The organism is Pseudomonas sp. MLB6B, from assembly GCF_054508135.1.
Genome location: NZ_CP199313.1, coordinates 230,687 through 288,357 on the forward strand (window position 1 = coordinate 230,687; position 57,671 = coordinate 288,357).

At 64.8% G+C, this 57,671-nt stretch carries 48 protein-coding genes, 1 pseudogene and 1 riboswitch (2 of these 50 running past the window's edge); of the genes and pseudogenes, 18 read left to right on the plus strand and 31 right to left on the minus strand.

The annotated features are described in order from the left end of the window. The 3 genes from cpdA to ACSMEV_RS00905 all read right to left on the minus strand — a co-directional run. Positions 1-461, minus strand: the 5' portion of a protein-coding gene (gene cpdA, locus ACSMEV_RS00895; protein ID WP_459206871.1) for a 3',5'-cyclic-AMP phosphodiesterase. The gene continues 349 nt to the left of window position 1, outside the view; 461 of the gene's 810 nt are visible here — the first part of the coding sequence; its start codon is at positions 459-461; the stop codon falls past the left edge of the window. 84 nt (positions 462-545) lie between these two features. Next, complete coding sequence (locus ACSMEV_RS00900; protein WP_459206872.1) at positions 546-1,034, minus strand: DUF1249 domain-containing protein; 489 nt, start codon at positions 1,032-1,034, stop codon at positions 546-548. Further along, positions 989-1,606 carry an NUDIX domain-containing protein gene (locus ACSMEV_RS00905; protein ID WP_413046169.1) on the minus strand — a complete coding sequence of 206 codons (618 nt, stop codon included), beginning with the start codon at positions 1,604-1,606 and terminating at the stop codon, positions 989-991. The genes ACSMEV_RS00900 and ACSMEV_RS00905 overlap by 46 nt, the downstream gene beginning before the upstream one ends. 184 nt (positions 1,607-1,790) lie before the next feature. Here ACSMEV_RS00905 and ACSMEV_RS00910 point away from each other — a divergent pair, with 184 nt between their 5' ends. Continuing rightward, positions 1,791-2,537, plus strand: coding sequence for an RsiV family protein (locus ACSMEV_RS00910; RefSeq protein ID WP_296266088.1), 747 nt, complete (start codon positions 1,791-1,793; stop codon positions 2,535-2,537). On the opposite strand, the gene cytX is transcribed toward ACSMEV_RS00910, so the two are convergent. Next, positions 2,506-3,786: a putative hydroxymethylpyrimidine transporter CytX gene (cytX, locus tag ACSMEV_RS00915; RefSeq protein ID WP_459206873.1), complete on the minus strand. Its 1,281-nt coding sequence runs from the start codon at positions 3,784-3,786 to the stop codon at positions 2,506-2,508. The two genes, ACSMEV_RS00910 and cytX, sit on opposite strands and share 32 nt — an antisense overlap. 361 nt (positions 3,787-4,147) lie before the next feature. Beyond that, on the minus strand, positions 4,148-6,034 hold the full coding sequence (gene thiC / locus ACSMEV_RS00920; protein WP_459206874.1) for a phosphomethylpyrimidine synthase ThiC: 1,887 nt from the start codon (positions 6,032-6,034) through the stop codon (positions 4,148-4,150). A 150-nt stretch (positions 6,035-6,184) separates the two neighbouring features. Beyond that, a riboswitch (TPP riboswitch) is annotated at positions 6,185-6,291 on the minus strand. 147 nt (positions 6,292-6,438) lie between these two features. Here thiC and ACSMEV_RS00925 point away from each other — a divergent pair. Continuing rightward, positions 6,439-7,875, plus strand: a complete 1,437-nt coding sequence (locus tag ACSMEV_RS00925; protein ID WP_459206875.1) for a TolC family outer membrane protein — start codon at positions 6,439-6,441, stop codon at positions 7,873-7,875. Positions 7,876-8,013: 138 nt separating this feature from the next. Here ACSMEV_RS00925 and waaA read toward each other — a convergent pair whose 3' ends face one another. Both waaA and ACSMEV_RS00935 read right to left on the minus strand, forming a co-directional pair. Continuing rightward, a complete protein-coding gene (gene waaA / locus ACSMEV_RS00930) occupies positions 8,014-9,285 on the minus strand; it encodes a lipid IV(A) 3-deoxy-D-manno-octulosonic acid transferase (RefSeq protein WP_459206876.1) in 1,272 nt (423 codons plus the stop codon). 101 nt (positions 9,286-9,386) lie between these two features. Continuing rightward, entirely contained in the window at positions 9,387-10,277 is an 891-nt protein-coding gene (locus ACSMEV_RS00935; protein ID WP_459206877.1) for a LysR family transcriptional regulator, read from the minus strand. A gap of 85 nt (positions 10,278-10,362) precedes the next feature. On the opposite strand from ACSMEV_RS00935, the gene ACSMEV_RS00940 reads away from it, so the two are divergent. From ACSMEV_RS00940 to ACSMEV_RS00955, 4 genes are all read left to right on the plus strand, one after another. Continuing rightward, positions 10,363-10,695: a DMT family transporter gene (locus ACSMEV_RS00940; protein ID WP_459206878.1), complete on the plus strand. Its 333-nt coding sequence runs from the start codon at positions 10,363-10,365 to the stop codon at positions 10,693-10,695. A 73-nt stretch (positions 10,696-10,768) separates the two neighbouring features. Further along, positions 10,769-11,944, plus strand: coding sequence for an NAD(P)/FAD-dependent oxidoreductase (locus tag ACSMEV_RS00945; protein WP_459206879.1), 1,176 nt, complete (start codon positions 10,769-10,771; stop codon positions 11,942-11,944). Then, positions 11,941-12,753, plus strand: a complete 813-nt coding sequence (locus ACSMEV_RS00950; RefSeq protein ID WP_459206880.1) for an aldo/keto reductase — start codon at positions 11,941-11,943, stop codon at positions 12,751-12,753. Before ACSMEV_RS00945 ends, ACSMEV_RS00950 begins: the two co-directional genes overlap by 4 nt. Before the next feature lie 33 nt (positions 12,754-12,786). Next, the gene (locus ACSMEV_RS00955) at positions 12,787-13,749 is read left to right on the plus strand and encodes a metal ABC transporter ATPase (RefSeq protein WP_459206881.1); all 963 of its coding nucleotides are present in this window, start codon (positions 12,787-12,789) and stop codon (positions 13,747-13,749) included. Between the two features lie 7 nt (positions 13,750-13,756). Here ACSMEV_RS00955 and ACSMEV_RS00960 read toward each other — a convergent pair whose 3' ends face one another. The 7 genes from ACSMEV_RS00960 to msbA form a co-directional block, all read right to left on the minus strand. Further along, entirely contained in the window at positions 13,757-14,560 is an 804-nt protein-coding gene (locus tag ACSMEV_RS00960; RefSeq protein ID WP_459206882.1) for a hypothetical protein, read from the minus strand. A 54-nt stretch (positions 14,561-14,614) separates the two neighbouring features. Next, positions 14,615-15,307, minus strand: coding sequence for a hypothetical protein (locus ACSMEV_RS00965; RefSeq protein ID WP_459206883.1), 693 nt, complete (start codon positions 15,305-15,307; stop codon positions 14,615-14,617). Positions 15,308-15,311: 4 nt separating this feature from the next. Then, the gene (locus tag ACSMEV_RS00970; protein ID WP_296266108.1) at positions 15,312-16,286 is read right to left on the minus strand and encodes a glycosyltransferase; all 975 of its coding nucleotides are present in this window, start codon (positions 16,284-16,286) and stop codon (positions 15,312-15,314) included. A gap of 52 nt (positions 16,287-16,338) precedes the next feature. Continuing rightward, positions 16,339-17,760 carry a bifunctional D-glycero-beta-D-manno-heptose-7-phosphate kinase/D-glycero-beta-D-manno-heptose 1-phosphate adenylyltransferase HldE gene (gene hldE, locus ACSMEV_RS00975; protein ID WP_459206884.1) on the minus strand — a complete coding sequence of 474 codons (1,422 nt, stop codon included), beginning with the start codon at positions 17,758-17,760 and terminating at the stop codon, positions 16,339-16,341. A gap of 126 nt (positions 17,761-17,886) precedes the next feature. Beyond that, positions 17,887-19,287: a PIG-L deacetylase family protein gene (locus ACSMEV_RS00980; RefSeq protein ID WP_459206885.1), complete on the minus strand. Its 1,401-nt coding sequence runs from the start codon at positions 19,285-19,287 to the stop codon at positions 17,887-17,889. Between the two features lie 3 nt (positions 19,288-19,290). Beyond that, positions 19,291-20,190 carry a GNAT family N-acetyltransferase gene (locus ACSMEV_RS00985; protein WP_459206886.1) on the minus strand — a complete coding sequence of 300 codons (900 nt, stop codon included), beginning with the start codon at positions 20,188-20,190 and terminating at the stop codon, positions 19,291-19,293. Next, positions 20,184-22,004 (minus strand): lipid A export permease/ATP-binding protein MsbA, encoded by a 1,821-nt coding sequence (gene msbA / locus ACSMEV_RS00990; protein ID WP_459206887.1) that lies wholly within the window; start codon positions 22,002-22,004, stop codon positions 20,184-20,186. Before msbA ends, ACSMEV_RS00985 begins: the two co-directional genes overlap by 7 nt. 131 nt (positions 22,005-22,135) lie before the next feature. Here msbA and ACSMEV_RS00995 point away from each other — a divergent pair, with 131 nt between their 5' ends. After that, a complete protein-coding gene (locus tag ACSMEV_RS00995) occupies positions 22,136-22,810 on the plus strand; it encodes a BUD32 family EKC/KEOPS complex subunit (RefSeq protein WP_459206888.1) in 675 nt (224 codons plus the stop codon). Here the strand turns inward: ACSMEV_RS00995 and ACSMEV_RS01000 are convergent. The 4 genes from ACSMEV_RS01000 to ACSMEV_RS01015 form a co-directional block, all read right to left on the minus strand. Then, positions 22,807-24,249 (minus strand): ArnT family glycosyltransferase, encoded by a 1,443-nt coding sequence (locus ACSMEV_RS01000; protein WP_459206889.1) that lies wholly within the window; start codon positions 24,247-24,249, stop codon positions 22,807-22,809. The two genes, ACSMEV_RS00995 and ACSMEV_RS01000, sit on opposite strands and share 4 nt — an antisense overlap. A 145-nt stretch (positions 24,250-24,394) precedes the next feature. After that, the gene (locus ACSMEV_RS01005; RefSeq protein WP_459208272.1) at positions 24,395-25,303 is read right to left on the minus strand and encodes a glycosyltransferase family 2 protein; all 909 of its coding nucleotides are present in this window, start codon (positions 25,301-25,303) and stop codon (positions 24,395-24,397) included. Beyond that, positions 25,290-27,044 (minus strand): carbamoyltransferase family protein, encoded by a 1,755-nt coding sequence (locus ACSMEV_RS01010; RefSeq protein ID WP_459206890.1) that lies wholly within the window; start codon positions 27,042-27,044, stop codon positions 25,290-25,292. Before ACSMEV_RS01010 ends, ACSMEV_RS01005 begins: the two co-directional genes overlap by 14 nt. Before the next feature lie 160 nt (positions 27,045-27,204). Next, positions 27,205-28,041, minus strand: coding sequence for a 23S rRNA (adenine(2030)-N(6))-methyltransferase RlmJ (locus ACSMEV_RS01015; RefSeq protein ID WP_459206891.1), 837 nt, complete (start codon positions 28,039-28,041; stop codon positions 27,205-27,207). Between the two features lie 169 nt (positions 28,042-28,210). On the opposite strand from ACSMEV_RS01015, the gene ACSMEV_RS01020 reads away from it, so the two are divergent. Further along, positions 28,211-28,471 carry a hypothetical protein gene (locus tag ACSMEV_RS01020; protein WP_459206892.1) on the plus strand — a complete coding sequence of 87 codons (261 nt, stop codon included), beginning with the start codon at positions 28,211-28,213 and terminating at the stop codon, positions 28,469-28,471. Positions 28,472-28,554: 83 nt separating this feature from the next. Here the strand turns inward: ACSMEV_RS01020 and putP are convergent, their stop codons facing one another. Further along, entirely contained in the window at positions 28,555-30,033 is a 1,479-nt protein-coding gene (gene putP, locus ACSMEV_RS01025) for a sodium/proline symporter PutP (RefSeq protein ID WP_459206893.1), read from the minus strand. Positions 30,034-30,389: 356 nt separating this feature from the next. Between putP and putA the strand changes: the two genes are divergently transcribed. Beyond that, positions 30,390-34,340 (plus strand): trifunctional transcriptional regulator/proline dehydrogenase/L-glutamate gamma-semialdehyde dehydrogenase, encoded by a 3,951-nt coding sequence (putA, locus tag ACSMEV_RS01030; RefSeq protein WP_459206894.1) that lies wholly within the window; start codon positions 30,390-30,392, stop codon positions 34,338-34,340. A gap of 139 nt (positions 34,341-34,479) precedes the next feature. Here putA and ACSMEV_RS01035 read toward each other — a convergent pair whose 3' ends face one another. The 3 genes from ACSMEV_RS01035 to ACSMEV_RS01045 all read right to left on the minus strand — a co-directional run bounded on the left by ACSMEV_RS01035 (position 34,480) and on the right by ACSMEV_RS01045 (position 36,650). Further along, complete coding sequence (locus tag ACSMEV_RS01035; RefSeq protein WP_459206895.1) at positions 34,480-35,001, minus strand: hypothetical protein; 522 nt, start codon at positions 34,999-35,001, stop codon at positions 34,480-34,482. After that, positions 35,002-36,243: an AAA family ATPase gene (locus ACSMEV_RS01040; RefSeq protein WP_459206896.1), complete on the minus strand. Its 1,242-nt coding sequence runs from the start codon at positions 36,241-36,243 to the stop codon at positions 35,002-35,004. 134 nt (positions 36,244-36,377) lie between these two features. Then, entirely contained in the window at positions 36,378-36,650 is a 273-nt protein-coding gene (locus ACSMEV_RS01045) for a DUF3077 domain-containing protein (protein ID WP_459206897.1), read from the minus strand. Positions 36,651-37,443: 793 nt separating this feature from the next. On the opposite strand from ACSMEV_RS01045, the gene mdtD reads away from it, so the two are divergent. The 4 genes from mdtD (at position 37,444) to yccS (ending at position 43,989) form a co-directional block, all read left to right on the plus strand. Continuing rightward, positions 37,444-38,871 (plus strand): multidrug transporter subunit MdtD, encoded by a 1,428-nt coding sequence (gene mdtD, locus ACSMEV_RS01050; protein WP_459206898.1) that lies wholly within the window; start codon positions 37,444-37,446, stop codon positions 38,869-38,871. Positions 38,872-38,934: 63 nt separating this feature from the next. Then, complete coding sequence (dbpA, locus tag ACSMEV_RS01055) at positions 38,935-40,320, plus strand: ATP-dependent RNA helicase DbpA (RefSeq protein WP_459206899.1); 1,386 nt, start codon at positions 38,935-38,937, stop codon at positions 40,318-40,320. A gap of 22 nt (positions 40,321-40,342) precedes the next feature. Further along, the gene (locus ACSMEV_RS01060) at positions 40,343-41,524 is read left to right on the plus strand and encodes a BaiN/RdsA family NAD(P)/FAD-dependent oxidoreductase (protein WP_459206900.1); all 1,182 of its coding nucleotides are present in this window, start codon (positions 40,343-40,345) and stop codon (positions 41,522-41,524) included. A gap of 266 nt (positions 41,525-41,790) precedes the next feature. Beyond that, complete coding sequence (gene yccS, locus ACSMEV_RS01065) at positions 41,791-43,989, plus strand: YccS family putative transporter (RefSeq protein ID WP_459206901.1); 2,199 nt, start codon at positions 41,791-41,793, stop codon at positions 43,987-43,989. On the opposite strand, the gene ACSMEV_RS01070 is transcribed toward yccS, so the two are convergent. Genes ACSMEV_RS01070 through ACSMEV_RS01080 form a run of 3 tightly spaced genes read right to left on the minus strand, consistent with a single transcriptional unit; the run spans position 43,980 to position 46,949 of the window. Next, positions 43,980-44,276, minus strand: coding sequence for a winged helix-turn-helix domain-containing protein (locus ACSMEV_RS01070; protein WP_459206902.1), 297 nt, complete (start codon positions 44,274-44,276; stop codon positions 43,980-43,982). The two genes, yccS and ACSMEV_RS01070, sit on opposite strands and share 10 nt — an antisense overlap. A 12-nt stretch (positions 44,277-44,288) precedes the next feature. Continuing rightward, positions 44,289-44,789, minus strand: coding sequence for a M48 metallopeptidase family protein (locus tag ACSMEV_RS01075; protein ID WP_459206903.1), 501 nt, complete (start codon positions 44,787-44,789; stop codon positions 44,289-44,291). 39 nt (positions 44,790-44,828) lie between these two features. Beyond that, positions 44,829-46,949: a putative bifunctional diguanylate cyclase/phosphodiesterase gene (locus ACSMEV_RS01080; RefSeq protein WP_459206904.1), complete on the minus strand. Its 2,121-nt coding sequence runs from the start codon at positions 46,947-46,949 to the stop codon at positions 44,829-44,831. Positions 46,950-47,174: 225 nt separating this feature from the next. Here ACSMEV_RS01080 and ACSMEV_RS01085 point away from each other — a divergent pair. Together ACSMEV_RS01085 and ACSMEV_RS01090 are read left to right on the plus strand one after the other, a co-directional pair. Then, positions 47,175-47,531: pseudogene (locus ACSMEV_RS01085) on the plus strand (type II toxin-antitoxin system RelE/ParE family toxin). Further along, complete coding sequence (locus ACSMEV_RS01090) at positions 47,528-47,830, plus strand: Fis family transcriptional regulator (RefSeq protein WP_459206905.1); 303 nt, start codon at positions 47,528-47,530, stop codon at positions 47,828-47,830. The pseudogene ACSMEV_RS01085 and the gene ACSMEV_RS01090 overlap by 4 nt, the downstream one beginning before the upstream one ends. Positions 47,831-47,957: 127 nt before the next feature. Here ACSMEV_RS01090 and fba read toward each other — a convergent pair whose 3' ends face one another. The 6 genes from fba to tkt all read right to left on the minus strand — a co-directional run bounded on the left by fba (position 47,958) and on the right by tkt (position 54,283). Further along, positions 47,958-49,022: a class II fructose-bisphosphate aldolase gene (gene fba, locus ACSMEV_RS01095; RefSeq protein WP_296266146.1), complete on the minus strand. Its 1,065-nt coding sequence runs from the start codon at positions 49,020-49,022 to the stop codon at positions 47,958-47,960. Between the two features lie 110 nt (positions 49,023-49,132). Beyond that, entirely contained in the window at positions 49,133-49,459 is a 327-nt protein-coding gene (locus tag ACSMEV_RS01100; protein WP_459206906.1) for an MliC family protein, read from the minus strand. Between the two features lie 41 nt (positions 49,460-49,500). After that, the gene (locus tag ACSMEV_RS01105; protein ID WP_459208273.1) at positions 49,501-49,752 is read right to left on the minus strand and encodes a hypothetical protein; all 252 of its coding nucleotides are present in this window, start codon (positions 49,750-49,752) and stop codon (positions 49,501-49,503) included. Then, positions 49,752-50,915 (minus strand): phosphoglycerate kinase, encoded by a 1,164-nt coding sequence (locus ACSMEV_RS01110; RefSeq protein ID WP_459206907.1) that lies wholly within the window; start codon positions 50,913-50,915, stop codon positions 49,752-49,754. Before ACSMEV_RS01110 ends, ACSMEV_RS01105 begins: the two co-directional genes overlap by 1 nt. Then, positions 50,915-51,988, minus strand: coding sequence for an erythrose-4-phosphate dehydrogenase (gene epd / locus ACSMEV_RS01115; protein WP_459206908.1), 1,074 nt, complete (start codon positions 51,986-51,988; stop codon positions 50,915-50,917). Before epd ends, ACSMEV_RS01110 begins: the two co-directional genes overlap by 1 nt. A 297-nt stretch (positions 51,989-52,285) precedes the next feature. Beyond that, a complete protein-coding gene (gene tkt / locus ACSMEV_RS01120) occupies positions 52,286-54,283 on the minus strand; it encodes a transketolase (protein WP_459206909.1) in 1,998 nt (665 codons plus the stop codon). Positions 54,284-54,543: 260 nt separating this feature from the next. On the opposite strand from tkt, the gene ACSMEV_RS01125 reads away from it, so the two are divergent. The 3 genes from ACSMEV_RS01125 to ligB all read left to right on the plus strand — a co-directional run. After that, positions 54,544-55,560: an ArsR/SmtB family transcription factor gene (locus ACSMEV_RS01125; protein WP_459206910.1), complete on the plus strand. Its 1,017-nt coding sequence runs from the start codon at positions 54,544-54,546 to the stop codon at positions 55,558-55,560. Next, the gene (metK, locus tag ACSMEV_RS01130; protein WP_296266157.1) at positions 55,557-56,747 is read left to right on the plus strand and encodes a methionine adenosyltransferase; all 1,191 of its coding nucleotides are present in this window, start codon (positions 55,557-55,559) and stop codon (positions 56,745-56,747) included. The genes ACSMEV_RS01125 and metK overlap by 4 nt, the downstream gene beginning before the upstream one ends. A gap of 144 nt (positions 56,748-56,891) precedes the next feature. Next, a protein-coding gene (ligB, locus tag ACSMEV_RS01135) for an NAD-dependent DNA ligase LigB (RefSeq protein WP_459206911.1) crosses the window boundary here: on the plus strand, positions 56,892-57,671 show its beginning. 921 nt of this gene lie beyond the right edge of the window; only the first 780 of its 1,701 coding nucleotides appear in the window; its start codon is at positions 56,892-56,894; the stop codon falls past the right edge of the window.

Below are 57,671 nucleotides of genomic sequence, written 5' to 3' on the forward strand. Positions count from 1 at the left end.
AGGCAATGCTGGGAACCTGCGCCGTCCAGCGCCCGTTGCAACAGATCGAACTGCTCGTCTTCGAGCCAGCCATGGTTCGACCCGGCGACCACCGAATCGAGGGTGATCACGCGCCAGGCGCCGAGGTCGGTCACCGCCTGGGTCGCTCCGGGCGGCGCCACCTGTGCCATGACCTGTGGCGCGTCGTGGTTGCCGGGCAGCCAGCGGACGCTGTCGGCCAGGCCATCGATCAGCGCGCGAAAGGCTTCGTAGGCGGTGGGGCTGGCGTCCTGGGTGAGGTCGCCGGTGCACAGCAGCAGGTCGATGCGCGGTTGTTCGCGGCGCACCTGCGCCACAACATGGCGCAGGCTGTCGCGGGTGTTGACGCCCAGCAGGCCACGGGCCGGATCGGCGAACAGGTGCGGGTCGGTCAGTTGCACCACATGGAGGGGTGTCTGGGCGGCGGGGCTGGACGGGGGCAACGACCCTCTCCTTGTGCGGATGAAGCGTAATTATCGTCGCCCTGCCGGGGTATGCAACGTTCAGAAGCCGACCGGCTTCACATTTCAGCGAACCACGGCCAGTTCGTGCCCCCAGGCCAGGCAGTGGGTGAGCCATTCGCCCAGGAACAGGTTGAGCTGGGCCTTCTCGTCGGGCTGGTGCATGGCGTCGTTGGGGTAGGGATAAATGCTGCGCAGGCGCCGCGCATGCTCGGCGCTGACCACTTCGGCCATGCGCGCGTCGTGGTAGACCTGCACGTCCATCTGCGGTACCGGGAGCCAAGGCAGGCTGTGCTCCTGGCGCACGCGCAGAGTGGTGGTGTACGGGCAGGCCAGCACCACTTCCAACGCCAGCACGCCCAGCATCTGGTCGCCCTGGGTCATGCCGATGCGTCGTTCGCTCTGGGTGCTGCGCATGTCGGGAAGCAGGCGCATGAGCCGCGCGTAGTTGGCCTCGCAGGCGGCTTGCAAGCCGGCGAGGTCGACGCGGTAGCGCTCACGCGATGGGCTCACGACCACATCCCCCGGACTTCCGCGCGATTCAACGCCAGCCATTGCAGGGCGATGATGCTCGCGGCATTGCCGATGCGACCGTCACGTACCGCTTGCAGCGCGTCTTCGAACGACCACACCCGCACGCGGATGTCCTCGCCCTCTTCCTCCAGGCCATGCACGCCACCCGCCTGCTCGGTGCTGCAGCGGCCGAGGAACAGGTGCACGAACTCGTCGCTGCCACCTGGGGATGGGAAATAGCGGGTCATCGGCCACAGAGCGGAAAAGCTCAGGCCGGCCTCTTCCTCGGCTTCGCGATGGGCGACCTGTTCGGGCTCTTCGTCCTTGTCGATCAGGCCGGCGACCAGTTCGATCAGCCAGGGGTTGCTCGACTTGCCGAGGGCACCGACACGGAACTGCTCGATCAGCACCACTTCGTCGCGTTGCGGGTCGTAGGGCAGCACGCACACCGCATCGTGGCGCACGAACAGCTCGCGGGTGATCTCCCGGCTCATGCCGCCATCGAACAGTTCATGGCGCAGGCGCAGCTTGTCGAGGCGGTAGAAGCCCTTGAAGCACTGTTCGCGCTGGACGATCTCGACGGCTTTGGGTTCGGAATGCAAAGGGTTGGACATGGTGTTTCCTCTTACAACGTACGGCGTCATCGCGCCATCCTACTCTGCGCATCGCTGTGTTTCACTCACTTATCGTGCGCTCGACGCAGTTGCCAAAGCCCCCTGCCACTCTGTTAGCGTAGCGGCGAACCGAAGGCCGTGCCGACGGTCGAAGACCGATCATCCTGTCTTGCAAGGAACCTCAATGACGCTTGCCAAACTGACTGCCGTGGCCGCGCTGGCCCTGGCGCTGGGCGCCTGCCAGAGCGTGTTCGCGCCGAACTACCGCGCGCCGCTCGAAGTCAAGCGCGAGGCCTGGGAACACGTCAAACCCGGCTGCAGCGAGCGCGACTGCCCACTGGTGAACATCGACACCGTGTCGTTCCCGGCGCTGCCCAAACTCGACGGCATCGTCGAAAGCCGCCTGCTGCAACTGACCGAAGACAACGAACGCAGCACGGCCGCGCCTTCGCTCAAAGCCTACGAACAGCAATACCTGGCCACCGCCAAGCAGCGCAACAGCAGCTACCTGCAAGCCAAGGTACGCGAACAGCATGACGGGCTGGTGATCGTCGAGCTGTCCAGCTACCTCGACAGCGGCGGGGCCCATGGCATGCCGGGCCGCGCGTTCATCAACTACTCGCGTCAGCAGGACAAGGTGCTGACCTTGCAGGACATGCTCCTGCCGGGCCAGGAAGAGACGTTCTGGAAGACCGTGGCCGAGTCGCACAAGGCCTGGCTGATGAGCGTCGAGATGGACAAGGACCCGGAGTTCATCAAGACCTGGCCGTTCCGCAAGTCGCCGCACATCGCCCTGACCTACGGCGCTTTGATCGTGAAGTACGAGGTCTATGCCATCGCCCCGTACTCCATGGGCCACGTCGAGCTGAAGATCCCCTACCCGCGCCTGAATGGCGTGCTCAAGCCCGAACTGTTCCCCGGCCGCGGCTAACGCCCAGCAGCGCATACAGCCCACCTGCCAGCAGCAAGGCTGGTAGCGTGGCGCCGACCTCCGGCGCCCAGTGGGCGATGCCGTGGTAGGTCGCCACCCCCGCCGCCCAAGCCACCAGGGCCCCTACGCTCATTGCCTCGACCTGCGTCGCCACGCGCCGACGCACGACGAAATGGTCCACCAGCACCACGCCGAACAGCGGCGCGAACACCGAACCGATCAGCAGCAGGAAGTTCTGGTACTGCGCCAGCGGCGCCAGCAGGGCGATCAGCGTGCACAGTACGCCGATGGCCAAGGCCAGGTGCTCGACCTTCACCTGCACCAGCGTGCCGCTGGAGACGGCAGCCGAGTGGATGTCGGCGAAGGCGTTCTCCGACTCGTCGAGCAGAATCAGCAGCAACGGCAGGCCCAGCCCGGCGCCGGCGAGCGCCAGCAGTAGCGCATCGACTTCGCCACTGGGCGCGAACGCCAGGGTGTAGGCCACCCCCAGGCTCATGAGCCAGGCATTGCCGAGGAAAAAGCCCAGCGCCGTGCCGCCGAACACACGGCTGGCGCGCTGACCGAAGCGCGAATAGTCGGCGATCAGCGGCAACCACGACAACGGCATGGCGACGACGATGTCCAGGCCCACCGCCAGCGACAGCGAACCGTCGCCAGGGCGCGCCCACAAGGCCGCCAGATCCGCCCTGGCCAGCAGGTTCCAGGTCAGCCACAGGCAGGCGCCGAGCAGCAGCCAGATGCCCCAGCGACGCAGCACCTTGCGCACGAAGGTCAGCGGCCCGCTGACCGCGAGCAGGGTGGCCAGGGTGCCGAAGCACAAGGTCCATGGCCAGGGATTGCCCAAGCCGCTGTCGGCGCCGAAGGCGCGCGTCGCCAGAAGGCTGGCGGCGTCGCGCATGACGATGATTTCGAAAGCGCCCCAGCCCACCAGTTGCAGCAGGTTGAGCGCAGCCGGCAGGCGTGCGCCGTTGCGCCCCAGGGTCAGGCGCAGGGTGGCCATGGCCGACAGCCCGGTGTCGCAGCCGATCACCGCCACCGCAGCCAGCAACAGCACGCCCATGGCGCTGCCGGCCAGGATCGCCAGTAGCGCGCCGGCCAGCCCCAGGCCTGGCGCCAGCAGCGCGCCCACCTGCAACACCATCAGACCTACGCCCAAGGAAAACCACAGCGAAAACAGGTCCCGGCCGCCGAGGACGCGCTGGCTGGGGGGAACGGGGTGATCGGGGGAAAACGCGCTGATCTGAGTCATGGATGCGCTCGCGCAAGGGGGGTGAAGTGCTAGAAGAAACCGGCCATGGCCGATCGATACGTTCAGGCACCGCGATCCGTCAGGAAAACGGTGTGGCCTGGATCGGGCCGGCTGTGCCGGCCATCGCGACTGAAGTCGCTCCTACAAGGGGGTGCGGGTGGAACCGGCCAACATGGCTGATCGGAGCGCCGAACCGGTCGCTCCTACAGAAATGTGGGGGTTTGGGACTACAGCATCTTCCTGTGGGAGCGGCCGGTTCGGCGCCCCGATCAGCCGCGATGGCCTGCCACGCAGGCCCAACCCAGCCGCCGCGATCCGCCAGATCAGCGGCGTGGTCTGGAAGGGGTTGCTCCCACCTGGATCAGACCTTCTGATACAACTGGCTACCCTCCTGACGGAAGCGTTCGGCCTGCTCGCGCATGCCCTCTTCCACCGACACGTCCACCGCGTCGATGCGCAGGTTGGCCGCGTACTCGCGCACCTCCTGGGTGATCTTCATCGAGCAGAACTTCGGCCCGCACATCGAGCAGAAGTGCGCCACCTTGGCCGACTCCTTGGGCAGCGTCTCGTCGTGGAAGGCCCGTGCGGTGTCTGGGTCCAGACCCAGGTTGAACTGGTCTTCCCAACGAAATTCGAAACGCGCCTTGGACAGCGCGTTGTCGCGGATCTGCGCGCCCGGATGCCCCTTGGCCAAGTCCGCGGCATGGGCGGCGATCTTGTAGGTGATGATGCCGGTCTTGACGTCGTCCTTGTTCGGCAGGCCCAGGTGCTCCTTGGGCGTGACGTAGCAGAGCATGGCGCAGCCGAACCAGCCGATCATCGCTGCACCGATGCCCGAGGTGATGTGGTCGTAGCCAGGCGCGATGTCGGTGGTCAGCGGGCCGAGGGTGTAGAAAGGCGCCTCGTCGCAGCATTCCAGCTGCTTGTCCATGTTCTCCTTGATCAGTTGCATGGGCACATGGCCCGGGCCTTCGATCATGCACTGCACGTCGTGCTTCCAGGCGATCTTGGTCAGCTCGCCGAGGGTTTCCAGCTCACCGAACTGCGCAGCGTCGTTGGCGTCGGCGATCGAGCCCGGACGCAGGCCGTCGCCGAGCGAGAAGCTGACGTCGTAGGCCTTCATGATTTCGCAGATGTCTTCGAAGTGGGTGTAGAGGAAGTTCTCCTTGTGATGGGCCAGGCACCACTTGGCCATGATCGAGCCGCCCCGGCTGACGATGCCGGTGACGCGCTTGGCGGTCAGCGGCACGTAGCGCAGCAACACGCCGGCGTGGATAGTGAAGTAGTCCACGCCCTGCTCGGCCTGCTCGATCAGCGTGTCGCGGAAAAGCTCCCAGGTCAGGTCTTCGGCCACGCCGCCGACCTTTTCCAGGGCTTGGTAGATCGGCACCGTACCGATCGGTACCGGCGAATTGCGGATGATCCATTCACGGGTTTCGTGGATGTGCTTGCCGGTGGAGAGGTCCATGACCGTGTCCGAGCCCCAGCGGATGCCCCAGGTCAGCTTGGCCACTTCCTCTTCGATGGAGGAACCCAGTGCGCTGTTGCCGATGTTGCCGTTGATCTTCACCAGGAAGTTGCGGCCGATGATCATCGGTTCGAGTTCGGTGTGGTTGATGTTGGCGGGAATGATCGCGCGGCCGCGGGCCACTTCATCGCGGACGAACTCGGCGGTGATCTCCTTGGGAATGCTGGCGCCGAAGCTGTGCCCGGCGTGCTGCTGGTCGAGCAGGCCGGCGGCGCGTGCCTCTTGCAGCTTCATGTTCTCGCGGATGGCGATGTATTCCATCTCGGCGGTGACGATGCCCTTGCGCGCGTAGTGCATCTGCGACACGTTGGCGCCGGCCTTGGCCCGGCGCGGGTTGCGCACGTGGTTGAAGCGCAGGCGGGTCAGTTCGGGGTCGTTCAGGCGCTGTTGGCCGAAGTGCGAACTCAGCCCGCCCAGGCGCTCGGTGTCGCCGCGGTCGTCGATCCAGGCCGAGCGCACGTCACCAAGACCCTTGCGCACGTCGATGGTGACGTTGGGGTCGGTGTAGGGGCCGGAGGTGTCGTAGACCAGCACTGGCGCATTGGGTTCGCCGCCGAAGTCGGTGGGGGTGTCGTCCAGGCTGATCTCGCGCATCGGCACGCGGATGTCCGGGCGCGAACCCTCGACGTAGACCTTGCGCGAACGGGTGAAGGGTTGCACCGATTGCCGGTCGACCTGGGCTGATTCGCTGAGGTGGAGGGTATTTTGTTGTTTGCTCATCACGGCTTCTCCAGACGGTTTCCTGCGGGCGGAATGTCGGGGAAGAACCTGAAAGAAGCGGACGCACTTGTGGGCAAGTGCAGTGTCGGATGGGGGGCGCAATGAGTCTGAGCTGCGACGATCCCGGATTCGACACAAGATCTCGCCGGGAAAGCGAGCAATCTTGTTCCCTACGCAGGCGTTAACCTGATCAGGTTCAACGGGATCCGGAACTATCCGATCTCAGCCTTCGATTCAAGGCACCCCGACAAGAACGCGTGCAGTCTAGACTCAAGCGGCCGCCAAAGCCAAGCGGGCCGGCACTGCGCTGACCGAAGGCATGCTGACGATTGTTGCTGCCCACGCACGGCACTACACTGCCCCTTTTTCACTTTTCAACGGTTCAGAAACTCAAGGAACGCCCCATGCTGCGCAAACTTTCACTGGCGCTTGCCGTGTCTTGTGCCTCCCACGCTGCGGCCGGGGCAGTGGACGTGCCGATGACGGTGAAGACCGATCTGATCAGCGTCTACCAGCAGGCCGCCGGCAACAACGCCGACCTCGCCGCCGCTCGCGCCGACTACGGCGCCCGCCGCGAGATCGTGCCCCAGGCCCGGGCCGGCCTGCTGCCGAACCTGTCGGCCGGCGCGGAAACCATGAACACCCGCACCCAGCTGGACGAGCCGGCGCTCACCACCAACCGCAGCGGCAACCTCTGGTCGGCCACGCTCTCGCAGCCGATTTTCCGTGCCGACCGCTGGTTCCAATTGCAGGCCGCGCACGCGGTGAGCGAACAGGCTGCGCTGGAGCTGTCGGCCAACGAGCAGAACCTGATCCTGCAAAGTGCGGAGAATTACTTCAGCGTACTGCGCGCCCAGGACAACCTGGCCGCGACCAAGGCCGAGGAAGCCGCCTTCAAGCGCCAGCTCGACCAGGCCAACGGCCGCTTCGAGGTGGGCCTGTCGGACAAGACCGACGTGCTGCAGGCCCAGGCCAGCCACGACACCGCCCGCGCCAACCGCATCGTCGCCCAGCGCCAGGTCGAAGACGCGTTCCAGGCCCTGGTAACCCTGACCAACCGCGAATACGGCGCGTTGCAGGGCGTGGTGCACACCCTGCCGGTGCAGGTGCCGATACCCAACGACGCCAAGGCCTGGGTCGAAACCGCCGGCCGGCAGAACCTCAACTTGCTGGCCAGCAACCATGCCGTGGAAGCCGCCGAGGAGACCCTGCGCCAGCGCAAGGCCGGGCATGCGCCGACGGTCGACGCCGTGGCGCGCTACCAGAAGGGCGACAACGACAGCCTGGGCTTCAGCAACCCTTCGCCGTTACCAGGCGTGCGCTACGGCGGCGACGTGGAACAGACTACGGTCGGCCTGCAACTGAACATCCCGATCTACAGCGGTGGGCTGGTCAGCTCGCAAGTGCGCGAGGCCTACCAGCGCCTGACCCAAAGCGAACAGCAGCGCGAAAGCCTGCGCCGCCAGGTGGTTGAAAACACCCGCAACCTGCACCGCGCGGTCAATACCGACGTCGAGCAGGTACAGGCGCGCAAGCAGTCGATCATTTCCAGCCAGAGCGCGGTGCAGGCCACCGAAATCGGCTTCGAGGTGGGCACGCGCAACATCGTCGATGTGCTCGACGCCCAGCGTCAGCTGTACAACTCGGTGCGCGACTACAACAACAGCCGCTACGACTACATCCTCGACAACCTGCGCCTCAAGCAGGCGGCCGGCACCTTGAGCCCCCAAGACTTGCAAGATCTGGGGCGCTTCCTCAAGCCCGACTACAACCCCGACAGGGATTTCCTGCCGCCGGACCTGGCGCGGGAAGCGGCGAAGAACTTCGAACGCAAGTCTTGAGGGGTCGCCGCCTGCAAGGGCGGCTTTCCCAGCCGCAGCGGTCGCTCCGCAGCCAAGGCTTCGGCCGGTGCGCACAGGGCGCGGGCCAAGGCGCCCCGTCACGGTCGGTACCGGCGCTGCCATCTGCTGACTACGAAACTAGCGCATCAGCCCCGCAATTCCTTCCAGCAACCGCCGCAACGCCCCTTGATTGGCCTGCATCACCGCCCTGCCCGCCTCGCCCATGTGCTGGGCCTCTTGCGGCGACTCGATCAGGCGCAGCACCGCCTGGGCCAATTCCTGGGCGTCCTCGACCTGCTGCAGCGCCCCGGCTTCGCACAACATCGCGCCGATCTCCAAAAAGTTGAACACGTGCGGCCCCATCAGCACCGGCAGGCGCAATGCCGCCGGCTCCAGCGGGTTATGCCCGCCGCGCTCGACCAGGCTGCCGCCGACGAAGGCGATGTCGGCCAGCGCATAGAGGAACAGCAACTCGCCCATGCTGTCGCCGACCAGCACCTGCGTTTGTGCAAGCACCGGCTCGCCGCTGGAGCGGCGTACGCTGGTAAAGCCTTCGCGGCACTGCGCCGCCACCGCATCGAAGCGCTCGGGATGGCGCGGCACCAGGATCAGCAGCGCGTCGCCATGGGCCTGCAATACGCGCCGATGGGCCTCCAGGATCGACGCATCCTCGCCCTCGTGGGTGCTGGCGGCGATCCACACCGGGCGCTGGCTGGCGCCCCATTGCGCGCGCAGCGCCTGGGCGCGGGGCAAGAGCTGTTCGTCGATCTTCAGGTCGAACTTGATCGAACCGGTGACCCGCACGCACTCGGGCCGTGCACCCAAGTCGCGGAAACGCTGCGCTTCGGTTTCGGTCTGCACGGCGATCAGGCTCATGGCGCCGAGCATTGGCCGGGTCAACTTGGCGAAACGCGCATAGCCACGGGCCGAGCGCTCGGACAACCGCGCATTGGCCAGCGCCACCGGGATGCCACGTTTGGCGCATTGGTGGATGAGGTTGGGCCACAGCTCGGTTTCCATGATGACACCCAGACGCGGCTGCACCCGGTCGAGGAAGCCGCGTACGGCCCACGGCAAGTCGTAGGGCAGATAGCAATGCTGCACCCGGGGTTCGTCGGCGAACATCGCGCGGATGCGCTCGGAGCCGGTCGGGGTCATGCAGGTCAGGGTGACCGGCAGATCCGGGTAGGCCTCGAGCAGCGCTCGGACCATGGGCGCGGCGGCGATGCTCTCGCCCACCGATACCGCATGCACCCATATGCCGCCGGGCGCCATGCCTGGCAGGTCACGGGCGAAGCGCTCGCCGACGCGTTCGGCATACGCCGGAGCCTTGCGCGCGCGCAGATACAGGCGCAGCGCGAGCAGCGGCAGGCCCAGGTGAAACAGCAGGGTATAGAGGGTTCTGTTCATGGCGGAGAAGTCTACCCGATCGCGTACGCAGGCAGGACGGTGCCGAGTCGAGCAGCGTCAAGCGCCATAGGCTCGAAGCCCGCCCCTGCCTTCGACCTCGTCTAGCCGATGGCGCGCAAATGCCTGGCGAAGCGTTCGGCCAGCCATTGCGCCGCCGGGCCCAACGGCTGGTCGCGGCGCCAGGCCAGCTCCACCACCAGCGCCGGCGGCCACCATTCGCTGTCGAGCTCGACCATCTGCGCCTGGTACGTGGGGTACTGCACCACATGGCGCGGCAGCCAGGCCCAGCCCAGGCCGCGCATCAGCAGTTCGGCCATGGCGTAGAAGCTGTCGGCGCGCCACACCTGCGGGCTGATCGCCTCGCCGCCGGGGTAGCCGCTCTGCTGTGGTGTGACCAGCAACTGCCGGTGGCGGGCCAACTGTTGGCGGGTGACGCGCTTCTGCCCGGCCAAGGGGTGTCCGACGGCGCACACCGTGACCATTTCCACACTGCCCAGGGCACGCCGTTCGAGCGAGGCGGGAATGTGTTCGTGGTGGAAGAACAGCCCGAGGTCCGCCTGGCGCTCGGCCAACTTGCGCGCCACATCGCCCTGGGCACCGCTGGCCAGTTGCACTTCCAAGGTGGGAAAGCGAGTGGCCAGCTCGTCCAAGCTGTCGATCACCGGCTGGTACGGCATGGCTTCGTCCTGGGCCACGCGCAGCAGCGCTTCCTGCCCGCGCATCAAGGCTAAGGCGTGGCCTTGCAGGTGCTCGCACTGGCGCAACAGTTCTCGGGCATCCTCGACCAGGGCGCTGCCGTTTTCCGTGAGCCTGGGCTGGCGGCCGCTGCTGCGCTCGAACAGGATCACGCCCAGGTCCGCTTCGAGCAGCGCGATGGCATTGCTCACCGCCGACTGCGCCCTGCCCTGTTCGCGTGCCACGGCGGAAAACGAGCGCAACTGCGCGACCCGCAGAAACGTGCGCATCTGTTCCAGGCTCCAGCGTTCGACCATCTACCTATCTCCTTTGCAGATAGGTAATGACTTTACCGCATCCAAGCCCGCTCTAGAATGAGTGGCTTCCCACGGAGAAACGTCCATGAACGCCTACACCTGCCTCGCCATCGCCATCTGCGCCGAAGTCATCGCCACCGCCTCGATGAAAGCCGTCAAAGGCCTGAGCACTCCCTTGCCGCTGTTGCTGATGGTGGTCGGCTACGGCATCGCCTTCTGGATGCTGACCCTGGTGGTGCGCACCGTGCCGGTGGGCATCGCCTATGCCGTGTGGTCGGGGTTGGGCATCGTGCTGATCAGCATCGCGGCGCTGGTGATCTACGGTCAGAAGCTCGACCTGGCGGCCATGCTCGGCATGGCGATGATCGTCGGCGGCGTGGTGGTGATCCAGGTGTTCTCCAAGACCACCGGGCACTGAGCCGGCGGGAAAAGGTCGCGGGCGCAAGCGGGGCTGTATACTGCGCGCCTTGTCTTAACTGTGAGGGCCTTCCATGCCAACCGCCTTGTCCACCGACATCCTCATCGTCGGCGCCGGAGTCGCAGGCCTGTGGCTCAACGCCCGCTTGCGGCAGCTGGGCTACTCGACCCTGTTGGTGGAACGCGCCACGCTGGGCGGCGAGCAGACCATCAAGTCCCAGGGCATCATCCATGGCGGCACCAAGTACGCCCTGCATGGCGCGCTGAGCGGCGCGTCCGAAGCGATCTCGGACATGCCGCGGCGCTGGCGCGAAGCGCTGGCCGGCACCGGCGAGCTGGACCTGAGCGCCACCCGCCTGCTCTCCGAAGCCCATTATCTGTGGTCGCCCGGCACCCTGGCCGGCAATCTCACCAGCTTCTTCGCCAGCAAGGCCGTGCGCGGCCGGGTCGATCAGGTCAAGGGCGAGCAACTGCCTCCAGCCCTGCAAGACCGCGCCTTCAAAGGCAAGGTGTACCGCCTGGCCGAGCTAGTGGTGGACGTGCCCAGCCTGCTGAGCAACCTGGCGCACCTGGCCGGCGACAGCCTGCTGGCGGGCGAGCGGATCAGCCCGCTGCGCGAAGGCGACGAACTGGTCGGCCTGCAGGTCGACGACCGCGCGATCAAGGCGCAGCGCATCGTGCTCAGCGCCGGTGCCGGCAGCGAGCGACTGCTGCGCGAGCTGGGCCTGCAGCAGCCGAGCATGCAGCGCCGCCCCCTGCATATGGTCATGGTCAAAGGCCCCAACCTCAAACCGCTCTACGCCCACTGCCTGGGTGGCGGGCCGAAACCGCGCATCACCGTCACCAGCCACCCGGCCGCCGACGGCCAGTGGGTCTGGTACCTGGGCGGCGACCTGGCCGAAGCCGAAGGCGTGGCCCGCGAGCCGGCGGCGCAGATCGCCGCGGCGCAAAAGGAAATCGCCCATCTGCTGCCCTGGGTCGACCAAGCGCCGCTGCGCTGGGCCACCCTGCGCGTGGACCGCGCCGAGCCGGCCCAGTCGGGCCTGGTGCGCCCCGACAATGCCTTCCTCGCCGAACAGCAGCGCCTGTTGGTGGGCTGGCCGACCAAGCTGGCCCTGGCGCCGGACTTCACCGACCGCGTGCTGGCCAGCCTGCGCCGCGACGGTATCGTGCCGAGCACGCATGAGGTGCCTGCCGATCTGCCGCGCCCCGCAGCAGGCGTCCCGGCCTGGGAGCAACTGCTGCCATGAGCCTGCCGACCCTGCACGACCATCACCGCGCCTTGGGCAGCACCGGCCTGCGCGTCTCGCCCCTGGGCCTGGGCACGGTCAAGCTGGGCCGCGACCAAGGCGTCAAGTACCCCACCGGCTTCACCATCCCCGACGACGACGCGGCGCGCCGGCTGCTGGCCCAGGCCCGCGAGCTGGGCATCAACCTGATCGACACCGCCCCCGCCTACGGCCGCAGCGAGGAACGCCTCGGCCCGTTGCTGCGCGGCCAGCGCGACGACTGGGTCATCGTCAGCAAAGTCGGTGAGGAATTCGACGCCGGCCAGTCGTACTTCGACTTCAGCGCCGCACACACCCGCCGTTCGGTGGAGCGCAGCCTCAAGCGCCTGGAAACCGATCGCCTGGAGCTGGTGCTGGTGCACTCGGATGGCAACGACCTGGCGATCCTCGAACACGAAGCGGTGTACGAAACCCTCGCGGCACTCAAGCAGGAAGGCAAGATTCTCGGCTACGGCCTGTCCGGCAAGACCGTGGCCGGCGGCCTAAAGGCCTTGGAGCGAGGCGACTGCGCGATGGTCACCTACAACCTGGCCGAGCAGAGCGAGCGCCCGGTGCTGGACTACGCTGCCGCACAGGGCAAGGCGATTCTGGTGAAAAAAGCCTTGGCCAGCGGGCACGTTTGTCTGTCGCCAGGTGTCGATCCGGTACGTGCCAGCTTCGAACTGTTGTTCGCCCACCCAGGCGTCGACAGCGCGATCGTCGGCACCATCGACCCGCTGCACCTGGCCCACAACGTGGCCACCGTGGCTCGCATCCTGAGCCAGCGCTGACGTGCCCAGACGGGCGAAGGTAAGGAGAAGCCCGTGGCAAGAACGTTGATCCGCAAGAACCCCAGCAACTTCAAGACCCTGCCCCTGCACGTCGAGGCCAGCCCCGAGGGGCTGAGCTACAAAGCCTTGGGCATGCCGCTCAACTTCAGCCAGCTCCTGCAGCGGCGCAAGGCCATCGAGGTGGCCGACCCCGAGCGCTTCAGCGTGGATTTGGCCAACCTCGGCGTGTCGGTGCGCCTGACCCTCAACTGGCAGAACCGCGACTATTGGGTGCTGGTCCGCCAGCGCCGCCAGGACCGCGGCGATGTGGTGCTCAAGCTGATTTCCGGCTACGTGCCGGCCCACGAACTGAACTTGCCGCTGCACACCGCCATCCAGGAAGTGGCCGAAGAGTGCCTGCTGGAAACGCCTGAAGGCTGGTTGGGTGGGCGCTTCAACGACACCTGGCTGCCGACGCCCTATGCCGCGGCCCTGCACTACCGCGAATCGCCGTCCTTCCTGCTCACCCCGGCTTCGGGCGCGGCGCTGCCGGTGCAATGCGCCAACCTGACCCTGCAAGAGCGCCCGCGCGCCTACGTCCACCTGCCCACCGCCTCCTTGCAGTTGGTCTACGACATGCGTTTGGACGTGCCCAGGGAAGCCAAACCGCTGAGCCTGTTCCACGTCGACGAACGGCTGGTCGGCGATCAGCTGGTGGCCAGGCTCGACCGCAAGCGGCCTGACCTGTACCTCATCCCGCTCGAAGACGGCCAGCCGCTGGCCGAGCTGTACACCTTGCGTCGCGGCGAGCTGGTGCCCGCCAGCACCCGTGGCCTGCACCTGGCCGAAAGCTTTGCCCTGCAGCAGGGTTGGGTGGTGAATGAGGAACGTATCCGCTGGAAGGATTGGTTGCGCCAACAGGGCCTAGAGCCGTCCCGCGACCCGAACCGCCTGGGTACGCTCGCACGCAAGGCTCGCGGCTTGGTGCGGCGGATGCGCAGCGCCTTGCGCCCTTGACCGCGACTTAGCGCCGGCGCTTGTCCCACCAGGTGCGCCAGCGCGCGTAGAGATGGAAGTAGCGATTTTCACGCTTGCCCATGCCACGCTTGGGCGAAAACGACTCGTCCACGAATTCGCCATGGATGCGCACACGCGAGGCAGTGGTGGGCAGCGTGCAGACGCGTGCGCCGGCCTCCTGCAACGCGAACTTCAGCAGCCGTTCCGAATGCAGCTTGCGTCCTGTGGCTTGGCAGAAGCGAAAGATCGCCTCGACCCGATTGCCATAGGCCGGGTAGATGTCCCGTCCACAGACCGCGAAGCGGTCGTTGAGCCCGCCCCACCATTGCCAGTCCGGGATGTAGGCGTTCAGCCGCCTGGCTTCGGGGTGGTCGAAGAGGTAGCTGGGCAGGGGCGAGTGATAGAAATTGTCCGGGCGCACGAACACCACGAAGTCCGGCTCGAATTCGCTCGCCATCTGCGTCACGCAGCGCAGCGAGTGCAGCTGGAACACCAGGTTGCGCAGCGAAGCATGGTTGTCGCCCCAAGTGTCGCCTTGGGCCTTGATGCGCTCGAAGTCCCACTGTTCCAGTACACCCTCGGTCGAGTCCAGCCGCCCGGTCATGCTCGCGAAGGGCGCATAGTTGTCCTGCAGCAGCGCGCCGTTTTCGCCGGAACGGGCGTTGTGCACTGCGTCGAGCTGGTATAGGTGATAGAACGTCTTGACGGTGCAACCCGCGGGGATCCGCGCCAGCACATTCTGCTCGATGGACGGGAAGCAGATGGCCGAGTTGCGAGGAATACCAAAGAACGCGACGGCGACTTTCAACACGCGGTTACCTCTGTGACAGATGGAAGGCAAAGGGACGCACGCAGCGGTCCAGGCTCAGCAACGACGCCATAGCTGCCACCACTTGCGCCGCGCCTTCAACTCCACCACGTCGATGTCGGCCTGGAGCAGCCAAGCGCGTTCGTAAGCCCAGGCATGTCCGCTCCAGAGCTTGCCGGCTTCGTTGGAGAACCCCAGCGTGAGCATCGCGTAGTCGAACCCTGGCTGCCGGCGCAACGTGTCCAGTACGACCAGTGCGTTGAAGCCGGTGGACGGCCCGACGAAGCGCTTGCCATCGGGCCGCGTCGTTGGGTAGTTCCACAGCGGCGGCAAGGGAATGCGTTCGTAGAACAGGCTGACGCCGGGCAGAGGGCACAGCGGCGTCGTGCAGCCGACCAGCACGGTGAAGTGGCACGCACGGTCGGCACGTAGCCAGTTCGGCAGGTCGGCGCGCATCGGCAGGCCGAAGAAGTAATGATCCGGCGCATTGTAGCCATGCACCAGCACCTGATGAGTGCGCGCGTCCAGCAGACCGCCTTTGAGGCAGGTATTGAAGCTGACCACCACATCGCGCGCACCAAGCTGCAACGCCTGCAGGTCGGCAGCGGTGATGGCGGGGTTGTTGGCCAGCAACAGCACCCGCTCGGCCTGGGACAGACAAGCCTTGAGCTCGTCGGACAGGCAGGCGAACACATCCTGGTCGCCGCCGGGCCGTGCATCCAACTGCATGTCCGTCCGTTCGAGCGTCATCCGTTCACTCCGCCACGTCCATGCCGAAGCGCCATTTCACCCAGGCCCGGATCAACAGCGAAGGCCGCGACCAAGGCCGCATGGGCTTTTCGATCTGCTCGGCCAAGTCCTGCCCGACGCGGCTGAAGCCATAGTGCTGACGGACGAACGCTTGGCCGTTGGCAGCGATGCGGGCAGCCTGCGCCGGATGCTGTTGGAGCCACTGCAGCTTTTCGATCGCCTCCTCCAACGAGCGGTAGAACACCACGTTTTGGCCATCCTCGAAGCCCAGCAGCCGATCCTCTTCACCCTGGCTCCAGGCCAACAGCACGCAACCACAGGCCATGGCTTCGAAGTTCTTGATCATGAACTCGCCCATGCCGATGTCGGCACTGACGAAGACCTGGATGCGGTTGAGCATCTGCAGGTATTCCTCGCCCGAACCGGTACGCGTCACCAGCAGGCCGGTTCGCTCGGCCAGGGTTTCGAGCATGGCCTTGCGCTGACCGTACTCGCGGCTTTTCAGGCTGCCTAGAAAACCGGCCGGGATGTCACGCGGCAGGCCCAGGTTATCGAGCATTCGATCATCGTAACCCTTGGAGACGAACACGGCGTCCAGACCTTCGGCCTGCATGCGTCTGGCCACCACCGCGCCCGAGACCAGCGCACGTGACCAAGGCAGGCGCCGGTACAGGCGCGAATAAACGTGGCGGTACTTACTGGAGGGCATGTAGTTCTGATAGGCATCGTGCTCCAGGAACACCAGCCCCGGAATGCAACGCAGCACCGCCCACTGCGGGGCCAGGCGCTTGACCCGCGAAAAGATCACGATGCGGTCGAAGCGCTGGTACTGCACCGATGCGAGAAACGGCCCCAAGTTCATCTGCTGCTGCTTGCTCAGCCGATGGATGACGCAGTCTTCGCAGGCCTGTTGGACGATCTCGTAAAGGCGATCGAGGATGACGCGCTGCTCATCCATGACCAGTAACATGACTTTCATACGTTCATCTATCGCTGTTCGTGAAACGCTCGTGGGCTTGCGGTTGGTGCAATCACCGGCTGCGAATCTTTTCCACGATGGAAGTGGTCGAGCTGTTCTCCACCAGACCGAGCACCTGCACCGTCCCGCCGTAGGCATGCACGATTTCGGCACCGACCACTTGCTCGACGCCGTAGTCGCCGCCTTTGACCAGCACGTCCGGACGCACCTCGGCCAGCAGGCTCTCGGGCGTCGACTCGGAGAAGCTGATGACCCAGTCGACCGCCCCCAGCCCCGCCAGGACCGCCATGCGTCGATCGACGCTGTTGATGGGCCGGCCAGGGCCCTTGAGCCGGCTGACCGAGGCGTCGTCGTTGACCGCGACGATCAGGCGGTCGCCAAGCGCTCGCGCCTGCTCGAGGTAGGTCACGTGCCCGGCATGCAGAATGTCGAAGCAGCCATTGGTGAACACGATGCGTTCGTTGTGGGCGCGTGCGTCGTCGATAGCCTGCAGCAGTTGTTCCAGGCTCAGCACGCCACGCTCCGACCCCTCCTCGCGCTGAATGGCGCGGCGCAGTTCCGGAGCACTGATGGCGGCGGTGCCGAGCTTGCCGACCACGATGCCTGCGGCCAGGTTGGCCAGGCCGACGGCGCAGGGCAGGTCCTCGGCGGCGGCGATGGCGGCGGCCAGGGTCGAGATCACGGTGTCGCCCGCGCCGGTCACGTCGAACACTTCGCGCGCGCGGGCCGGCAGGTGCAGGGGTGCTTGCTCGGGGCGCAACAAGGTCATGCCATGCTCGCCACGGGTGACCAGCAGCGCACCCAATTCAAGCTCGCTCATCAGCTTGGCGCCCTTGGCCACCAAGTCGGCTTCGTCCACGCAATGGCCGACGATGGCTTCGAACTCGGCCAGGTTGGGGGTGATCAGGCTGGCGCCGCGGTAGATCGAGAAGTCCTTGCCCTTTGGGTCGGCCAGCACCGGAATGCGCCGCGCCACGGCGGCCTGGATCAGCGCCTGGTGGTTCTTCAGCGCGCCTTTGCCATAGTCGGAGATCACCAGCACCTTGACCTGGTCGAGCAGCGCTTCGACGCTCTGTTGCAGGGCCTGGGTGTCGGTGTCGAAGGCTTCTTCGAAATCGATGCGCAGCAGTTGCTGGTGACGGCTCATGACCCGCAGCTTGAGGATGGTCGGCTGGTGTTCGATGCGCTGCAGCGCGGCCTTGACGCCGGCAGCTTCCAGGCTGTTGGCCAGGCTCTCGGCCGCTTCGTCCTGACCGGTGACGCCGACCAGCAGGGCCGGTGCGCCGAGCGCCGCGATGTTGAGGGCGACGTTGGCCGCACCGCCCGGACGGTCCTCGATCTGATCGACCTTGACCACCGGCACGGGTGCCTCTGGAGAGATGCGCGAAGTACCGCCATGCCAGTAACGGTCGAGCATCACATCGCCGACCACGAGTACGGGAGCCGATTCGAAACGCGGCATGGTTAACTTCATGGACAACCCACAGACAGAAAGGAACAGGGCGGCGATAGTAGCACAGGCTGGCTTTACGGCCTCAATGGCGCACCGACGAAGGCGCTGCCGGACGGCCACGCAGGCCGCTCGGGGCAGCAGACCGATTCACTCGTCCAGGCGCCGCACCCAGAGCAGTTCATGGCGGCGCACGGCCTTGCGGAAGAACTCGTCCTCGCCGGTCACCGGCCAACGGCGACCGGCCAACAGCCACTGGATCGCACGACGCAGGCGTTTCTTCAACGGCGGGCGCCCCTGCAGGTCGTGCTGCATGCGCAGGGCCATGGCCTTGTCGAGCTGGGCCTGGGCATCCAGCACGGGACTCCAGGGCGCGTCGCGCACCGGCGCCTCGATCACTGGCGGCAACGCGACCCCGGTACCGGCATCGCCCATGGGCCAGCGGTCGTTGTCGTGCAGGTGGTTGGCATAGAGCAAGGCGACCTCGGGTTTCCAGTCGCCTTCGGCGATGGCCTGCTGGAGCGCACGGGTGGTGGCCTGGTGGTCGGCGTGCGGGTCGAGTTCGGGGTGCGGCATCACCACGACCTCAGGCTGAAAATGCTGCAGCAGCGCTTTCAGGTCGGCGACCAGGTTGTGCCAGGTAGGCAGGCCATCGGCGTCGCCTGGTAGCACCAACGGATTGGCCAGACGCGCCGAGCGAATGTCGGATTCGCCGGATTCGAGAGAGCCGAAGGGGCTGTTCGGGGCCTCGGCCATGGCCGACAGGCGCAGGCAGTAGTAGCCCAGTTGCACACAGCGCTCGGCCGGCACGCCGCCCCAGAGCGGAATCGCCAGGCTGTCCCAGGTGCGCAGACGGCCCTTGAGCCGTGCGGCACCTGCCGCGTCCAGGCCCAAGGCGCGATACGCCTGGGCTTCGATCTCTCCTTGGGTGAGGGTCACGATGCAGGCTTCGCGCGCCCGGCTGTAAAGCCCGAAACTGGCCAGCTCGGCGTCGTCGGCATGGGGCGCGAGCACCATCACCCGGCGTTGCGCATAGTCGGGATTGTGCTGCACATGCAGCACGCCGTCGGCCGAGATGCGACAGAACCGTGTGCGTAGGGTCAAGGTCCCGGCTTCGAGCGCCGCACGCTGGCCGGACAGGTTCAGGTAGCGCCGGCCCGCCACGCCCCGCTCGAAAGTCTGGCGGTCGTCGCCGATCAGCACGCTAGGGTCGATCAGACGACCCAGCCAGCTGGCTTTCAGCGTGACCTCCAGCACCAGCGTCTCGCCCTCGGCCAAGGGTCGATCGAGCCGCACCTGGGGTGTCGTGCGAACCGGCTGGCGCGCGCCGCCCGCTGCGTCGAAGGCATAGTGGTAGTCATCGCTGGGGCGGTAGAACAGGTGGTCGGCGAACCAGGCTTCGTGGGCGACCCAGACCAGCACCGCGAGCACGGGCACGGCCCAGAGCCCCAGCAGGGCGCCGGCCACGGCGAGCAGCGCGGCGACGGCCAGCAGCGTCAGCCGCTTGGCCCGTCGGTGCGCCTTGAGCAAGGCCTGCTTTCGGTTACTCACCCGTCACGTCCTCTGGTAGACCTGAGCGGTATGGCACCACCGCTCTTTGTACTCACGATCGGCACGGCCGAACGAATAGCGCAGCGACTTACCCAGCGCACGGGCGGCGTCCCATTCGGCCTGGGTGTTCACATAGCTGAGCACGCTGCCAGGGCTGAAATCCCGACTCTGGGGGTCTACCCCGCCGTTGACGTACTCCACCGAGACCCAGGCGGGCGCCTCTACCTTGTAGAGCACCTGGATGGCTACCGGAGCGCCGTCGAGCTCAACCACCGCGCCGGTCATGAACTCGCGCAGCCGTGTGAACACCTCTTCCAGGTGCGCAAGGCCCGGTGCCGGGAAGCTCCAGCGGCGCTGGAACAGGTCGGCATAGTAACCCGCCAGTTCGGCGGACGAGAACGCCTGGACCGGTTTCAACGTGCCGCCGGCCTCCTCCAGCAGGCGTTGCTCACGACGCTGGTTGTAGCGAAACTTCTTGGAGTAGTCCTCCGGAGCCCGAGCCAGAGCCAGCGCTTCGCGTTGTAGCCTGAGCGTTGGAAAGCTCGCCTGGTTGAGCGCCGACACGTAGCGCGCCTGTTGGCGCAACGGCACCTGTACGTCCGGGCTGGCGGGCAATATGACCTCGGCGTTGCCAAGGTCGAACAGCCCCTTCAGGCCACGGCGCTTGAGGACGTCCTTGGACAATGCCAAATGCCGCCCCCAGCAGGGCACGGCGGCGACGATCTCGCCGGCGACTTCCCAGCCCAGGTAGCGCACCGGAATGCCGGCCAGGTCGGCCAGACGCTCCACCACCTGAGGGTGGGTGGCGACGCTGCCGCCCCAGCGGCTCCATGCCTGGGCATAGGCCTGGGCATCGATGTTCGACCAACCGCGCTCGCGCCAGGCGCGCACCCGATTCAGCACGGCTCGACGCTCGGCGCAGGCGCAGCGTCCGGGCCATCCTCGAACTGTTTGGCGTGCAGGCGTGCGTAGTGACCGTTGCGCGCCAGCAATTCGGCGTGGGTGCCGCGTTCGACGATGCGACCCTCGTCCATGACCAGGATCAGATCGGCTTTCTCGATGGTGCTCAGACGGTGCGCGATTACCAGGGTGGTGCGGTTGTTCATGACCTCGTCCAAGGCGCTCTGGATATGGCGCTCCGACTCCGTATCCAAGGCCGAGGTCGCCTCGTCGAGGATCAGCAGCGGTGCGTCCTTGAGCAGTGCCCGGGCGATCGCCAGGCGTTGCCGTTGGCCCCCGGAGAGCAACACCCCGTTTTCGCCGACCAGGGTCTGGTAGCCCTCGGGCATACGCTCGATGAACTCGTCGGCGTAAGCGGCGGCGGCGGCCCGCTTGACTTGCTCGAGCGGCGTGCCGGCCAAGTCGCCATAGGCGATATTGTTGGCCACCGTGTCGTTGAACAGCGTCACGGCCTGGGTGACCAGGGCCGTGTGCCGGCGCAGGTTGTGCAACCGGTAATGCTGGATCTCTTCGCCATCGAGCAGGATCTGCCCCTGGCTGTGCTGGTAGAAACGCGGCACCAGGTTGGCCAGGGTGGACTTGCCGCTGCCAGAACGACCGACCAGGGCGACCATCTGGCCGGCCTCGGCCACGAAGCTGATGTCGTCGAGCACCTGCTTGTCGGTGCCGGGGTAGGTGAAGCTCAGGCCGCGCACCTCCAACCGGCCGCTCACCTGCTCAGGCGCCAACTGGCCTTCGTCACGCTCGGCCGGTTCGTCGACCTGCTCGAAGATGCTTTCCGCGCCGGCCACGCCTTTTTGAATGGTCGAGCTGACTTCCGACAGCTGTCGGATGGGCTTGGGCAGCAGGCCGGCCATGGTGATGTAGGCGACCAGATCGCCCGGCGAGGCGTCGCCGCGCAGGTACAACACCAGGAACATGACCACGGCCATGGCCGAATAGGTGACCAGTTGCAGCGTCGGCGTGTAGACCGCGCCGGTCTTGGTCATCTTCAGTTGCTTGTCGGTGTTGTTCTGGCTGGCCTTGGCGAAGCGTTGCTCTTCGTACTGCTCGCCGCCGAAACTGCGCACCACGCGGAAACCGTGGATGGTCTCGGAAGCCACATGGGTCACGTCGCCCATGGCCACTTGGATCTTCTTGCTCTGTTTGCGGAACTTGCGGCTGGTGCTGTTCACCATCACCCCGATCAGCGGGAGGATGGCCAGCATCACCAGCGTCAGTTTCCAGTTCATCCACAGCAGCGAAACGAACAGGAAAATGACCGTCATGCCTTCACGGATCACCACCTTGATGGCATCGGTAGCCGCACCCGTCACCATGGTGACGTTGAAGGTGATGCGCGAGATCAGGTGGCCCGAATTATTGTTGTCCAGGTAGGACATGGGCAGCTTGAGCAGCTTGTTGAACAGCAGCATGCGCAGGTCGTGGATCAACCCGAGCGAGACGCGCGCCAGGAAGAAGTTGCCCAGGTAGGAGCCGACGCCCTGCATCAAGGCGATCAGCACGATCATCAGCGGCACAGCCTGCAGCAGCTGTAGCTCGGGGAGCCAAGGATGACCGGCGAACAGCCGGGCTTCGGGATTGCCCAGGCCATCGACGAAGTACTTGAGGATGTAGGCCAGCATCGGCTGGGTCGAAGCGAAGATCAGAAAGCCCAGGATGCTTAGGAGGAACAGGCCAATGTAGGGCCGGACATAGCTCAGGAGGCGCAGGTAGATCGTGAGCGTCGATTGCGCTTGAGGGTCGGGTCGACTCATGGGTTTCCATTACATGACGGCGTAAAACGGCAATGGTATCACAGCCAAAACGGGGTCCGAATGAAGGTCGTCGGCCTCCCCTGCCCTTACAACTGCGATACCATGGCGGGCTAATTTGCCGAGGAAACGTCATGCAGCCATTGGACCACACCGCCTACCTGACCCTACGTGAAGGCGCACGCGTGATCGAGGCCGATGGCTCCGGCGACAAGGTGCTGCAGATGCCGGACGGACGCTTTCTCAAGCTGTTCCGGCGCAAGCGCTGGCTGACCTCGGCCGCTCTTTTTCCCTACGCCCAGCGCTTCGCCGACAATGCGCGGCGGCTACGCGTGCTGGGCATAGAGACACCCGAAGTGCTGGCGGTGTACCGGATCAAGAGCATCGAGCGCGACGGCGTCTACTACGCACCTCTGCAAGGTTCCACGCTGCGTCAGTTGGTCCAACAGAAAGTGGCCGACGACACCTTGCGTGAGCGTTATGGCGCCTTCGTTGCGCAGTTGCACGACCAGGGCGTGTATTTTCGCTCGCTGCATTTGGGCAACGTGGTCCTGACCCCGACCCAGGTGCTGGGCCTGATCGACATCGCCGACCTGAACCAGCGCAGGCTGGCGCTCGGGCCAAGCAAGCGGCTGCGCAACTTCCAGCACATGCTGCGCTACCGCGAAGACCGTGCCTGGCTGCGCGGCAGCGATGCGGGACAGGCGTTTCTGCGCGGCTATGCAGCGGCCTTGCCGCAAAGCCCCGGTTACGGGCGTTTGCTGACGCGGATCGCGGCGCTGCTCGCCGACACGCCGCACGTCGCTTAGGGGCCTAGCACCAGCACGGTGTCGCCCTTGCGGTTGGCGAAACTGGCCAGCACCTGCAGCCTGTGTTCATGCAGCCACGCTTCCAGCCAGGGCTCGTCGCGCTCGGCCTCGATCACGAAGTAGCGGTAGCTGCCTGCCAGCGCCGGCCCCATGGCGGCTTCGCGGGTCAGGTCGCTCAGTTCGTAACCACGCCCCGCGTAATAGCCGATGCGGCCGTCTTCATAGAAAATCGGCGCCTGCGCTGGCGTGTGCGCAGAGATCCAGTGGCCTGCCTCGACATAGTGGGTCTTGCGGGCGCCCAGCGAGATCACATTCGCCAGCATGGCCAGCACGCCGATCAGCGCCAACAGCTTGCCCAGACGCGGGTGCGCCCGATGGAACGCATGCAGTGCCATCGCCAGCAGCGGCACCAGCAACAGCACCAACAGGCTCAAGTAGCGGCTGTTCATGAACTGCGCACGGATGAAGAACACCATGAGCACCACCAGATACAGCAATGCCGTGAGCGCCAGAACCCGGTACTCGCGCCAGTAGCGCGCGAAGGCGGCCCAGGCGCGTCGGTCGAGAAACGCCAAGGCGCCTGGGCCCATGAGGCTGACGCACTTGATCAGCAGCGCGCCGCTCAAGCCGATGAAGATGATCCGCCCCGCTTCGTTGGCCGAATACTTGTTGATCAGCGAAGCGGCGAACTGATGGCTCAGCTGGGTGAAGGCTCCGAACAGACCGGCAGGCCGGACCAGCTCCAGGTAGTAGTCCAACCGACGCGCGTCGAGGGCGCCCCACCCGGCCAATACTGCGATACCCACGATACCCATCAAAGCCGGCAACCAGGCGATCTGGGCGAACCGGCGTCGCTGCCCAGCCGTCCATACTGCCGGCAACTGCCAGAGCAGCACGCATACGCCGACCAGGACCGCCTCGAGGCGAAACAGGCTGCCCAGACCGATGGCCACCCATACGGATGCGCCCAGCCCCCAACTGCCCCGCAACCGCCAACGCATGGCCAGCCAGAGCGCCAGGGTGCAGAAGAACCAGAAGCCGGACTCACGAATGATATCGCCGCGGAACTGGTTCACCGCCGGCATCGCCAGCACGATCCAGCAGGCCCAGTAGGCGGCCTGGGGAACACGCTGCCGAACCAGGTCGACCATCAGTGCGCACGTGCCTGCCGCGAACAGGATCGACCACAGGTAGGCGCAGTATTCCAGCGGTAGGCGCAGCAGCGCATGGGTCCCCGCCAGCAGCAGCGGATACCAGGGCCAATCGAAGCGCGACTGGACCCCTGCCAGGTCATGCTCGCCGGCCTGTCGTGCCAGATCCAGGTAAAAGGCCCCGTCGCGCCCGACCGTCACCACACCGAGGATGGCGATGATCGACAGCACCACACTGCCCAAGCCAGCCAGCAACACAGGGTCGAAACGGTCAAGGATGCGCAACACGGAAGATTCGGGACGGACGGAGGAGCGTTCAGAGCGCATGGTCGAGCCTTGGAATATGAATGCCGCGGGGTTGGGCACTACCGTCGACAGTAAGTGCCCAGCGGCGTTGAAAAAGCCTGCGCGCTCGCATCACCCCTGCCGATCGTCACTTGAACAGGCATCGGAGGGCTTTGCGTGTATATGACCAGCGCCTGAGCGCCGAGGGGTCGTAACGCAGGGCCTGCAAGTAGAGGCGCCTGGCGCGCGCGTAGTCGCCGGCGCTGTAGCAATCGCGAAACAGCGAGAGGCAACGCTGGGTCAGGAATGCCCGACGCAGGCTGTGTAGCGATGGGGGCAGGCGTGCGGGGGAGAACACCTCGTCGACCATTTCGATGCCAGCTGCCAGGCTCTGTTTGAGGTCGTGCCGCATGCTGTCGCGGTGCTTGTAGATCAAGGCCAGGGGACGGTCGATGATCGTGCACTCGAAACGTGCCAACACCTGAGCGAACACCGGAATGTCCTCGACGTTGCGCAGGTGTTCCGGATAGGTGCCCGGCGCAAAGACGTCGCGGTGCATGGCACAGGCCCCGTTGGACAACGAAATACTCTTGTCTATCAGGTAGCCGCGAACACGCGCATAAGGCGAAGCCGGCAAGGGCCGGACGGTGTGCAGCGTGCGCGCCCCGTTTTCAAAAATCGACCAGTGCCCTCCGATGACCATACGCGTGGAGGGTTGGGCCTTGATGTGCAGGCACAATGCATCCAGCGCACCGGGCGCCAGCTCGTCGTCGGCATCGAGAAAGATCAGGTACTGCCCGCGCGCCTGGGCAATGCCCAGGTTGCGCACCGAGGACAAGCCGCCATTGACCTTGCGCACGATGCGAAAACGCCCGGGATGCTGCACCGACAGTTGGTGCAGCACCTCGGGCGTGTCGTCAGTGGAACCGTCGTCGATGACCGTCAGGTCACAGTCGACGTTCAGCTGCGCCAGGACGGAGGCGATCGCCCTGGGCAAGACCTTGGCGTAGTTGTACGCAGGAATAACGACGCTGATCAGCACGTTAGTCTTCTGCATATCCATTGGCGCCCTCTTTGACCACCAGAATGTCTTCCATGATCAGGTACTGCAGATCAGAACCATAGAACATGTTCAGCGCATCGGTGGGCGAGCAGATCATCGGTTCGCCACGGCGGTTGAGCGAAGTGTTCAGCGACACGCCGTTGCCGGTCAGGTCTTCCAGAGCCTTCATCATGTCGTAGTAGCGTGGGTTGTATTCACGCTTGAGCACCTGGGCACGGGAAGTGCCGTCTTCGTGCACCACTTCCGGCACGCGGGTCTTCCACTCTTCGGCGACTTCGAAGGTGAAGGTCATGAACGGCGCGGGATGGTCGATCTTGATCATCTGCGGAGCGACGGTGTCGAGCATCGAGGGGCAGAAGGGTCTCCAGCGTTCGCGGAACTTGATCTGCTCGTTGATGCGGTTGGCCACGTCCGGCACGCTCGGGCAGCCGACGATGGAGCGGCCGCCCAAGGCCCGTGGGCCGAACTCCATGCGCCCCTGGAACCAGGCCACCGGGTTGCCGTCGACCATGATCTTGGCGATGCGTTGGGGCATGTCGTCGATCTTGCGCCACTTCGGCGCGCTCGGGTGGCGTGCGCAGGCGGCGATGACGTCTTCGTTGGAGTACGCAGGGCCGAGGTAGACGTGTTCCATCTTCTCTACCGGCACGCCGCGGGCATGCGATACGTAGGCGGCGGCGCCCACCGCGGTGCCGGCATCGCCGGACGCGGGCTGAACGAACAGTTCCTTGACGTCCGGCCGGGCGATGATCTTCTGATTCAGCTTGACGTTCAGCGCGCAACCGCCGGCAAAAGCCAGCTTGCCGGTTTCGCGCAGGGTGTCGCCCAGATAGTGGTCGATCATCTGCAACGCCAGCTTCTCGAACAACGCCTGCATGCTGGCGGCATAGTGGATGTACGGCTCGTCGGCGATGTCGCCTTCGCGCTTGGGGCCCAGCCATTCGATCAGCTTGGGCGAGAAGTAGAAACCCTTACCCTTCTCTTTATGGCGGCGCAGGCCGATGACGTTGGCGTACTCGGTGTTGATCACCAGTTCGCCGTTTTCGAAGCTGGCCAGGCGCGAGAAGTCGTATTTGCTGGCATCGCCGTAAGGCGCCATGCCCATGACCTTGAACTCGCCGTCGAGCATTTCGAAGCCCAGAAACTCGGTGATCGCGCCATACAGGCCGCCCAGCGAATCGGGGTCGAAGAATTCCTTGATCTTGTGGATCTTGCCGTTTTCGCCGTAGCCAAAGAAGGTGGTGGCGTATTCACCCTTGCCGTCGATGCCGAGGATCGCGGTCTTCTCCTTGAAGCCCGAGCAGTGGTAGGCGCTGGACGCGTGTGCCAAGTGGTGCTCGACCGGCTCGATCTTGATCTTCTTCGGATCGAAACCCAGTTGCTCCAGGCACCAGACGATCTTCTTGCGGTAGCGCTTGTAGCGGCGGTTGCCCATGAGCAGGGCATCCAGCGCGCGATCCGGGGCGTACCAGTAGCGCTTGGCGTAGTGCCAGCGAGCCTTGCCGAACAGGCTGATGGGGGCGAAGGGAATGGCCACCACATCGACGTCGGACGGCTTGATGCCGGCTTGCTCCAGACAGAACTTCGCCGACTCGTAGGGCATGCGGTTCTTCGCATGCTTGTCACGCACGAAGCGCTCTTCTTCGGCAGCGGCGACCAACTTGCCATCGATGTACAACGCTGCGGAAGGGTCATGGCTAAGGGCGCCGGACAGGCCAAGAATCGTCAGTGCCAAGGGACTCGCCTCTTCAATCGGTAAAAAGTGCGCCACGGGCGGCAATGGCCGGCGGCGGCTAAAGCGCGGGATTATAACGCAAACAATGGGGGCTGGCCCTAGCGGCGGTATCTATGTAGCGCCTTGTCAGAAAGGCATAGAGACGCCGCGCGGGCCGGGATCATTCGGCGATCAGCCAGTCCATGCGCCAGCTGCCGGCGGTCTGCTTGAGCTCTTGCGCCAGCCACGGCAACAGCTCGCGCAGCTCCTCCTCCAGGCCCCAAGGCGGGTTGGCGATGGCCAGGCCCGAGCCGTTCAGGCCCTGCGGGCTGTCCTGGTGGTGCACGTACAGTTCGACGCGCAACAGTTTCGGCGCACCGGTGCTGGTGAGGTCTTGATAGAAGCGGGTGAGCGCGCGCTGGTCCTTGATCGGGTACCAGATGGCTGCCACGGTCTGGCGCATGCGCGCGATGGCTTCCTTCATGGCCAAGGTGCAGCGCTTGAGCTCGTCGGCCTGCTCGAAGGGCGGGTCGATGAGCATGATGGCGCGCTTTTCCTGCACGGGCAGCAAGGCCCGCGGTACGTGCCAGCCTTCGCCCAGATGCACGACCACGCGCGGGTCCTTCTTCATGTTGTCCTTGAGCAACGGCCCGTCTTCGGGGTGTTTCTCGTTGAGCAAGGCGCGGTCCTGCTGGCGCATCAATCGGCGGGCCAACTCGGGGGAGCCTGGGTAGTAGCGCAGCTCGCCCTCGGGGTTGAGGCGCTTGATCACGCGCAGGTAATCGGCCGCGACCTCGGGCAGGTCGTTGCGTCCCCACAGACGTGCGACCCCTTCGAGGTACTCGCCGGTGCGGCTGGCCTGATCGCCGTGCAGGTCGTACAGGCCGAGGCCAGCATGCGTGTCGAGGTAGGCGAACGGCTGCTCCTTGCGCGACATCAGGGCGATGAGGCGGGTAAGCACGATGTGTTTGAAGACGTCGGCGTGGTTGCCGGCGTGGAAGGCGTGACGATAGTTCATGGCGACTCCTGCGAAGGCGGCAAGTCTACCGCTTCGCGTCGGTGGCGTCAGGCCTGGCGAGCACTGGAGGGACGAGCAGACGGTTGCCTGCTGCCAAGGTAGGCGTTCCACATTTCAAGGGAGGTTTGGACCAAGCATAGTCACGCCTCCATTGATTAGGAGTACCGCTATGAAAGCCACGATCGACTTCGACGTTCTCTCCGGTGTACCCACCCTCCACGGCGCACTGGGCGTTCCGAACGCACCCTACACAGCGCAACTGCAACTCGAACGCCCAGACGGGAAGACCGATACCTTGGTGGTGCCTTCGACCGACAGCGACGCGTGGCAAGTCACCCTCGAGCGCTATGCACCCGGCTCGTATTCCGCCGTCATACAACCTCGAGAAGACGGCAAATTCGAGGCCAGTCGCCGACCTTTCACGCTGTGAAACGACTACGGGCGACGCCGGCTAGCTTTCAGCCGGTGTCGCCCGCACGTGTGCCCGGCCTGCGGCCAGGCACCTGCATCACATCATTTACCGCTGTGGTACGCCGCATCGGCCGCTTCGAAGCGCGACAGCATACCGCTCGACGGACGGCCCAGCTTGCTCACCACGACGATGGCGATGCTGGCCAGCAGGAAGCCTGGAATGATTTCGTACAGACCCCACGGATCGATCTGCTTCCAGACGATGACCGTGAGCGCACCGAGCACGATGCCGGCCAGGGCGCCATTACGGGTCATGCCTTTCCACACGACCGAGATCAGCACCACCGGACCGAACGCGGCACCGAAGCCGGCCCAGGCATAGGCCACCAGACCCAGCACGCGGTTTTCCGGATTCGCCGCCATGGCGATGGCGATCAGCGCCACGGCCAGTACCATCGCACGACCGACCCAGACCAGCTCACGCTGCGAAGCGCCTTTGCGCAGGAAGGCTTTGTAGAAGTCTTCGGTCAGCGCACTGGAGCACACCAGCAGCTGGCAGCTCAGGGTACTCATCACTGCGGCCAGGATCGCCGACAACAACACGCCCGCGATCCAGGGGTTGAAGAGGAGTTTCGCCAGCTCGATGAACACCCGCTCCGGGTTCTCGGTGACCGGGCCTGCGACCTCGGGGTGGGCCGAGAAGTAAGCGATGCCGAAGAAGCCCACGGCGCAGGTGCCGGCCAGGCACAGGATCATCCAGGTCATGGAGATGCGGCGGGCCTTGGCGATGGATTTCACCGAGTCGGCAGCCATGAAGCGCGCCAGGATATGTGGCTGGCCGAAGTAGCCCAGGCCCCAGCCCATCAGCGAGAGGATGCCGACGAAAGTGGCGCCCTTGAGCAGGTCGAAGTTCGCCGGGTTCTGCGCTTCGATGGCCAGGAAGGTGGTGTCGATACCTCCGGTGGAGAGCAGCACGATGATCGGCGTGAGGATCAGCGCGAAGATCATCAGCGAGGCTTGCACGGTGTCGGTCCAGCTCACCGCCAGGAAGCCGCCCAGGAAGGTGTAGGCGATGGTCGCCGCCGCACCGGCCCACAGCGCCGTTTCGTACGGCATGCCGAAGGTGCTTTCGAACAGCCGCGCGCCGGCGACGATGCCCGAGGCGCAATAGATGGTGAAGAACACCAGGATCACCACCGCCGAAATGATCCGCAGCAAGCCGCTACGGTCTTCGAAACGGCTGGAGAAGTAGTCAGGCAGGGTCAGGGCATCGCCGTTGTACTCGGTCTGCACCCGCAGACGGCCGGCGACGAACAGCCAGTTCAGGTAGGCGCCGACGGTCAGGCCGATGGCGATCCAGATTTCCGACAGGCCCGACATGTAGATCGCACCGGGCAAACCCATCAGCAGCCAGCCGCTCATGTCCGAGGCGCCTGCCGACAGTGCGGTGACCACACTGCCCAGGCTGCGACCGCCGAGGATGTAGTCGGAGAGGTTGTTGGTGGCGCGATAGGCAGCGAAGCCGATGAGTACCATCGCCGCGATATAGATCACGAACGTGATAGTGAGTGGATTGCTCATGTGGTGTCCTGGTGTTTGTTGTTATGGAAACAGCGAACCGTGATGGCACGGTTGCACCCAGGCCGCGAATCCTAGGTGACAACTCGAAGTGGGCGCAACCATTTTTCACTTGACAGTTGCACCTTCAGAATTTTCTGAAAATAAGCAACGGATTCCGCTCCATTTCCGTGCATTTTTCAGAACATGGGCCGCAAAACGACATGTTCGCGGCGTTTTTAGGCATGCCGCCGATCTGTCGGACGAACAGCACCCTCCGCCTCCGAAATTTCAGGTTGCACCCGGTTGCACCTCGCTTGACCTTGGCGCTAATCTTGCCGCCTGCACAAGCCACGCCGTGGCAATAATGAGGACAAGAAATGGCGACCACCACCCTCGGGGTCAAACTCGACGACCCTACCCGTGAACGACTCAAGAGCGCTGCGCAGTCCATCGACCGCACACCGCACTGGTTGATCAAACAGGCCATCTTCAATTACCTGGAGAAGCTCGAGGGTGGCGCCACCCTGCAAGATCTGAATGGCCATGCTGCCGCGATCGCCGAAGACATCGGTGAATTGCCTGTCGAACACAGCCACCAGTGCTTCCTGGAGTTCGCCGAAAGCATCCTGCCGCAATCGGTGCTGCGTTCGGCCATCACCGCCGCCTACCGCCGTCCCGAGCAGGAAATGGTGCCCATGCTGCTGGAGCAGGCTCGCCTGACCAGCACCCAGGCCGAGGCGACCAATAAAATGGCCGCCGGCATCGCCGAGAAACTGCGCAACCAGAAGAGCGCCAGCGGCCGTGCCGGCGTGGTGCAAGGTCTGCTGCAGGAGTTCTCGCTGTCGTCCCAGGAAGGCGTGGCATTGATGTGCCTGGCCGAAGCACTGCTGCGCATTCCCGACAAAGGCACCCGCGATGCCCTGATCCGCGACAAGATCAGCACCGGCAACTGGCAACCGCACCTGGGCAACAGCCCTTCGCTGTTCGTCAACGCCGCCACCTGGGGCTTGCTGCTGACCGGCAAGCTGGTCTCGACCCACAACGAATCGGGCCTGACCTCCTCGCTCACCCGCATCATCGGCAAGAGCGGCGAGCCGATGATCCGCAAGGGCGTCGACATGGCCATGCGCCTGATGGGCGAGCAGTTCGTCACCGGCGAGACCATCGGCGAGGCCCTGGCCAACGCCACACGCTTCGAGTCCAAAGGTTTCCGCTATTCCTACGACATGCTTGGCGAAGCCGCACTGACCGAGCATGACGCGCAGAAATACCTGGCCTCCTATGAGCAGGCCATCCACTCCATCGGCAAAGCGTCCAACGGTCGTGGCATCTATGAAGGCCCGGGCATCTCCATCAAGCTCTCGGCGCTGCACCCGCGCTACAGCCGCGCGCAGTACGAGCGCGTCATGGAAGAGCTGTACCCGCGCCTGCTGGGGCTGACCGCGCTGGCCAAGCAGTACGACATCGGCCTGAACATCGACGCCGAGGAAGCCGACCGCCTGGAGCTGTCCCTCGACCTGCTCGAGCGCCTGTGCTTCGAACCGCAACTGGCGGGCTGGAACGGCATCGGCTTCGTCATCCAGGCCTACCAGAAACGCTGCCCGTACGTGATCGACTACGTCATCGACCTGGCCAAGCGCAGCCGCCACCGCCTGATGATCCGTCTGGTCAAGGGCGCCTATTGGGACAGCGAGATCAAGCGCGCCCAGGTCGAGGGCCTGGAAGGCTACCCGGTCTACACACGCAAGGTGTACACCGACGTGTCCTTCGTCGCCTGCGCCCGCAAACTGCTGGCGGTACCGGAAGCGATCTATCCGCAGTTCGCCACCCACAACGCCCACACCCTGTCGGCCATCTACCAGATCGCCGGTCAGAACTACTATCCCGGCCAGTACGAGTTCCAATGCCTGCACGGCATGGGCGAGCCGCTGTACGAGCAAGTGGTGGGCAAGATCGCCGACGGCAAGCTCAACCGCCCTTGCCGCGTCTACGCGCCGGTCGGCACCCACGAAACGCTGCTGGCCTACCTGGTGCGCCGCCTGCTGGAGAACGGCGCCAACACCTCGTTCGTCAACCGCATCGCCGACCACTCGATCTCGATCCAGGAACTGGTCTCCGACCCGGTCGCCAGCATCGAGCGCATGGCTACCCAGGAAGGCAGCATCGGCCTGCCGCACCCGCGCATTCCGCAGCCGCGCGACCTGTACGGTAGCGAGCGGGCCAACTCGGCCGGCATCGACCTGGCCAACGAACACCGCTTGGCGTCGCTGTCCTGCGCGCTGCTGTCGACCGCGCATCATGACTGGCAAGCCGCACCCATGCTGGGCTGCGAGGCCAGCCAGGAAGCACCGGCCGACGTACTCAACCCGTCCGACCATCGCGATGTGGTCGGCAAGGTCCAGGAAGCCACGGTCGCCGACGTGGACAACGCCATCCAATGCGCGATCAACGCCGCACCGATCTGGCAGGCCACGCCTCCGGCCGAGCGCGCCGCGATCCTGGAACGCGCCGCCGACGCCATGGAAGCCGACATCCAGCCGCTGATGGGCCTGCTCGCCCGCGAAGCCGGCAAGACTTTCGCCAACGCTATCGCCGAAGTGCGCGAAGCCGTCGACTTCCTGCGCTACTACGCGCTGCAGGCGCGCACCGACCTGAGCAATGCCGACACCCGCCCGCTAGGCCCGGTGGTCTGCATCAGCCCTTGGAACTTCCCGTTGGCGATCTTCTCCGGCCAGGTCGCTGCGGCCCTGGCCGCCGGCAACCCGGTACTGGCCAAGCCTGCGGAGCAGACCCCGCTGGTCGCCGCACAGGCCGTGCGCCTGCTGCTCGAAGCCGGCATTCCCGAAGGTGTGCTGCAACTGCTGCCAGGCCGTGGCGAAACCGTCGGTGCCCGCCTGGTGGGCGACGAGCGGGTCAAGGGCGTGATGTTCACCGGTTCCACCGAAGTCGCCCGCCTGCTGCAACGCAACATCGCCGGGCGCCTGGACGCCCAGGGCCGGCCGATTCCGCTGATCGCCGAAACCGGCGGGCAGAATGCGATGATCGTCGACTCCTCCGCGCTCACCGAGCAGGTGGTGGTCGATGTGGTTTCTTCGGCCTTCGACAGCGCCGGCCAGCGTTGCTCGGCCCTGCGCGTACTGTGCCTGCAGGAGGACTGCGCGGACCGCGTGATCGACATGCTCAAAGGTGCCATGGCGCAGAGCCGCCTGGGCAACCCGGAGCGTCTGTCGGTGGACATCGGCCCGGTGATCGACGCCGAAGCCAAGGCCGGCATCGAGAAGCATATCCAGGGCATGCGCGAGAAAGGCCGTTCGGTTTACCAGGTGGCAATCGCCGATGCCGTAGAGTGCAAGCGCGGCACCTTCGTGATGCCGACGCTGATCGAGCTGGACAGCCTCGACGAACTGCAACGGGAAATCTTCGGCCCGGTGCTGCACGTAGTGCGCTACAACCGACGCAACCTCGATGCGCTGATCGAGCAGATCAACGCCTCCGGCTACGGCCTGACCCTGGGCGTGCACACCCGCATCGACGAAACCATCGCCAAGGTGGTGGACAACGTCCATGCCGGTAACCTGTACGTCAACCGCAACATCGTCGGTGCCGTGGTCGGCGTGCAGCCCTTCGGCGGCGAAGGCCTGTCGGGCACCGGGCCCAAGGCCGGCGGCCCGCTGTACCTGTACCGCCTGCTCTCCACCCGCCCGGCCGACGCCGTCGCTCGCCACTTCGAGCGTACCGACGTCACCGGCCAGGCCGACGACGCCCTGCGCCAGCAACTGCTCAAACCGCTGCACGCCCTCAAGGCGTGGGCAGCCAGCAACCAGCCGGAACTGGTGGAAGTCTGCGAGCAGTTCGCCCAGCAGTCGCAGAGCGGCGTGACCCGCCTGCTGCCCGGCCCGACCGGCGAGCGCAACAGCTACACCATCCTGCCGCGCGAGCACGTGCTGTGCCTGGCCGACAACGAACAGGACCTGCTCAGCCAACTGGCGGCAGTCCTGGCGGTGGGCAGCTCGGCCGTCTGGCTCGACAGCGAGCCGGGCAAGGCCCTGCGCGCCCGCCTGCCGAAGGACGTGCAAGGCAAGGTCAAGCTGGTGGCCGACTGGCACAAGGACGAAGTCGCCTTCGACGCCGTCCTGCACCACGGCGACAGCGACCAACTGCGCGCAGTCTGCGAACAGGTGGCCAAGCGTGGCGGTGCCATCGTCGGTGTGCACGGCTTGTCGTCGGGCGAGACGCAGATCGCGCTGGAGCGTCTGGTGATCGAGCGCGCGGTGAGCGTCAATACCGCGGCGGCCGGGGGCAATGCGAGTTTGATGACGATTGGTTGAAGCTGATCGGTGAACGAAAAGGAGCGCTTCGGCGCTCTTTTTTCGTTCAAGGCGAGAGGCGCTTTTTCACAGCCATGCGAGGCTGGCGGCTGCATGCTCTCAATAAGGTCGAGCAGGTAGCCGACCTTCGAGAACGCCTCTAGCGCACGTCAGGTGCGATTGCGCGAGCGGGTAGCACGAGAACGGTTGACTGTACGTCGATGCGAAAGCCATACAAACGAAAAAAACGCAGTTGCGTTTCTTGGTCGATACGCCTGAATGCACCGTTACGCCTATTGCAGGCAAAGGCTTTTTTGTGTCGGAAACTCTTTAAATCAACGGCATGGTGAGTGTGCAGCAGTTTGATAGTCGACTCCAACTGAGCCATCGCGTGTGGCAACCAGTGCGCGCGTTGATCCTTGAGTTCCACAAGGTATAGGACTCCGGGCGCGGTGAGCATGCCGTCGCAGCGCGGTGTATCTACCGCTTCACCGTCACGGAGTACACATTTGTCCACTGCGGTGAATGTCAATGCTCTCTGATTAGGGTTGCTGACCGTCGCAATCCATTTTGCAGGCGTTGACGTGTCTACGTACGCACAACTGGAAGACGCGTCATCACACAGCCCAAAGGTTTCAAGCTCGAAAGGACCGCTTTGGCAAGCCGCTTCGAAAAAATTCACTCAGATGGCCTCTTCGAGTTCCAGTAGACGATCAAACAGTGTGTTGCCTTCACATAGCCATTGATTGAGCACGTTGCGATCGGACGGTATGCCTTCGAATGAAGGCAAACGGCTGATCGATCCGCTTTGCTCGTTGCATTGGTAGATCACCACGTCTTCAGCGGCCAGCAAGACCTGCTCGGGAACGATCTGGTAGAGCATGGGCAGTAGGTCGTCGCGCTGGGCATCCATAAGCCTTTGCCGAAGCTGCTCACCTTGAATCGCCAAACTGAGGTAATTGACGATATAGGGGCTGTGAGTAGTCAGCATTAAAAGATTGCGCTCGCTCTGTGCGTTGAGGGCCAGCAAGCTTTGCAGCACTTCCCATTGTGAAGAGGGAAAGAGGTTTTGCTCCGGCTCTTCAACGATGTTGATGAACGCGGTTTTGTTGAAGCGCGATGACAAGACTGAAAGTGCAGCGCGTTTCTGCTCTTCAGTGAGGCTGTCGTTGGTGAACACGCTCTGTACACCTTTCTTGAACCGCTCGAGTTCATCGATGCTCATGGGTTGGCTCTGACGACGCTGCGTCTGCACGGTTTCGGCCAAGTACCGGCTCACCAGGTAGACCGGCACGAAAGATTGAAAGCCGCTGGAAGCATCAGTCAGCCGCAGCTTGTAGTCTGTGCCGCGCAGGTTGAGCACATCGTTGAGTTTGTCGTACTCGACTTCGCTCTGGTTGATCGGCAATTTGAGCGTACCGCGGAGATTGTCCTTGGCCTGATCGAAAGCCGTCAGAAACTCTTTGAGCGATTCGGACGACAGCTTCAACTCTCGCGGATTTCTGACGTAGGAAATGAAGTTGCGCTCGGCGGGTACATACATGACCTGGGGCAAGGCATAGCCCGCCGAGTCGGCGTCTGAAATGGTCAATTGCCCATTCGCGTAGCGAAGCGTGTGCGCCTTGCCTTCGTATTCCAGCACTGCCTGATCGCCATGACGGGTTTCGAGGTAGTGCTCGAGTCGGTGGTAGGACAAGAACTGGCTGCGGAAGCGGCCTTTGCGCTCGAACCACTTCTTGTCATAGTCGCCACGTACCAGCGCCTTCTCGATCCAGCAGAAGGTGGAAAAAAGTTTCGCCAAGGTGCTTTTGCCAGATCCTTGGTTCCCGATGAATACGGTGACTGGCTTGATCTCCATCCAGCCTTCGTCGTCGGACAGGCCGTGGCCGATCGGACCAAAGTGCTTGATGCGTAAGCGAGTCATTGCGAGTCTCCGGGTTTGGCAAGGCGGTCGCCGCTTCGCGACGTCATTCGGGTGCAAGCATTACCGAGGCTGGTGCGTGGGTCAATCGGGCACCATAAAGCGACGGCTCGTGGCGTAGCGACAGGCGGCAGGGCCTATAAAGGCGATGGCACTCCTTTCTCTGCATCGTCGAGCAGCGCTTTGGCGAGGGTGTTGAGGTAGTAAGCCGACCAGAGCCATTGGGGTTTGCTGTCCATGATGCCGCTGAGCATAAGGTCACAGACGCAGCCTAGTATTTCCGAGGCCTGTTCACGAGCGTGCTGACAAGGGATACCGGGTTCGATGCGGAATAAGGGTTGGCCTTGGGGCTCGCCTTGCAGGAAAGTGGTCTGGCCTGGGGTCACCGGAGTCGAATCAGCAGGGCTCATGGTCGCACCTCCAGGCTTTTTTGGGGGCAAGACTGAAGCGGGCACAGGCTAGCTGATAGGGCAAAATCAGATCAAGGATTTGCATGGTATAGGCTCTCAAAAAGGACCGCTCACCTTTGCTGTCAAACAAACGGGTGGCAGTTGTGCATGGGTTGACAGACCGGTGAGAGAGCCTAATTCCGGCGCACACGAGGTGCCCCACGCACAACCGCCATAAAACGGAGGGCATGCAGAACGCTCTCATGCAGCCTGTCAAAGCCGGTCGCAGGGTAATCCGCGACGCGCTGAGACTAGGGCTATGCCAGGAGCTCTGCAATGCTCTGAACGGCCGAAGAGTATGCTTGGGAAATGGACTACACGGAATAGGGAAAACCTGAACAGCCACAGCCAATTGACAGTGCCGCAGGACCTAAATGAGATGTTGAGCCTGACCGGTACAGCGAGCGCAGCATCGGCTCGGATCACTTGCCAGGGGCGCTGCTCAGGGCCTTGATCTTGGCGTTGTAACCTACTCGGTAACCAGGGCCGCGACTGCTTGGCAGGTGTCCCATGGACTGCGGCTACCAAGGGCTGGCAACTGCGCACAGCAGCAGGTGATACGACAAGCGCCCGCCACACCATGCAATCGCATATGTGGGCCGTCGCGAATAATCCCACGACAGCACGGCGTCATCGCGCGAATCGTATGGTCACAAGACTCTAGAAGTTACACCCCCGCTTCCTGAAGCCGTTCCCACTGCTACCCGAATCAAGACGAGGGTGCCGCCCCACCCGGACTGAACTCGAGGACCCCATGCCAGACCGCATCCAGCTCGACCCCACCACCGCCCGCTGGATCCCCTGGGTGATCGCCATCGCCTTCTTCATGCAGTCGCTCGACGGCACCATCCTCAACACCGCGCTGCCGTCCATGGCGCGCTCGTTGAACGAAGACCCGCTGCGCATGCAGGGCGTGATCATCGCCTACATGCTCACCGTGGCCCTGCTGATTCCGGCTTCGGGCTGGATCGCCGACCGCTTCGGCACCAAACGCATCTTCTTCAGCGCCATCTTGTTGTTCAGTGTCGGCTCCCTGCTGTGCGCCATCTCCAACACCTTGCCGATGCTGGTCGGCGCGCGGGTGGTGCAGGGCTTGGGCGGTGCGCTGATGCTGCCGGTGGGGCGGCTGGTGGTCCTGCGCGCCTACCCGCGCTCGGAACTGGTACGGATCATGGGCTTCATCACCATTCCCGCCCTGCTCGGCCCGCTACTGGGGCCGACGGTGGGCGGCTGGCTGGTGGAAATCCTCAGCTGGCACTGGATCTTCCTGCTCAACCTGCCGGTCGGCGCGCTGGGTTGCTGGGCGGTGTGGAAGCTCATTCCCGACCTGCGCGGCAGCGAGCGCACCACTTTCGACGGGCCGGGTTTCCTGCTCTTCGGCGCGGCGATGGTGCTGATCACCATCGCCATGGAAGGCTTGGGCGAGCTGCACCTGCCGCACCTGCGGGTAATGCTGCTGCTGTTCGCCGGACTGGCGTGTCTGGCCGCCTACTGGCTGCGCGCCGGGCGTGACCCGGAGCCGCTGTTCTCGCCAAGCCTGTTCCGCGTGCGCACCTTCGGCATCGGCATCCTGGGCAACTTGTTCGCGCGGTTGGGCAGTGGCGCCTTGCCGTTCCTGGTGCCTTTGCTGTTGCAAGTGGCCTTGGGCTACTCGCCCGTGGAGGCCGGCATGAGCATGATTCCGCTGGCCGCAGCCGCCATGATCGCCAAGAGCGTGGCGCGGCCGTTGATAGAACGTCTGGGCTACCGTGTCGTCCTGACCGGCAACACCCTGCTGCTGGGCATCGGCCTCGCCAGCCTGGCGCTGGTCGATGCCGAAACGCCCTACCCGCTGCTGCTGGCGCACCTGGGAGTGCTGGGCGCGATCAACTCGTTGCAGTTCACGGCCATGAACACGGTGACGTTGATCGACCTGGACGATGCCAGCGCCAGCAGCGGCAACAGCCTGCTGTCGGTGGTGGCGCAACTGTCGCTGAGCCTGGGCGTGGCCTGTGCCGGCGCGTTGCTCGGCGGTTTCACGGCAGCCGGCAGCGGTGATGCGGTGGAAACCACGCTGGAGGCTTTCCAGCTGACCTTCGTGACCATCGGTGTGATGGCCATGCTGGCCGCCGCGATCTTCCTGCAGTTGTCGCCTACGGACGGACGGCGTGCACGGCGTCCGGAACAGGACATCGAGGCTTAGGCGCCAGGCATCGGGGCTGGTAGACTGTGCGACTTTTTTCGCTTCGCACCGCAGGCCCGCCCCGTGACCACCGACTCCACCGCTTTCGCCACACTGCCGCTGTCCACCGCCATGCTGGCCAACCTGGAGGCGCTGGGCTACACCGCCATGACGCCGATCCAGGCGCAGAGCCTGCCGGTGATCCTGCGCGGGCTCGACCTGATCGCCCAGGCCAAGACCGGTAGCGGCAAGACCGCCGCCTTCGGCATCGGCCTGCTCAACCCGATCAACCCGCGCTTCTTCGGCTGCCAGGCCCTGGTGCTGTGCCCGACCCGCGAGCTGGCCGACCAGGTGGCCAAAGAGCTGCGCCGACTGGCCCGCGCCGAAGACAACATCAAGATCCTGACCCTGTGCGGCGGCGTCTCGCTTGGCCCGCAGATCGCCTCGCTTGAGCACGGCGCGCACATCATCGTCGGTACGCCCGGGCGCATCCAGCAGCACTTGGACAAAGGCACCCTGGTGCTCAGCGGGCTCAACACTCTGGTGCTCGACGAAGCCGACCGTATGCTCGACATGGGCTTCTTCGACGCCATCGCAGCGATCATCGGCAAGACCCCAGCGCGCCGCCAGACCCTGCTGTTCTCGGCCACCTACCCGGCCGGCATCGAGCAACTGGCCGCCAACTTCATGCGCCAGCCGCAGCAGGTCAAAGTGCAGAGCCAGCACAGCGACACCCAGATCGAACAACGCTTCATCGAGATCGCCCCGGAGCAGCGCCTGGAGGCGCTGACCCGCGTGCTCGGCCACTACCGTCCGCAGTCGTGCGTGGCCTTCTGCTTCACCAAGCAGCAGTGCGAAGACGTGGTCGCCCACCTCACTGGCAAGGGCATCGTCGCCCAGGCGCTGCACGGCGACCTGGAGCAGCGCGACCGCGACCAGGTGCTGGCGATGTTCGCCAACCGCAGCATTTCGGTGCTGGTGGCCACCGATGTGGCCGCCCGCGGCCTGGACATCGACGGCCTGGACATGGTCGTCAACGTGGAGCTGGCGCGCGACGCCGAGATCCACGTGCACCGCGTCGGCCGTACCGGGCGCGCCGGTGAGAAAGGCCTGGCGATCAGCTTGGTGGCGCCCGCCGAAGGCCATCGCGCGCAGGCCATCGAAGCGCTGCAAGGCCATCCGCTGCGCTGGGAGCAGCTCGACAACCTCAAGCACAAGGGCGGCGAACCGCTGCTGCCGGTGATGAGCACGTTGTGCATCGCGGCCGGGCGCAAGGACAAGCTGCGCCCAGGCGACATCCTCGGGGCGCTGACCGGCGATGCCGGCATTCCCGGCACCCAGGTCGGCAAGATCGCCATCTTCGACTTCCAAGCCTTCGTGGCCGTGGAACGCGCCGTGGCCAAGCCGGCGATGCAGCGCCTCAACAGCGGCAAGATCAAGGGCCGTGCCCTGAAAGTGCGCATTCTGTAAGCGCGGCCAAAGGGTTTCCAACGTGACTACCACCGATGTGATCGTCCTCGGTGCCGGCGCCGCCGGCCTCATGTGCGCCCAGCTCGCCGCCCACCGTGGGCGCCGGGTGCTGGTGCTCGACCATGCCAACAAACCGGGCAAGAAGATCCTCATGTCCGGTGGCGGGCGCTGCAATTTCACCAACCTGTACACCGAGCCGAGCAACTTCCTCTCGCACAACGCGCACTTCTGCAAGTCGGCCCTGGCCCGCTACACCCAGTGGGATTTCATCGAGCTGGTGAGCAAGCATGGCGTGCCCTACCACGAGAAGAAGCTCGGCCAGCTGTTCTGCGACCACAAGGCCAGCGACATCCTCGACCTGCTGCTGGCCGAATGCGCCCAGGCCGGCGCCGAGCTGCGCATGCACACGCAGATCGAACGCATCGACAAGACCGACGGCGGCTACCGCCTGCAGACCAGCGCCGGCCCCTTCGCCTGCCAGTCGCTGGTGATCGCCACCGGCGGGCTGTCGATTCCTACCCTGGGCGCCACCGGCTTCGGCTACCAGGTAGCCAAGCAGTTCGGCCATGCACTGCTGCCCACCCGCGCCGGGCTGGTGCCGTTCACCATCACCGAGCCCCAACTCAAGGCACTGTGCACGGAATTGTCGGGCACCTCCCTGGACTGCACGGCCAGCTGCAACGGCGTGTCGTTCCGCGAGAACCTGCTGTTCACCCACCGCGGCCTGAGCGGCCCGGCGATGCTGCAGGTATCGTCGTTCTGGCAGGCGGGCGACACCTTGCAGATCGATCTGCTGCCCGATCGCGATGCCCTGGACTGGCTGCAGCAGGTCCAGCGCGAGCGCGGCAACAGCGAACTGAAAACTGTGCTCGGCGAAGTGTTCACCCGCAAGATGGCCACGTTGCTGGCCGAGCAGTGGTTCGAATCGCGTCCGCTCAAGCAGTACACCCCGGCGGAACTCGCGCAGATCGCCGAGCGGTTGAGCGCCTGGCAGCTGGTGCCGGCCGGCACCGAGGGCTATCGCACGGCCGAGGTCACCCTGGGCGGCGTGGACACCCGCGAGGTGTCGTCCAAGACCATGGAGTCGCTGAAGAGCCCGGGGCTGTATTTCATCGGCGAGGTGCTGGACGTCAGCGGCCACCTGGGCGGCTTCAACTTCCAGTGGGCCTGGGCCTCGGCCTACGCGGCGGCGCAGTTCGTCTAGGCGTCGGCCTGGGGTCCGAACCCCCTGTTCGATCGGACGAGCACGGGGCCGAGGGGCCGCACGATTGCGTCGGCGGGATGTCCATGTGCCAGCAGCCATCGTCCGATGGCTTCGGTTCGCATGCGTGCCGTATGGGCTCGGGCAACGCCACAGCCCATACGGGACGCGCCATGCGAGGGGTTCACTTGAGGTAAAGTAACCGCCTTCGGCAGCCGGGAACGGTTCTTGCTGAACGACACGTTTCCGATCACCGGCCCAGGTCCATCATGCCTTCGAGTTCATTGCGCCAATCCTTGCGTCGCCTGTGGGGCCAAGACAAGTTCAGCTACAGCGTGCGGGTCACCATCGCCCTGACCGGCAGCATGGCTTGGTGCTGGTACCAGAACGAGATGAGCCTGTTGATCCCGTTGTTCCTGGGCATCATCGCCAGCGCCCTGGCCGAGACCGACGACGGCTGGCGCGGGCGCCTGACGGCCCTGCTGGTGACTCTGGTGTGTTTCGCCATCGCCGCCCTTTCGGTGGAGCTGCTGTTCCCCTACCCCTGGCTGTTCGCCGTAGCCCTGGCGCTGTCGGCCTTTTCGCTGACCATGCTCGGCGCCTTGGGCGAGCGCTACGGCGCCATCGCCTCGGCGACCTTGATCCTGGCGGTGTACACCATGATCGCGGTCGACCAGCGCGGCGGCCAGCTCACCGACTTCTGGCACGAGCCGCTGCTGCTGGTGGCCGGCGCCACCTGGTACGGGCTGCTGTCGGTGCTGTGGCAGGCGCTGTTCTCCAACCAGCCGGTACAGCAGAGCCTGGCCAAGCTGTTCTTCGAACTGGGCAAGTACCTGAAGCTCAAGGCCAACCTGTTCGAGCCAGTACGCCACCTCGACCTGGAGGCGCGGCGCCTGGCGTTGGCGCAGCAGAACGGCAAGGTGGTGGCGGCGCTCAACGTAGCAAAGGAAATCATCCTGCACCGGGTCGGCAACACCCAGCCCAATTCCAAGGTCAGCCGCTACCTGAAGCTGTATTTCCTGGCCCAGGACATCCACGAGCGGGTCAGCGCCTCGCACTACCCCTACAACGCCCTGGCCGAGACCTTCTTCCACAGCGACGTGATGTTCCGCTGCCAGCGCCTGCTGCGCCAGCAAGGCTCGGCCTGCCAGCGCCTGGCCCATTCGATCCGTCTGCGCCAGCCGTTCGAATACGAAACCCATTTCGCTGAAACCCTGGAAGACCTGCACGCCTCGCTCGACTTCCTGCGCGCACAGAACAACCCGGCCTGGCGCGGTCTGCTGCGTTCGCTGCGCGCCCTGGCCGCCAACCTCGCCACCCTGGAGCGCCTGCTGGCGGCAGCGAGCAACCCCGAAGCCTTGGCCGATGCCACCGACAGCAGCCTGCTCGACCGTTCGCCACGCACGCTCAAGGACGTGTGGAAGCGCCTGCGCACTCAGATGACACCGACCTCGCTGCTGTTCCGCCATGCCCTGCGCATGCCCCTGGCGCTGTCGATCGGCTATGGCATGGTACACCTGATCCATCCCAGCCAGGGCTACTGGATCCTGCTGACCACACTGTTCGTCTGCCAACCCAACTACGGCGCCACCCGGCGCAAGCTGGTGCAGCGCATCTTCGGCACGGCCATCGGCCTGACCGTGGGCTGGGCGCTGTTCGATCTGTTCCCCAGCCCCATCGTGCAATCGATGTTCGCCGTGGTCGCAGGCGTGGTGTTCTTCGTCAACCGCACCACCCGCTACACCCTGGCCACGGCCGCCATCACGCTGATGGTGCTGTTCTGCTTCAACCAGATCGGCGACGGTTACGGCCTGTTCCTGCCACGCCTGTTCGACACCCTGGTGGGCAGCCTGATCGCCATCCTCGCGGTGTTCCTGTTCCTGCCCGACTGGCAGGGCCGGCGCCTGAACAAGGTCCTGGCCAACACCTTGACCTGCGCCAGCGCCTACCTGCGCCAGATCATGCAGCAGTACGCCCACGGCAAAAGCGACGACCTGGCCTACCGCCTGGCCCGGCGCAATGCCCACAATGCCGACGCGGCGCTGTCGACCACCCTGGCCAACATGCTCATGGAGCCGGGGCATTTCCGTAAGGAGGCCGATGTCGGCTTCCGCTTCCTGGTGCTGTCGCACACCTTGCTCAGCTACCTCTCGGGCCTGGGTGCGCACCGCGAAACGGCGCTGCCCGCCGAGGTGCACGAACAGTTGATCGACGGCGCCGGCCTGGCCCTGGCTAATAGCCTGGAAGAAATCGCCAGCGGCCTGGAGGCGCGCACCCCGGTGGCCATCCACAGCGATGCCGAGGACGCTCTGGCTAGCGCCCTGGAGCAGATGCCCGAAGAACTCGACGAACACCAGCGCTTGGTGCAGACGCAACTGGCACTGATCTGCCGCCAGCTGGGCCCGTTGCGCACCCTGGCCGGTCACCTGATCAAGCAGGTGGGACCTGCCGAGACCGCTCAGGGGTAGTCGAGCACCTTGCGCAAGGTCGGCAGGTGCGCGGCGATCCAGTTGCGGTCGATCGCGCCCCAGTCGCGGATGCGGTACTGCCCGGCATGGTTGCGCTCGCCTTCGGCCTGCTCGAACTCGCAGACGATGTCCAGGTCCGCCAAGGCGGCGATGGTGTCCTGCGCGGTGCGCCGCGGCATGCCCGTGGCTTCGACCAGCGCGGGTACGCTGGCGGCGGTCTGGCTGTCGATCAACCAGGCCACGTACAGCCGTCGATAAAAACTGCTCTTGGTCTTGCTTACCGGCATGCGGCTCGATCCTTACAGAGGCCCCGGCAGTTCCCGATAGGTCAGGTACACGCGCAGGTCGAATTCCAGTTGGTGATAGGCCGGCTCCATGTGCTCGCAGAGCTGGTAGAAGGCCTTGCTGTGGTCGCGCTCCTTCAAGTGCGCCAGCTCGTGGACCACGATCATGCGCAGAAATTGCGGCGCCGCCTCCTTGAACAGCGAAGCGATGCGGATTTCCTTCTTGGCCTTGAGCTTGCCGCCCTGCACCCGCGACACCGCGGTGTTCAGCCCCAGGGCGCGGTGGGTGAGGTCCAGGCGGTTGTCGAACAGCACCTTGTCCGGTGCCGGCGCGTTGCGCAGGTAGCGCTGCTTGAGGTCTTGCGCGTAGGCGTACAGCGCTTTGTCGTTGTTCACCGCATGGCGTTCGGCGTAGCGCTGTTCGAGATAGGCGCCCAGGCGATCTTTGGCGATCAGCTGACGCACCTGCTCTTGCAGGTGCGGCGGGTAGGCTTGCAGGTAGCGCAATACGGTCATGGCGGCTGTTCGGCGAAGGGAATGGGCGATTCTAGCCAATCATTGCCACGGGCAGGGCGCGAACTGCGCAAAACCGCCGGCGTCGTTCACCGTCAGGGGGTGCGCCACCAGAAAGCCTTGCACGTAGGCACAGCCGTTGTCGCGCAGCCAGCGGGCCTGCTCCAAGGTCTCGACGCCTTCGGCGATCACGCTGATGCCGAGCGGCGCGCACAGCTCGATGACACCGCGCACCCAGATGCCATCGACCGCCGATTCAGGCAAGCGCGCCACCACCTGGCGGTCGAGCTTGAGGGTGTCGACCGGCAGTTCGCGCAGCATGCGCAGCGAACAGTCGCCGGCGCCGAAGTCGTCCAGGGCCACCCGTACGCCGCGCTCGCGCAAGCGCTGCACCTGCTTGGCCGCCTCGTCGATGTTGTACATCAGCGACTTCTCGGCCACCTCCACTTCCAACTGCGAGGCCGACAGGCCATGGTCGGCCACCACCCGTTGCAACTCGTCGGCCAGCCCCGGCATGAAGAACTGCGTGCGGCTCAGGCTGATGCCCAGCACCAGCGAAGGGTCGAAACGACCCTGCCACTCGCGGCGCTGGGCCGCGCCCTTGCGGTAGATCCAGCTCGACAGGCGGTTGATCAACCGTACCTCTTCGAGCAGCGGAATGAACAACCCCGGCGGCACATCGCCGACGCTGGGATGCTGCCAGCGCAGCAGCGCTTCGAAGCCGCGCAGGCGACCGTCGGCGAAGGCCACCTGCGGCTGGTAGACCAGGGTGAAGTCCTGCTGGTCGATGGCGGTGCGCACGCTGTCTTCGAGCAGCATGCGCGAGCGGGCACGACCATTGAGTTCGCTGTCGTAGAAACGGTACTGCTGCCGGCCCGCGCGCTTGGCGGCATACATCGCCTGGTCGGCGGCCTGCACCAGGCCATCGACCTGGGCCGCGCATTCGGGGTAGGTGGCGATGCCGATGCTGATGCCCAGCTTGAGCTCCACACCCTCGATCTGCTGGAAGCTGGAGACCCGTTCGATCAACAGCTCGGCGAAGCGCGCCGCCTTTTCCGGATACGGCAGGCCGTCGAGCAGCGCGGTGAACTCGTCGCCGCCCATGCGCGCCAGCAAGGCGGAGCTGCCCAGACAGTCGCGCAATTGCTGCGCCACCCAGTGCAGCACCTTGTCGCCGCCTTCGTGGCCTACGGCGTCGTTGATGCCCTTGAAACCGTCCAGGTCCATGTACAGCAGCGCCTGGGTGGTATCCGGGCGTTCCAGGCGCAGCAAGGCGGTCTCGACGCATTGATAGAAGCCGCGGCGGTTGAGCAGCCCGGTCAACGGATCGGTCACCGCCTGGTGCTCCAACTGCTGGTGCAGGTGCCGCACCAGCGACATGTCCAGTACCGTCACCACCATGGCGCCCTGCTCGACCGGCAACGGCGCACAAGACAGCGCCACCGGCAGCAGTTGCCTGGAGGCAGTGCGCAGGTAGGCCTCCGGGACGCGCAATATCTGCCGGTTGACGTAGGCGCCGTACAGGTCGCAATCGTGCCAGGCGCAGTTGCAGGGCAGTTGCAGCAGGTCGAGCAGGTGCGCGCCTTGCAGCCTGTCCACAGGCTGTTCCAACAAGGCGGCGATGGCCGGATTGGCGAAACTGATGGCGCCGCTGTGCTCCACCACCAGGATGCCCTCGGCGGCATGGCGCAGAATCGAAGCGTTGAAGGCCCTGGCTTCCTCCAGTTCCCGGCTCAGCTGCTGAAGCAGGCGCCGGCTGCACTGCTGTTCGAGCAGAGCCTTGACCTTGGGCTTGAGCACCTGGGGGTCGAAGGGTTTGAACAGGTAGTCGAGCGCCCCGCTCTGGTAACCCTTGAGCACGGCGGCATCGGACTGTTCGTTGGCGGTGAGGAAGATGATCGGCGTCTGCCGTGTACGCTGGCTGCCGCGCATCAGGCGCGCCACCTCGAAGCCGTCCATGTCGGGCATCTGCACGTCGAGGATGACCAGGTCGACTTCTTCGGCGAGCAAGGTTTCCAAGGCCTGCAAGCCGGAGTCGGCGGTCAGGACGTGCCAATTCTCGCGCGCCAGCAAGGCCTGCATGCTGACGAGGTTTTCCGGGTAATCGTCCACCACCAAAAGGACGGGCCGGCCGTCCGACAACTGTGCTTGAGCGCCATCCATGCTGCTTCTCTTGTTATGCCCTGTCTTGCGGTGCGACGGGTCTGCGCTTACAACTCTAGCCAGCGCGGGGCAGTACGCAATGTGGGAAATAGCATTAAGCCATGGTTGGCTGGGGTAGCCGACTAACGGCTTGGCGCTACCAAACCATCTCTGATCAAAATAAAAATGATGAATACGTGCTCAAGCGCGTATTGAGATATGTACCTTTTTAGGTACAATTAGCGCATGCATAATCCTCCACCCAAACTGACCGTTAGATTTTTCCGCACGCAAGTTGGCAATGAACCCGTGCGTGAATGGCTGGTCGGACTAGACCATCAAAGCCGCAGACTTATTGGGACCGACATCAAAACCGTCGAGCTTGGATGGCCAATAGGCATGCCAGTCGTACGCAAAATGGAGCCAGGCCTGTAGGAAATCAGAACCCACCTCGTCGATACGATCGCGCGGGTTCTGTTCACGGTCGAGGGTTCAGTCATGGTATTGCTGCATGGCTTTATCAAGAAAAGCGAAAAAACACCCGTGTCCGATCTGGCTACTGCCAGGCAACGCAAAGCGGCACTCAAGAGGAACAAGCGATGAACCAGCACATTGGCTCTGATTTCGATGACTTTCTCACAGAGCAAGGTCTCGCAGAGGAGGTGTCTGCTGCTGCCCTCAAACGAGTCATTTCCTGGCAGATCGCCGAAGCCATGAAACAGCAGAAGGTGACGAAGAAAGCTCTGGCCTTACGCATGCATACCAGCCGAACGGCAGTGGATCGCGCGCTCGATCAAGACGATCCCGGTATGACCTTGGCAACCCTGGCCAGCGTCGCACGGGCCCTAGGGCAGCGTGTAGAAATTCGATTGGTGCCAGAACAGGATTCGGCCCGCCCCTGATTCACTCTTGATCGGCTTGGGTTCCGTTTGGTTGGCTATGTAACCTAAGCACTTCCGCCACTAAATTAGACGCTCGAATAAACAAAAAACCCGCATCGCTGCGGGTTTTTTCTGACGCCTGGGCGGATCAGTTGACCTTAGCGGCCAACTCGCCTTTGGCGTAGCGCTGGAACATGCCTTCCAAGGTGATCGGTTTGATCTTCGAGGCCTGGCCCGCAGTGCCGAAGGCTTCGTAGCGGGCGATGCACACGTCGCGCATGGCCTTGACGGTCTCGGCGAAGAACTTGCGTGGGTCGAACTCGCTCGGGTGCTCGGCCATGTGGCGGCGAATGGCGCCGGTGGAGGCCAGACGCAGGTCGGTGTCGATGTTGACCTTGCGCACGCCGTACTTGATGCCTTCGACGATTTCTTCGACCGGTACGCCGTAGGTCTCTTTGATGTCGCCGCCGTACTGGTTGATGATCTTCAGCCACTCTTGCGGCACCGAGGACGAGCCGTGCATCACCAGGTGGGTATTGGGGATGCGCTTGTGGATTTCCTTGATGCGGTCGATGGCCAGGATGTCGCCGGTGGGCGGCTTGGTGAACTTGTAGGCGCCGTGGCTGGTACCGATGGCGATGGCCAGGGCGTCGACCTGGGTCTTGCTGACGAAGTCGGCGGCTTCTTCCGGGTCGGTCAGCATCTGGCTGTGGTCCAGGGTGCCTTCGGCGCCGATGCCGTCTTCTTCACCGGCCTGGCCGGTTTCCAGGCTGCCCAGGCAGCCCAGCTCGCCTTCCACCGAGACGCCGCAGGCGTGGGCGAACGCCACGGTCTGCTGAGTGACGCGCACGTTGTAGTCGTAGTCCGACGGGGTCTTGCCGTCTTCTTTGAGCGAGCCGTCCATCATCACCGAGCTGAAGCCCAGCTGGATCGAACGCTGGCACACATCGGGGCTGGTGCCGTGGTCCTGGTGCATGCACACCGGAATGTGCGGGAATTCTTCGATGGCGGCCAGGATCAGGTGGCGCAGGAAAGGTGCGCCAGCGTATTTACGGGCGCCGGCCGAGGCCTGGACGATGACCGGGGAATCGGTCTTGTCGGCCGCTTCCATGATCGCGCGCATCTGCTCGAGGTTGTTGACGTTGAACGCTGGAACGCCGTAGCCGAATTCGGCGGCGTGGTCCAACATCTGGCGCATGCTGATTAGTGCCATTTTGTATTTCTCTCCAGAAAAGCGTCGTTGTGTCGTGCAAGCCTGCCGCTAGAGCCTAGGGCGGTTGCTGTTCATGTTGTATGGGCCGCGCGCTGAGCCAGCCCGGCCATTCACGGTGCCTTGCAGCCCCGCCCTATCAGATCGTCGGTCGCCACCCAGTACACCAGGCCTTCTTCGCCCTGGGTGTGGAAGGCCAGCACACCGTCGCTGTACAGCGCGCCGGAACCGCTCGGCTCGGCCAGCAGGTGGTAGCCACGGCTGCCCAGGCGCACATCGACGGCTTCGCGCGAGGCGTCGGTGTAGCGCCAGAGCACTTCGGCCTGGCTGTCGCAGATCCAGCGTGTCCAGTCGTCGGCCACTGCGGGGGGCGGCGACGATGCGAACATCGAGCATCCACCCAATGCCGACAAGGCCAACGCGGCCATCAGCGCTTTCATCACGTCCTCCCGGCCCCTTCGCCTCGAAACGCCTGGCTGCTTCATAGGCAACCTGGCGCCTGACGTTGGTGCTCGTCGTCGTATTTTTCCAGCCCTTCCTGCCCCAGGCGCTTGCTGATCACCGGAACCGTCTCGGCCTGCCACTGCGACTGGTAGCAGCCGCCCTTGGGCGCCTGCGACGAGTCGGTCTCGGGTGCCGGGCTGCCGGCGCATGCACCGAGCAGAACGGCCATGAGCATCACAGGCAATTGCTTGACCATCAGGTCGCTCCCTTTGCCAGGCGCCGGCGCTATCAGGCCTTGGCCCGCGCTTCCAGAATGGCCACCGCCGGCAGTACTTTGCCTTCGACGAACTCGAGGAACGCGCCGCCACCGGTGGAAATGTAGGAGATATCGCCGCTGACGTCGTACTTGTCGATCGCCGCCAGGGTGTCGCCGCCGCCGGCGATGGAGAAGGCATCGCTGGCGGCGATGGCCTTGGCCAGCACCTTGGTGCCCTCACCGAACTGGTCGAACTCGAACACACCGACCGGGCCGTTCCACAGGATGGTCTTGGACGACTTGAGCAGTTCGGCGAACTGGGCGGCGGTTTGCGGGCCGATGTCCAGGATCATGTCGTCGGCGCTGACGTCGGCGATGGCCTTGACCGTGGCTGCGGCGCTTTCGGCGAACTCTTTGGCCACTACCACATCGACCGGCAGCGGCACGTTGACCTTGGCTGCGATGGCCTTGGCGGTGTCGATCAGGTCGGGCTCGTACAGCGATTTGCCCACCGGATGGCCGGCGGCGGCGAGGAAGGTGTTGGCGATGCCGCCACCGACGATCAGCAGCTCGCACACGCCGCTCAGGCTATTGAGCACATCGAGCTTGGTCGACACCTTGGAGCCAGCGACGATGGCGGCCATCGGCTGGGCCGGCGCCTTGAGCGCCTTGCCCAGGGCGTCCAGTTCGGCGGCCAGCAGCGGGCCCGCTGCGGCGACCTTGGCAAACTTGGCGACACCATGGGTCGAGCCTTCGGCGCGGTGGGCGGTGCCGAACGCATCCATGACGAACACGTCGCACAGTGCCGCGTAGCGCTGCGCCAGCTCGTCGGCATTCTTCTTCTCGCCCTTGTTGAAGCGTACGTTCTCGAACAGCACCAGCTCGCCGGGCGCGACCTCGACGCCGTCGAGGTAGTCCTTGACCAGCGGTACGTCGCGGCCCAGGGCCTTGCTCAGGTAGTCGGCCACCGGCTGCAGGCTGTTCTCGGCCGAGAACTCGCCTTCGCTCGGGCGCCCCAGGTGCGAGCAGACCATCAGCGCTGCGCCTTTTTCCAGCGCCAGCTTGATGGTCGGCAGCGCGGCCTGGATGCGCGCATCGCTGGCCACCACACCATCCTTCACCGGGACGTTGAGGTCTTCGCGGATCAGTACGCGCTTACCTTGCAGGTCGAGGTCGGTCATCTTCAACACGGTCATCAATGCGGTCCTTCAGGGCTGTGGGGTGCAGATGGGTGGACGACGCGCAGATAGTGGTCGGCAACGTCGAGCATACGGTTGGCGAACCCCCATTCGTTGTCGAACCAGGCCAGCAGGTTCACCAGGCGGGTGCCTGAGACGCGGGTCTGGCTGGCATCGACGATGGCCGAATGCGGGTCATGGTTGAAATCGCAACTGGCGTGCGGCAACTCGGTGTAGGCCAGCAATCCCTGCAACGGGCCGCTCAGCGCGGCCTCGCGCAACACCTGGTTGACCTCGGCGGCACTGGTGTCGCGCGCGGTGTGCAGGGTGATGTCCAGACACGACACGTTGACCGTGGGCACGCGTACCGCTTTGGCCTGGATTCGTCCGGCAAGTTCCGGAAGCAGCCGTTCGATGCCGCGGGCCAGGCCCGTGGACACCGGAATGACCGACTGGAACGCCGAACGGGTGCGGCGCAGGTCTTCGTGGTGGTAGGCGTCGATCACCGGCTGGTCGTTCATCGCCGAGTGGATGTTGGTGATCTGCACGTACTCGATGCCGAACGCCCGGTCGAGCACACGCAGCAGCGGCACGCCGCAGTTGGTGGTGCACGACGCGTTGGACACCAGCCGCTCGGCGCCCGTCAGGCACTGCTGGTTGATGCCGTAGACCACCGTGGCGTCGACGTCGGCCTCGCTGGCCATGGGCTGGGAGAACAGCACCCGTGGCGCGCCGGCGTCGAGAAAGCGTTGGGCGTCGGCGCGCGAGGTGTAGACGCCGGAGCACTCCAGCACCAGATCGATGCCCAGGGCCGCCCAATCGACGCCTTCGGGAGTGGCGCTGCGCAGGACTTTCACGCAGTCGCCATTGATGTGCAGACAGTCGCCCTCGACCCTGACCTCACCGGGAAATCGCCCGTGGGTGGAGTCGAAGCGCGTGAGGTATTCGATGCTGGCCTGATCGGCCAGGTCATTGAGCGCCACGATCTCGAAGCCCGCCCGCGCACCGCGCTCGACCAGGGCACGCAGGACGCAGCGGCCGATGCGGCCGTAACCGTTGAGTGCAACTTTGTAGGGACGCGAGTGGGGCATTCGGGGCTCGTGGGGCAGAGTGTGGGTGGAGCGGTATCACAAGTATGGAACGTGGTTGGAGTCGTCTGGCATGGCCCGGAGACTATCGCCAATGCCGTCTTGCAGGTGCTCGGCGTCGCCTGGCTTGGGCCGGCTATGCCGGCCATCGCGGCTAAAGCCGCTTCTACAGGATGAGCGAAATCCTGTAGGAGCGGCTTTAGCCGCGATGGGCCGCGGAGCGGCCCTATGTCAGCCCCAGCGATCGTCCAGAAGGCCGCCTTGGCTGATGGCCAAGGCAGCCGACCGCTAGTCCCAGCATCAGTCTTCCAACAGCTCCTGCGCCGTCTCGACCACGTTCTCCACGGTAAAGCCGAACTCCTTGAACAGCTCGCCCGCCGGCGCCGACTCACCGTAGGTGGTCATGCCGATGATGCGCCCTTCCAGGCCGACGTACTTGTACCAGAAGTCCGCGTGCGCCGCCTCGATGGCGATTCGCGCGCTGACTTCCACCGGCAGCACCGACTGACGGTAGGCGGCGTCCTGGGCGTCGAACACGTTGGTGCTCGGCATCGACACCACACGGACCTTGCGGCCCTGCTCGGTCAGCTTGGCGGCGGCGTCCGTCGCCAGGCCCACTTCGGAACCGGTGGCGATGAGGATCAGCTCAGGCTCGCCTTGGCAATCGCGCAGCACGTAACCACCGCGGCTGATCTGGGCGATCTGCTCGGGGCTGCGTTCCTGGTGCTGCAGGTTCTGCCGCGAGAAGATCAGCGCCGACGGGCCATCGTTGCGCAGCAGGGCTTCCTTCCAGCACACCGCCGATTCCACGGCGTCGGCCGGGCGCCAGGTGTTCAGGTTGGGGGTGGTGCGCAAGCTGGCCAGTTGCTCGATCGGCTGGTGGGTCGGGCCGTCTTCGCCCAGACCGATGGAGTCGTGGGTGTAGACGTGGATGGCGCGCTGCTTCATCAGTGCCGACATGCGCACCGCATTGCGTGCGTATTCCATGAACATCAGGAAGGTCGCGCCGTACGGCACCAGGCCGCCGTGCAGGGCCAGGCCGTTCATGATTGCGGTCATGCCGAACTCGCGCACGCCGTAGTACACGTAGTTGCCGCTGGCATCGCCAGCTTCCACGCCCTTGCAGCCTTTCCACAGGGTCAGGTTGGAGCCGGCGAGGTCGGCCGAGCCGCCCAGCAGTTCCGGCAGCAGCGGACCGAAAGCGTTGAGGGTGTTCTGGCTGGCCTTGCGGCTGGCGATGGTCTCGCCCTCGGCGGCGACTTCTTCCACGTAGGCCTGGGCCTTGGCGGCAAAATCGGCCGGCAGCTCACCGCTGGTGCGGCGCTTGAATTCGGCCGCCAGCTCCGGGAAGGCCTGGGCGTAGGCGTCGAAGCGCTGGTTCCACTCGGCTTCGGCCTGGGCACCGGCTTCCTTGGCACTCCATTCGTCGTAGATGTACTGCGGAACCTCGAAGTCGCCGTAGTCCCAGTTCAGGCCCTTGCGCGACAGGATGATCTCGTCGTCGCCCAGCGGCGCGCCGTGGGACGACTCCTTGCCTGCCTTGCCTGGCGAACCGTAGCCGATGATGGTCTTGCAGCAGATCAGGGTCGGCTTGTCGCTCTTGCGCGCGGTTTCGATCGCCATCTTGATTTCGTCGGCGTCGTGGCCGTCGACCTTGCGGATCACCTGCCAGCCGTAGGCTTCGAAGCGCGCCGGGGTGTCGTCGGTGAACCAGCCGTGCACTTCACCGTCGATGGAGATGCCGTTGTCGTCGTAGAAGGCGATCAGCTTGTTCAGCCCCAGGGTGCCGGCGAGCGACGCGACTTCGTGGGAGATGCCTTCCATCATGCAGCCGTCGCCCATGAACACGTAGGTGTTGTGGTCGACGATGGCGTGGCCGTCCTGGTTGAACTGCGCGGCCATGATCTTCTCGGCCAGGGCGAAGCCCACGGCGTTGGCGAACCCTTGGCCCAGAGGGCCGGTGGTGGTTTCCACACCTGGGGTGTAGCCGAACTCGGGGTGGCCCGGGGTGCGGCTGTGCAGTTGACGGAAGTTCTTCAGGTCGTCGATGGACAGGTCGTAACCGGTCAGGTGCAGCAGGGAGTAGATGAGCATCGAGCCGTGGCCGTTGGACAGCACGAAGCGGTCGCGGTCGGCGAACTTGGGGTTGCTCGGGTTGTGCTTGAGGTAGTCACGCCACAGCACTTCGGCGATATCCGCCATCCCCATGGGGGCACCGGGGTGGCCGCTGTTGGCCTTTTGCACGGCATCCATGCTGAGGGCGCGGATGGCATTGGCACGATAACGACGGCTGGTCATCGATGGTCTCCTAAGGGCTTCGAAAGAGGTAACACGGAAAAGAGTCGGGCATTTTCGCCCACAGGCAGTGCTCACGGCAATGACGGATGGTCAGGAGGGGGAAATTTCCTCGTTCTGCGGGCGTATCGGCACCGCCGCGCACCGGGCGGGCCCCATGAGGCGCCTGCCGTTGGCTGCTCGGAGCCTTCGCCAGCTGCAATATCAAAACTTTTTGATATTGCAGTTGCGAGCCTCCTCCACCCTGACTAGACTCCCGCTCCATGAACCTACCCGCGCAATCCTTCCCCACGTACCGCAGCGATGACCTGGCCGCCCTGTGCAAGGCCAGTGGCGACGGCCTGCGCCTGAACGTGCTGCGGGCATTGGCTAGCGATTCGTTCGGCGTGCTGGAACTGGCGCAGATCTTCGACATCGGCCAATCGGGCATGAGCCACCACCTCAAGGTGCTGGCCCAGGCCGGGCTGGTGGCCACGCGCCGCGAAGGCAACGCCATCTTCTACCGCCGCGCCTTGCCCGACACGCTGCGTCTGGGCGGTCGCGTGCACGCCGCGCTGCTCGAGGAGGTCGATCAGTTGCCCCTGGCCGCCGAGGTGCAGGCGCGCATCGTGCAGGTGCAGCGACGCCGTGCGGCGACCAGCCAAGACTTCTTCCTGCGCGTGGAAGAGAAGTTCAGGGCCCAGCAAGACCTCATCGCCGGCCTGCCGCAATATCGCGAAAGCCTCTTGGCGCTACTCGACCAGCTCAGCTTCGACGCACAGGCCACCGCTCTGGAGGTCGGCCCTGGCGATGGCGGCTTCCTGCCCGATCTGGCGCGGCGTTTCGCCCAGGTCACCGCCCTGGACAACAGCCCGACCATGCTCGAGCTGGCGCGCCAGGTGTGCCTGCGCGAACGGCTGGACAACGTCACCCTGCAACTGGCAGACGCCCTCGACACGCCCCAGGCCCAAGTCGACTGCGTGGTGTTGAACATGGTCCTGCACCATTTCAGCGACCCGGCCCACGCCCTGCGCCAACTGGCCCTGCGCGTGAATCCGGGCGGTAGCCTGCTGATCACCGAACTGTGCAGCCACGACCAGCGCTGGGCCAAAGATGCCTGTGGCGACCTGTGGCTGGGCTTCGAACAGCAGGATCTGGCCCATTGGGCCAGCGCCGCCGGGCTCACCCCCGGCGAAAGTCTCTATATCGGCCTGCGCAATGGCTTCCAGATCCAGGTGCGCCATTTCCAGCGGGCCGCTACCCACCCCTTCATCGATACCGTTAGGAACCCTTCGAGATGAGCGAATACTCCCTTTTCACATCCGAGTCCGTGTCCGAAGGGCATCCGGACAAGATCGCCGACCAGATTTCCGACGCGATCCTCGATGCCATCATCACCCAGGACAAATACGCGCGCGTAGCCTGCGAAACCCTGGTCAAGACCGGCGTGGCGATCATCGCCGGTGAGGTCAGCACCTCGGCCTGGGTCGACCTGGAAGACTTGGTGCGCAAGGTCATCATCGACATCGGCTACGACAGCTCCGACGTCGGCTTCGACGGTGCCACGTGCGCGGTGATGAACATCATCGGTAAGCAGTCGGTGGACATCGCCCAGGGCGTCGACCGCTCCAAGCCGGAAGACCAGGGCGCGGGCGACCAGGGCCTGATGTTCGGCTACGCCAGCAACGAGACCGACGTGCTGATGCCGGCGCCGATCTGCTTCTCGCATCGCCTGGTCGAGCGCCAGGCCGAAGCGCGCAAGTCGGGCCTGCTGCCCTGGCTGCGGCCGGACGCCAAGTCCCAGGTCACCTGTCGTTACGAAGGCGGCAAAGTGGTCGGCATCGACGCGGTGGTGCTGTCGACCCAGCACAACCCGGACGTGTCCTACAACGATCTGCGCGATGGCGTCATGGAGCTGATCGTCAAGCACACCCTGCCGGCCGAGCTGCTGCACAAGGACACCCAGTTCCACATCAACCCTACCGGCAACTTCATCATCGGTGGCCCGGTGGGCGACTGCGGCCTGACCGGGCGCAAGATCATCGTCGACTCCTACGGCGGCATGGCCCGCCACGGCGGCGGCGCGTTCTCCGGCAAGGACCCGTCCAAGGTCGACCGTTCCGCCGCCTACGCCGGTCGCTACGTGGCCAAGAACATCGTCGCCGCAGGCCTGGCCGAGCGTTGCGAGATCCAGGTGTCCTACGCCATCGGCGTCGCCCAGCCAACTTCGATCTCGATCAACACCTTCGGCACCGGCAAAGTCTCCGACGCCCGCATCGTGCAACTGGTGCGCGAGTGCTTCGACCTGCGCCCCTACGCCATCACCACCATGCTCGACCTGCTCCACCCGATGTACCAGGAGACCGCCGCCTACGGCCACTTCGGCCGCACGCCGCAGCAGAAGACCGTGGGTGACGACACCTTCACCACCTTCACCTGGGAACGCACCGACCGCGCCGAGCAACTGCGCACGGCCGCTGGCCTGTAATTTCCTACAGGCTGACCAGAAAGCCCCTGCCGAGCGATCGGCAGGGGCTTTTTCGTGACATGAACGCTGACAATCCCTCCCTCTTCTCAGCGCTCGCGACGGACTAGGCTGGTTCGCGTCTCCATTGCCGCAAGGACGCTGGCCATGCTGTCGAGAATGCTGATCGCGCTGCTGTTCTGCGCTTGCACCCTGCCGGCGCGCGCGCAGGACTGCCCCACCTGGCCCACTGACCAGGCCACCCGCGAAGTCGCCGACCTGGCCCAGACCCTGGCCCGCTGGGACGACCATTACCATCGCCTGGGCATCGCGCTGGTCGACGACGAGGTATACGACCAGAGCCGGCAGCGGCTACACCGGCTACGGCAGTGCTTCGCCCTGCCCGACACGATCGACCCGCTGGCCACGGCGGGCGGCCCGGTGACGCACCCCATCCCCCATACCGGGCTGGCCAAGCTGGCCGATGCGCAGCAGGTACGGCGCTGGCTGAGCGGCAAAGCCTCACTATGGGTGCAGCCCAAGGTGGATGGCGTGGCGGTGACGCTGGTGTACCGCGCAGGCCAGCTGCGACAGTTGATCAGCCGTGGCAACGGCGCCTCGGGCCACGACTGGAGCCATCATCTGCCTGCGCTAGGGCAGGTCACCCAGCGCCTGCGCGAACCCATCGACCTGATCCTGCATGGCGAGCTGTACCTGCGCCTGGACGGCCATGTGCAAGCCGAACGGGGCAGCCTGAATGCCCGTGGCACGGTCGCCGGCTTGCTGGCGCGCAAGCATCTGGACCCAGTACAGGGTCGGCGCATCGCGCTGTTCGTCTGGGACTGGCCCGAAGGGCCGAACACCCAGCAGGCCCGCCATGCGCGTCTGGCAGAACTGGGCCTGGTCGACACGCAACGCTTCAGCCAAGCGGTGGGCAGTTTCGAACAG

Coding starts and splice junctions, on each gene's coding strand:
- ACSMEV_RS00900 (WP_459206872.1), bottom strand. CDS start 1,034: ATGGCTGGCGTTGAATCGCGCGGAAGTCCGGGGGATGTGGTCGTGAGC.
- ACSMEV_RS00905 (WP_413046169.1), bottom strand. CDS start 1,606: ATGTCCAACCCTTTGCATTCCGAACCCAAAGCCGTCGAGATCGTCCAG.
- ACSMEV_RS00910 (WP_296266088.1), top strand. CDS start 1,791: ATGACGCTTGCCAAACTGACTGCCGTGGCCGCGCTGGCCCTGGCGCTG.
- cytX (WP_459206873.1), bottom strand. CDS start 3,786: ATGACTCAGATCAGCGCGTTTTCCCCCGATCACCCCGTTCCCCCCAGC.
- thiC (WP_459206874.1), bottom strand. CDS start 6,034: ATGAGCAAACAACAAAATACCCTCCACCTCAGCGAATCAGCCCAGGTC.
- ACSMEV_RS00925 (WP_459206875.1), top strand. CDS start 6,439: ATGCTGCGCAAACTTTCACTGGCGCTTGCCGTGTCTTGTGCCTCCCAC.
- waaA (WP_459206876.1), bottom strand. CDS start 9,285: ATGAACAGAACCCTCTATACCCTGCTGTTTCACCTGGGCCTGCCGCTG.
- ACSMEV_RS00935 (WP_459206877.1), bottom strand. CDS start 10,277: ATGGTCGAACGCTGGAGCCTGGAACAGATGCGCACGTTTCTGCGGGTC.
- ACSMEV_RS00940 (WP_459206878.1), top strand. CDS start 10,363: ATGAACGCCTACACCTGCCTCGCCATCGCCATCTGCGCCGAAGTCATC.
- ACSMEV_RS00945 (WP_459206879.1), top strand. CDS start 10,769: ATGCCAACCGCCTTGTCCACCGACATCCTCATCGTCGGCGCCGGAGTC.
- ACSMEV_RS00950 (WP_459206880.1), top strand. CDS start 11,941: ATGAGCCTGCCGACCCTGCACGACCATCACCGCGCCTTGGGCAGCACC.
- ACSMEV_RS00965 (WP_459206883.1), bottom strand. CDS start 15,307: ATGACGCTCGAACGGACGGACATGCAGTTGGATGCACGGCCCGGCGGC.
- ACSMEV_RS00970 (WP_296266108.1), bottom strand. CDS start 16,286: ATGAAAGTCATGTTACTGGTCATGGATGAGCAGCGCGTCATCCTCGAT.
- hldE (WP_459206884.1), bottom strand. CDS start 17,760: ATGAAGTTAACCATGCCGCGTTTCGAATCGGCTCCCGTACTCGTGGTC.
- msbA (WP_459206887.1), bottom strand. CDS start 22,004: ATGAGTCGACCCGACCCTCAAGCGCAATCGACGCTCACGATCTACCTG.
- ACSMEV_RS00995 (WP_459206888.1), top strand. CDS start 22,136: ATGCAGCCATTGGACCACACCGCCTACCTGACCCTACGTGAAGGCGCA.
- ACSMEV_RS01005 (WP_459208272.1), bottom strand. CDS start 25,303: ATGCAGAAGACTAACGTGCTGATCAGCGTCGTTATTCCTGCGTACAAC.
- ACSMEV_RS01015 (WP_459206891.1), bottom strand. CDS start 28,041: ATGAACTATCGTCACGCCTTCCACGCCGGCAACCACGCCGACGTCTTC.
- ACSMEV_RS01020 (WP_459206892.1), top strand. CDS start 28,211: ATGAAAGCCACGATCGACTTCGACGTTCTCTCCGGTGTACCCACCCTC.
- putP (WP_459206893.1), bottom strand. CDS start 30,033: ATGAGCAATCCACTCACTATCACGTTCGTGATCTATATCGCGGCGATG.
- putA (WP_459206894.1), top strand. CDS start 30,390: ATGGCGACCACCACCCTCGGGGTCAAACTCGACGACCCTACCCGTGAA.
- ACSMEV_RS01040 (WP_459206896.1), bottom strand. CDS start 36,243: ATGACTCGCTTACGCATCAAGCACTTTGGTCCGATCGGCCACGGCCTG.
- ACSMEV_RS01045 (WP_459206897.1), bottom strand. CDS start 36,650: ATGAGCCCTGCTGATTCGACTCCGGTGACCCCAGGCCAGACCACTTTC.
- mdtD (WP_459206898.1), top strand. CDS start 37,444: ATGCCAGACCGCATCCAGCTCGACCCCACCACCGCCCGCTGGATCCCC.
- yccS (WP_459206901.1), top strand. CDS start 41,791: ATGCCTTCGAGTTCATTGCGCCAATCCTTGCGTCGCCTGTGGGGCCAA.
- ACSMEV_RS01070 (WP_459206902.1), bottom strand. CDS start 44,276: ATGCCGGTAAGCAAGACCAAGAGCAGTTTTTATCGACGGCTGTACGTG.
- ACSMEV_RS01075 (WP_459206903.1), bottom strand. CDS start 44,789: ATGACCGTATTGCGCTACCTGCAAGCCTACCCGCCGCACCTGCAAGAG.
- ACSMEV_RS01080 (WP_459206904.1), bottom strand. CDS start 46,949: ATGGATGGCGCTCAAGCACAGTTGTCGGACGGCCGGCCCGTCCTTTTG.
- ACSMEV_RS01090 (WP_459206905.1), top strand. CDS start 47,528: ATGAACCAGCACATTGGCTCTGATTTCGATGACTTTCTCACAGAGCAA.
- fba (WP_296266146.1), bottom strand. CDS start 49,022: ATGGCACTAATCAGCATGCGCCAGATGTTGGACCACGCCGCCGAATTC.
- ACSMEV_RS01100 (WP_459206906.1), bottom strand. CDS start 49,459: ATGAAAGCGCTGATGGCCGCGTTGGCCTTGTCGGCATTGGGTGGATGC.
- ACSMEV_RS01110 (WP_459206907.1), bottom strand. CDS start 50,915: ATGACCGTGTTGAAGATGACCGACCTCGACCTGCAAGGTAAGCGCGTA.
- epd (WP_459206908.1), bottom strand. CDS start 51,988: ATGCCCCACTCGCGTCCCTACAAAGTTGCACTCAACGGTTACGGCCGC.
- tkt (WP_459206909.1), bottom strand. CDS start 54,283: ATGACCAGCCGTCGTTATCGTGCCAATGCCATCCGCGCCCTCAGCATG.
- ACSMEV_RS01125 (WP_459206910.1), top strand. CDS start 54,544: ATGAACCTACCCGCGCAATCCTTCCCCACGTACCGCAGCGATGACCTG.
- metK (WP_296266157.1), top strand. CDS start 55,557: ATGAGCGAATACTCCCTTTTCACATCCGAGTCCGTGTCCGAAGGGCAT.